Genomic DNA, 57,671 nt, shown 5'->3' with positions numbered 1-57,671 from the left:
CTGCAATGGCTCTCAAGCGCGTCGAATCGATTCCCAAGCTTTCGAAGCGATCCCCGGACGGCCACAAGGGTCGGTACGGGTCGCTCCTGATCATCGCCGGGGGCCGGGGAATGGCCGGCGCGGCGGCGCTCGCAGGCGCGGCCGCCCTCCGTTCCGGGGCGGGGCTCGTGCGGGTCGCCTCGCCGGCCGAGGTCCAGCCGACGGTGGCGTCGTTCGAACCCTCCTACATGACCTACCCCCTGCCCGACGACGATGAGGGCTTCCTCGACTTTCACGCCTCTCGGCCCGCGCTGGAGCGCCTGGCGGACAAGGCCGACGTCCTGGCCATCGGCCCCGGGCTTGGGGACTCGGCCGACATCCTGGAACTGGTCCGCTGGGCCGTCGCTTCGGGCAAGCCGCTGGTCCTGGACGCCGACGCGCTCAACGCCCTGGCGAAGGACCTCTCGCTGATCGAGCGCCTGAGCAGGCCGACGATCCTCACGCCCCATCCCGGCGAGTTCGCGCGCCTGACCGGGCTCACCACGGTCCAGATCCAGGCCGAACGCGAGGCCCGCGGCGCGGCCTTCGCGGCGCGGAACGAGCACCTCGTGGTCGTCCTCAAGGGGCGTGGGACGCTGGTCACCGACGGCGAACGCACCTATGTGAACACGTCCGGCAATCCGGGGATGGCCACCGGCGGCGCCGGCGACGTGCTCACCGGGGTCGTCGCCGCGATGCTGGGGCAGAAGCTCGAGGCCTTCGAGGCGGCCCAGCTCGCGGTCTACTCGCACGGACTCGCCGGCGACATGGCCCGCGACCAGTCCGGCGAGGTGGGGATGATCGCCGGGGACCTCGTCGACGCCCTCCCCGACGCGTTCAACTACGCCGTCCACCACGACGAAGAGGAGGAGGACGAGGACGACGAGGACCTGACGCTCTGAGACGCCCCTGACGTGCGAGGGACGCCGTCGCGCGGGGCTCCGCCCAGAGGTCGCGGCGTACGTCCCCTGTACGCTCACAGGGCCATCGCCTATACTGAGACGTCCCCCCAGCCCGCTTCGATCTCGGTCGGGCCGGTCGGCTGGCGAGCGTCCTTTTCGTCGGTCCCGCCTGTCCCCGCGAAGGAGGTCGGAGTGCCCAATCCCGAGAACCCATCCTCGGCCTCATGGACGTATCGCATGGAAGTCTCGCCGACCGGCCAGGGCTCCTCGAACGCGGTGCAAGGTCCGAACGACCCGGCCGTCCTGCTCCAGCATCTGGTCAATCTCCAGAGTCAGACCCTGGACGTCCTCCGGCAGAACCTGGAGATCGACCGCCTGAACCTGGATCTGAACCGTCAGAATCTGGACCTCACCCGCGAGATCGTCCAGGTCAATCGCGAGCAGCGCGCCCGCCAGATGGCTGAGCTGGAACGCTGGCAGCATGGGCATCAGCGCGTGCTCGACGCCAGCCGGGAGGCGCTCGGTCGATTGGAGCAGGTCCACGCGTCGCTGATCGGCGAGATGGCCGAATACGTCGAGGACAACCACGAAAACCTGATCGACGGCGACTTCGCCCTCAGCGACTTCGTCGATCGCTTCGGCCCCCGCCTGGCCCACCTCAACACGATGCTGGCCGTCCTTCGACCGCTCGCCGTGGTGCGGCCGAAGCCCGAGGACTGACCGATCGGCCGCGATCGAAGCGGGCGGAATCCATCCTTCGGCGATGCTCGACGAGCCGGATGCGCGAATCGAGCGAGAGTCGTCGATCACGGATCGGGATACGTGCTCTCGGTGTACGGATCCCGATGATCTCGGCGTGATTTGCCTGCTCTCAGCCCGTCGACGTGAACATCTTGCTCGTCGATGCGTGCCTCCGCCTCCGCAGACGGTGGTCGACTCCGAAATCTGGCCCAAGGTTCGTGAACTGTGTCGGCAGGCCCCGCAAATTCAAGGGGACCGGCCTCTCCCATGTTCATCCCGTTTCGTGAGTCTGCCCTCTCCGTTATCAACCCGTGAAGCGTGGGGCGGTAACTGCCGCGGTCCTGTCTCGTCGCTGATTCAAACGACGATCGAGCCCTGGGCCAGCGTGTCCACGGAGGTATCCGCATCCGAAAGATCCTCCTCGATTGCTCGGATCGCAGTTCCCTCGCCATCGGGAAGGTTCCGAAGCGAAACGGCCGCTTGGGCTGGGGTTATAGCTTCGAGCGGCCCGAGAGTTCGGTTCAACTGAACAAAAAAACAAGGCCTGAGCTGAAAGGGCCGACACGGCGGAACGTAATTCCAGGCGTACCGCCGGATGGGACGGCCCAGCGGCCGTCCGCCGGCTGCGGTGCGCCTATCCCTTGTGGATTGGCCGTGCTTGTGCACGATTATGATACAGAAAGTTGATTTTCTCGGAGCCATGCGATATTTAGAAGCGGCCAGTCTGCCTCCACGTCTGTGCGGTTTTGGGTTGGAATGACGCTGCGTCGAGGTGCCGCGGCCAGGACGATCCGCCCGCGCAAGCCGTGTTCGACAGAACTGACTGACGAGCCATGGGCGACTCACAACCCCACGAGGCCGATCCCTAAGGTCGAGCGACCTCGGGGCACGGACGGAAAGGTGGTCGATGCAACCCGCTCGTTCGAGCACTCTGATCGCCTGCGCGGCATGTCGCGCTACGACATCCGGTGAGAGCCCATTGTGAAGGCGACCTGCGGGTCCTCGAGGGAGGACGAGTCGCGAAGCTCAGCCCGACCTATGAGGCCGGAGGCCCATCCACGCAGCCTCGGCCAGCGTCATGGCCTTGGGACGCATTATTGGAGGTACGGCCGATTCGAGATTCGTGCGTGGATTGACATGCGGCTCGGTCTGATGGACGCAAAAGATCACAAGAGAACGGCCTGATATCTGCGGGATTGTTCGCGTCGGATCTTACCGTGACGTTTTTCCGGTCGATCTGGCCTGGAGCCCCGACGGGCGGCTCGTCGCTAGGTGGTTCACGGTTATGGTGTCGATGGCCGAGTTCCAAGACTCTGAGTGGTCGAGATCCATTCGTGTCTGGCGGATCGACTGGGATGAAAGGCGATCCGCATCCAGGCCGCCGGCGTCGGAAACATTGAGGTCCCGGATTACGTCGACGGCGTGCGGATCGACCGAAATCGCAACGCCACGCACAAGGTCGAACGGCGGAGAAGGCGAGCGGCCCGAGGAGGCGGCCGACCACCGACATTGTGTATTCCCCAGGGGTTCGGCCCCGGGAGTTCGAACTACCAGGAACAAGGTCCGACGCCGGAGCCCGGTTCATGATCACCAGCGAATCCGATAACGCGACCTCGACGTACCGGGCGGATCTCCTCGTCGCTGGGACCCTTGGCCTGGCGATGTTCCTGATCAATTTGACGCTGCTGAGTCGATTCGATCGGCTCGGCGTCTTCGAAGAGTACGACGTGTTATTCAACACCGATCCAAGCCACCGGCTCGAGCTGTTCAGCAGCGGATGGACGCCGAACTCGAACCCTGTCCATCCGGGCTTGGGCCTGATCGCCAGCCTCCCGATCCGTCTCGTCGCACTCCTCGTCTCCGTGATCACGACGGCCTCCTCCTGGCCGTCGTCCGAACTGGAGATCCGTCGCGAACTCGCGCTCCTGCTCATCCCGGCGCTCTCGGGGGGCACGATCTCGACCGTCTATATGGTGCTCCGGAAGCTCGCCCTCGCGCGCGGCTACGCCGTCCTCATGTGCCTGCTGCAGGCGGCGTCGTTCAGCCAACTGATCTTCGGGTCCATTCCTGACCACTTCGTCATGAGTGGGTTCTTCTTCGCGCTGGCCGCGTGGCTCGCCGCCTCGACGGTCGATCGGGGGTGGATGCCGTATTGGCTCCCTTGGATCGTGGTCGGGACCGGAGCGACCTGTGTCACAGTGACCAACCTCGTCATCATCGAATTCTTCCTGCTTGCGTCGTTGGTCGCTTCCGGCATCCCGTTCCCATCGACGGCCCGCTTGTGTGTGGGACTGGCCGGCATCGTCCTCGGCGTGACGGGGTTGGTGTTCGCGGCCGACAACTTCCTCTACGGGCGCGCGCCGATGCACGCCGCGATCGAGGACAGCCAGGGATTCGTAGAGAAATTCAGGGATGTTCCGTCCGTCAAGGTGCGCGGGGCGCTCCCCGCCCTGCAGGAGTCCCTGGCCCCCCTCGCCGTTGCGACGACGATGAACCCCATGACGAACAGCAAATTCTATACGTATTATGAGGTTATGTTCACGCTCGATCAGCCTCGCCGTCCGTTCGTTTCTACGGCCTTCGCCGCCCTACTCGCCCTGGACGCCTGGTTCTGCCGGGGAGGTACGCGAGCCTGGCGCGCGATGGGGATCGCCAGCCTCCTGATAATCGGCTTCAACCTTACAGCGCACACGTTCTGGGGGGACGAGTTCTTCCTCTATTCCCAGCACTGGCTCGTCGCGATCACCCTCCTCCTGGCCGCGCCCCTGGCGAGGGGCGCGGCGATCACCCGCTGGTCCGCGGGGATCTCCCTCGGCATCCTCGCAAGCGAAATCTATTTGAATTACAAGCATCTCGAGAGGATCCTCGAAATGTTGCGGTTATATTGATGTGGATGGGCCCATCCACGTCATCCTGCCGTCGATTTCAAGGAGTCGACGACTCAACGAAAGGGGGGCGACCCGGGGTCGCAACTCAGACATTCTGACTCACTCGGAATTTGGATCGAGGCGATGCCTGCTGGTGCGTCCTCGGTTCGTCGGCAAGCAGAGCGGCCTCGACGACCGGCGCTGGGATCCGCTGGGCTCTCCTCCCTGCGGGCGATTCCGTCGATGGGCCCCGCCCCAACTCCGGGAAGGCCAAAAAAAACGTCCCCCGGGCCTCACGGAATGAGGAGACCCGGGGGACGTTCGTGGTTTGTCTTTCAGGCTCGGCCTGGATCAATAACGGTCGCGGCCACCGCCACCGCCGCCGTAGCCGCCGCCACCGCCGTAGCCGCCGCCACCGCCGTAGCCGCCACGACCGCCGCCGCCGCCGCCGTAGCCGCCGCCGCCCGAGCGGGGCTCGCGAGGACGAGCCTCGTTGACGGTGAGCCGACGGCCGTCGGACTCATGATCGTGCAGGCCGTCGATGGCGGCCTGGGCCTCGGCGTCCGAGCTCATTTCCACGAAACCGAACCCTTTGCTGCGGCCGGTCTCGCGGTCCGAGATGACCTCGGCGCTCTCGACGGTGCCGTACTGCGAGAACAGCTGCTCGAGATCCGAGCTGTTGACGCGGTACGAAAGATTCCCGACGTACAGTTTCTTGCCCACCTTCAAACTCCTAGCGTGGCGACTCGACTCGACCCATCTACTCTCACTTTCCGGGTCCTGAAAGGGGCCGACTGTGCGGCCCAAGGCGGTGGAAAGGCGGAAGAGGCAGACGAGAAGCTCTGTTGGGATCTTCGGCACGCGCTCGTTCGGTTTCCAGCCAAGCCGGATTATAGAGATACGCCGGCCGTATTGGTAGTTCGAAACCGGCTTTGCGGTCGAATTCTGGAAATTCTCCCATTCTAACGACCGGAGCGAGCGGCGACCAGACCGCCATCTTTCATGCAAGCCGGAGATCCCCCCAAAAATTCGGAGGATTCCGCCCCCTTCGGCGCGGGATTTGGAGCGTGTTCCGGTGCTCGGAGCACGAACACCGAGAATCCCTAACGCGAAGGAGGGCCCGACCATGCCGCAAGGCGACAAATCCAAGTATACCGACAAGCAGAAGCGCAAGGCGGAGCACATCGCCGAGGGATATGAGGCGCGCGGGGTCGATGAAAAGGAAGCGGAGAGCCGCGCCTGGGCGACCGTCAACAAGGAGTCGGGCGGGGGGAACAAGTCCGGGAGCGGGCGCGGCAAGCCCGACACCAAGGTCTCCAGCAAGAAGGGGGGCGAGGCGGGGGGGGCGGCCTCGGCGGCGCGACCGGCTTCGGCCCGCTCGGAGGCGGCCAAGAAGGCCGCGGCCACCCGGAAGCGTAACAAGGAGAAGAGCGCGGGCTGATCGGATCGGTCGCCGCTTCGGGTCACTTCCGGCGCGTGGGCGGGACGACGCCGACGCGCCGGATGCCGTAGACCGCGACGGGGATGTCGAACACCTCGGTCCGACCTTCGAGCCGCATCCCCAGCCGCCGAGCCACGCGGATCGACGGCTGGTTGTCGCCCTGGATCATGCTGATGACGTGATTCTCGCCCAAACGTTCGAAGGCGACGTCCAGCGACGCCCGGGCCGCCTCGGTGGCGAAGCCCTGGCCCCAGGAGGCTCGCCGGAGCATCCAGCCGACCTCCAGGCCCGGCCAGCCCTCGGGACGCCAGCAGCCGACCCGGCCGATCAACGCGCCGCCGGCCCGCTCCTCCACGGCCCAGATCCCGAAGCCCCGGAGGGTCCAGTGGCCGAGGATCGTGGCCATGTTGCGCCACGCCTCGGCGCGGTTCATCGGGCCGGAGCCCAGATACCTCATGACCTCGGGGTCGCTCGTCATCTCGGCGTAGGCGTCGAGGTCGGACTCGCGGAACTGGCGGAGCGTCAGCCGTTCGGTTTCCAGGCTCTCCATGGCATCGTCCAGCCGACCGGCGGTCGTGATTGCGAAATTGGGGGGGCGGGGCCGGGCCTCAGTCTAGCATGCGGCGGCGCGGGCCGAGAAGCCGGCCGGGACTTGAGCTTGAGGCCTCGCCGGGCTTTCGCCGATAGTGGCACGGGGGATTCCGCGCGCCGGGCGCGTCCGAGTCGGCCTCGATGCTGGTCCAGGGAAAGGGTTCAGGGTCATGTACCGGATTCGTCTTCGCCGCCTGCGTCCGCTGCGGCTTTCGCCGATCCTGTTCGCGGTCGCCGCCGCCGTCTTCGCGGGCGCGTCGACCGCGCCCGCCCGCGGGGAGGACGCGTGGGACGCCGTCTTCCTCGCCGGTAACAAGATCGGCTACATCCACACCTTCATCGAGAAGGTGAGCGAGAAGGGCCGGCCGCTCAACCGCGTGCGGGTCGACACCGTCCTGAGCTTCCGCCGGGGCGACGACGTGGTGGTCCAGAAGATGATGTACGGGACGATCGAGACCCCCGAGGGGGAGGTCCTCCGGCTCGACACCCGAACCCTGACCAGCGACAACGAAATCCGGGTCTTCGGCGACGCGGTCAACGGTCAGATGAAGCTGATCCTCGAAGGGACCAAGCAGCGTCAGGAGCAGGTGATCCCCTGGGGTCCCGAGGTCCGAGGCCCCTATGCGGCCGAACAGAGCATGGCGAAGAAGCCGATGACCGAAGGAGAGAGCCGGACCCTCAAGATGTACATCCCCGACCTGAACCGGGTGGTGGACATCGAGATGAAGGCCGGGCCGACGGCCGACGTGGAACTGGGCGACGGCCTGAAGCGACCGCTCCGCAAGATCGAGCAGCTCGCCACGCTCGACGGCAAGCCTCGTCCCGAGCTGAGCGCGGTCCTCTGGGTGGACGCCGGCGGCCAGGTGCTGAAGCAGGACGTCGACCTGCTGGGGGGGATGACGACCTACCGGACCACCGAGCAGGGCGCCAAGGCCCCCGGCGGCCGGATCAAGTACGACCAGATCCGCGGCACCATCGTCAAGTCGGAGCGCGAGATCCCCACCCCGTACCAGACCCAGTACATCAAATACCTGATCACCCACAAGGACGAGGACCCGGCCAAGATCATCCCCGCCGACCGTCGCCAGTCGATCCAGGCCACGGGCGACGGCAAGTCGGCGACGCTCATCATCCAGACGATGGGCCCCAACGACGGCGAGGCCGGGACCGCGGCCGTCGACCCCGAGTTCCTCCGCCCCAACGGGATGATCACCAGCGCCGACGCCCGCGTGAAGCGGCTGGCCGATCGGGCCGTGGCCGAAGCGGTGGCCCCCTGGGACCAGGCCGTCCGCATCAACCACTGGGTCTTCCAGAACATGCGGAGCAACTTCGAAACGACGTTCGCCCCGGCCAGCGAGGCCGCGCAGAACCTGACCGGCGACTGCACCGAGCACTCCGTGCTGGCCGCGGCGATGTCGCGGGCGAAGGGGATCCCGTCGCGGGTCGCCGTGGGCCTGATCTATGTCGACAGCAAGGAGCTGAAGGCGAAGGGGTTCGGCTTCCACATGTGGCACGAGGTCTACGTCAACAACCGCTGGGTCGCGCTCGACTCGTCGTTCGACCAGGCGCAGGTGGACGCCACGCACATCAAGCTCTCGGAGTCGAGCCTGGAAGGCGTTTCGCCGTTCGAGTCGTTCCTGCCCATCCTCCGGGTCCAGGGCAAGGTGACGATCGAGCCGCTGGAACTCCGTTGACGGTGCGTTGACCGCCCCCCGGCCCCGGCGGCACAATGGTCCGACGTGCGAGGCGAACCTTCCCGAACGCGACCCGCCGAGGCCGTCGCGTCGCGCCCCGGAGTCGAAACCATGTTCCCGATGAAGCGGCCGGCCGAGCTGGCCTTCCTGTTGTTCCTGGCCCCCCTGGCCGTCGGTTGCGCCGAGAAGTCGGCCTCGACCGAGGGGGGGGCGTCGCCGGCTTCGGCGTCATCTTCCGGCCGAATCGGCGCGGTCCTGCCGACGTTCAACCACCCGTTCTTCCTCGCCATGAAGGACGGGATGGAGGCGAAGGCCAGGGAGCTGGGGCTGGAGGTCGACGTCCGCGACGGCCAGGACGACGACGCCAAGCAGATCGCGCAGGTGGAGACGCTCCTTAACCTGGGCCTCAAGGCCGTGATCCTCTGCCCTCGCGACGAGGACGCGCTGACGCCGGCCGTCGAGGCGGCGAATCGCGTTTCGGTGCCGATCCTGGCGTTGAACCGCCGCATCAACGGCGGCGAGGTCGTCAGCTACGTCGGGGCCGACGACGCCGAGGGGGGCGTCCTCCAGGGTGAGGAGCTGGTGCGGCTGCTCGGCCCCAAGGGGGGCAAGATCGTCTACCTGGAAGGGACCGAGGGTTCGAGCCCCCAGCGCAAGCGGAACGCGGGCCTGATGGCCGTGCTCCAGAAGCACCCCGAGATCGAGGTCGCCGACAGTCGATTCGCCGGCTTCCAGGAGGACAAGGCCAAGAGCGTCATGACCGACCTGGTCCGTCGCTTCCAGCCGGGCGAGATCCGCGCCGTGGTGGCCCAGTCCGACGAGATGGCCCTGCCCGCCGCCGAGGTTGCCCAGGCCGAAGGCTGGAAAGACGTGATGGTCCTCGGCTTCGACGGCAGCCAGGCCGCGTTCGACGCCGTCCGCGACGGCCGCCTCGCCTGCACCATCCTCCAGGACCCTCGCGAACAAGGGGCGAAGGCCGTGGAGGTCATGGCGGCCAAACTCAAGGGCGAGACCGTCGACCAGGAAGTCGTCACCCCCCTCCGCCTCATCAACAAGGCGAACGTCGACCAGCACAAGCCGGCGTATTGATCGAGGGCGGCGACGTCCTCGGAACCTCGCCCCCCCGGGGGGCGAGGACGAGGATCACGCCTGCGGCCAGGTCCCGGAGAAGACCTCGGTGGCGGGGCCGGTCATGAAGACCGAGGCGTCGCGGTCGGGCCATTCGAGTTCCAGGTCGCCGCCCGGGAGATGGGCGAGGATGCGGCCGCCGGTGCGACCCGTCAGGACGCCGGCGACGCAGACGGCGCAGGCACCGGTGCCGCAGGCCAGGGTCACGCCGGAGCCGCGCTCCCAGGTGCGCATGCGGACCTCGCTCGGGGAGACGACCTCGACGACGTGGACGTTCACGCGCTTCGGGAACGCGGGATGGCGCTCGATCAACGGGCCCAAAGCCTCCAGCGGGAAGGCCGCGACGTCGTCCACGAACAGGACGGCGTGGGGGTTGCCCATCGAGACGGCGGTGAGGAGGAAGTCCTTGCCGCCGATCTCCAACGGCACGTCGATCACGGGATCGCCCGGCAGGTTCGTCGGGATCTCCTCGGCGCGGAGGATCGGGGCTCCCATGTCGACGCGCACGAGCCGGGCCTCGCCGGCCTCGACGGTCAGGTCCAGGGTCAGGACGCCCCGACCGGTCTCCACGGTGACGCGAGGGCGGGCCGCGATGCCGTGGTCGTGGATGAACTTGGCGACGCAACGTACGCCGTTGCCGCACATCTCGCCCTCGGAGCCGTCGCTGTTGAACATCCGCATCCGGGCGTCGGCCCGATCGCTCGGCATGATGAGGATCAGGCCGTCCGAGCCGATGGCGAAATGGCGGTCGCTGACCGCGCGGGCCAGCTCGCCGGGATCGGCCGGGGCGGGCTGAGAGAACGTCTCGACGTAGACGTAGTCGTTGCCCAGGCCGTGCATCTTCGTAAATTTCATGGGTAGGTGGGTGAGATCCGGGAGTGGTCCGCCCGGACCGACTGCGATCCGTTGGCCGACGGGGCGGGCGCGACGGTACTATTGTAGGCTCGACCCCAAGTCCGCTTCCAGGCCCGTCGCCCGGCGACGGGGAACTGCGAGGATCCTGATGAGCAGCGTCGCGCCGAGTACGTCCTACGACCTGAGGTTCCAGCTCCTGAACGTGCCGGTGCGCGTCCACCCGCTGTTCTGGCTGGTCACGGCGGTGCTCGGCTGGAACGACGGCGATCTGGGGAAGGTCGCGCTCTGGATCGGCTGCGTGTTCGTCTCGATCCTGGTCCACGAGTTCGGCCACGCCCTGATGGGCCGACGGTTCGGCGGCTCGCCGTCGATCGTGCTCTACAGCCTGGGGGGGCTCTGCTACTCCGGGTCCGAACGCACCCCGGGGCAGCGGCTGGCGGTGATCCTGGGAGGCCCGGCGGCCGGCCTGCTCCTGTTCCTCCTGACCCTGATCGTCGCGAGCCTGGCCCTGGGGATGACGCCGGGCGAGCACCTGGCCTTCATGAAGATGGTGGTGGGCCTGACTCCCGACCCGGGGAGCGTGATGGGCGGGGTCCAGAAGCTCCAGAACTCGACGAACGCGGAACTCTATTTCAACCTGCTCCAGATCAACTTGTACTGGACGCTCGTGAACCTGCTCCCCATCTGGCCGCTCGACGGCGGCCAGGCCTCGCAGATCGTCATGTCGCAGGTCGACCGACGCCACGGCGTGCGCCGGAGCCACATCCTGTCGCTGCTGACGGCCGGCGTGCTCGCCTTGCTCCTGGGTGTGCGGACCGGGAATTTGTTCCTCGCCGTCTTCATGGGCTATTTCGCGTTCCTGAATTTCCAGGTCCTCCAATCGATGCACGACTCGCAGGCTTTCGGGTCTCGCGACGACGACTGGTGGCGGCAGTGAACGTTTGTCCGAGACGGTGTCTCGGCCCGTACGGGGCTGGTCGTCGTAGGTGACGCCAGGTTGAGAATTTACGTCGGAACCCTGGAGGGCGTCGGGTGCCCTCTTCCCTTTCCGAAGGCGATGGACCACAATTCACGGGTCCGTCCCCGCCGATCGAGCCGAGGGCGAGGCCGCGGTGCATCCTTTGAGAGCGAGAGCAGAACAGGAATCCATGGGCGCACGCACGAAAAAGCCGTCGTCACGGAAGCGTCCGGCGGCCCGGGAAGAGGGGACGGATCGCGAAGGTCCGGACGGGGTGCATGAGGAGTCGGCCGCCGCGGGCGCGGCTCCGGAACGTTCCAATCGATTGCCTCTCTTGCCGTTGCGTTCGGACCTGGTGTTCCCGCAGACGGTGGTGCCCCTGGTGGTGAACCGCCCCAGCGGGATCCGACTGGTCGACGAGGTGATGGTCGGCGAGCGGCTGGTCGGGCTGGCCAGCCAGCTCCATCCCGAGATCGACGATCCCGGGATGAACGACCTTTTCCCGACGATCTGCGTGGGCACCGTCCTGAAGATGCTCAAGTTTCCGGACGGTTCCACCCGGATCGTCTGCCAGGGGCAGACGCGCGCCCGCCTGGTGAACGTCGTGCAGACCGAGCCGTACCTGATCGGCGAGGTCGAGCCGCTGGAGGAGATCGACGAGGGGGGGGTGGAAGTCGACGCCCTGGTCCACCACGTCAACCGCCTGTTCCAGCGGATGGTCGACCAGAGCCAGCAGATCCCCGAGGAGCTCCAGGTCGCGGCGATGAACACGCACGAGCCGGGAAGGCTCGCGGACCTGCTGGCGTCGAGCCTGCCGTTCTCCATCGAGGAGCGGCAGATGATGCTCGGCGAGGTCAACGTCCGGCTCCGCCTGGAGCGGCTCTCCCAGTTCCTCTCCCGCCAACTCGCGGTGCTGGAACTCTCCACCAAGATCCAGGAGCAGGTCGGCTCCGAACTCTCCAAGGCCCAGCGCGACCACTTCCTCCGCCAGCAGCTCAAGGCCATCCAGGACGAGCTGGGCGAGGGCGAGGGGGAGAACCCCGAGGTCGCCGAGCTCTGGGAACGGATCAGGACGGCCAACCCGCCCGAGGAGGTCCAGCGCGAGGCCGAGCGCGAGCTGGAGCGGCTCGTGGGGATGCACCCAAGCTCCGCCGAGTACTCCATCGTCCGGACCTATCTGGACTGGCTGGCCCTGCTTCCCTGGGACAAGTCCAGCAAGGACCGGCTGGACCTTCGCCGCGCGCGGAAGATCCTCGACACGGACCACTACGACCTGGAGAAGATCAAGGAGCGGATCCTCGAATACCTCGCGGTCCGCAAGCTCAAGCAGGACATGAAGGGGCCGATCCTCTGCTTCGCGGGCCCGCCGGGGACCGGCAAGACGTCGCTGGGCAAGAGCATCGCCAAGGCTCTCGGGCGCGAGTTCGTCCGCGTCAGCCTGGGGGGCGTGCACGACGAGGCCGAGATTCGCGGACACCGTCGGACGTACGTCGCCGCCATGCCGGGAAGGGTGATCCAGGGCATCCGCAAGGCCGGTACGAACAACCCCGTCTTCATGCTGGACGAGGTGGACAAGCTGGGCAACGATTTCCGGGGCGATCCCTCCGCCGCGCTGCTGGAAGTCCTCGACCCCGAGCAGAACGGGACGTTCCGCGATCACTACCTCGACGTGGATTTCGACCTCTCGAAGGTCATGTTCATCGCCACCGCGAACGTCCTGGATTCGATCCCCTCCCCCCTGCTCGACCGGATGGAGGTGCTCAACCTCCCCGGCTACAGCGAGGAGGAGAAGACCCTGATCGCCCAGAAATACATCATCCCCAAACAGCTCGACGCCCACGGCCTCGTCGCCGAGGACCTGGAGATCACCGAGCAGGCGATCCGCAAAATCATCTCCGACTACACCCGCGAGGCCGGACTGCGGAACCTTGAGCGCGAGGTCGCGGCCGTCAGCCGGAAGATCGCCCGCAGGCGGGCCGAGGGGAAGAAGAAGGCGGTGACCGTCGGCCCGGTTCAGGTCGCCGAGCTGCTGGGACCCTCGCGCTACTTCCGCGAGCTGGCCGACCGGACGGGCATCCCGGGGGTCGCCACCGGCCTGGCCTGGACCCCCACCGGGGGCGAGATCCTGTTCATCGAGGCCTCGGCCACGCCCGGCAAGGGGGGCCTGATGCTCACCGGCTTGCTCGGCGATTCCATGCGCGAGAGCGCCCAGGCGGCGATGAGCTACCTCCGCAGCCACGCCAAGGCCCTGGGGCTCGACGCCGCGCAGATGGCCAAGACCGACGTCCACATCCACGTCCCCGCCGGGGCGGTGCCGAAGGACGGGCCGTCGGCCGGGGTCGCGATCGCCTCCGCCCTGATCAGCCTCCTTCGCGATCGCCCGATCAAGATGGAGTTGGCGATGACCGGCGAGGTCACGCTGACCGGCCGGGTGCTCCCCGTCGGCGGCGTGCGCGACAAGGTGCTCGCGGCCCGCCGCGCGGGGATTCGCACCATCCTCCTCCCCCGCCACAACGAGAAGGACCTGGTGGAACTGCCCGCCGAGGTGAAGGCCGACCTGACCTTCCGGTTCGTGGATACGCTCGACGACGTCCTCCCCCGGCTGTTCGACGACCTGCCGGCCAAGAAGTCCAAGCCCGCCCCGGTCAAGCCGTCGTCGGGCCGGCTGGGCACGGCGAAGGCCAAGAAGGGGAAGGCCGCCGAGGAACCCGAGGCCGAGTTCCCCGGCCAGACCCCGCGCCGTCGCCCCTGAACCCGAGCCGAACGTCCTCCAGCCTCCGCCTCACGATGCCGCAATCCTCTCCCGAACCTCGTCGCGTGGCCTTGAACGGCCTGACCCGCTCCTTCTCCGGCGTCCGCGCCCTTAAAGGCGTCGACCTGGAGTTGCGGGGCGGGGAGATCCACGCCCTCTGCGGCGAGAACGGCGCGGGGAAGAGCACGCTCATCCAGATCCTCGGCGGGGTCATTCGGCCCGATTCGGGCTCGATCGTCGTCGAGGGCCGCCCCGCTCGGTTCTCGAACCCGGCCGCGGCCATCGCCGAGGGGATCGCGATCATCTACCAGGAACTGAGCCTGGTCGACGAGTTCACCGTGGCCGAGAACTTGGCGCTCGGGGCCGAGCCACGCGTCGGCCCCTGGATCGACCGCCGCGCGATGGTCCGCGAGGCCCGCCGACGCCTGGACGAACTGGGATTCGCGCTCGATCCGAAGGCCCGCGTCGGCTCGCTGACGATCGGCCAACGGCAGCAGGTGGAGATCGCCAAGGCCCTGGGTCGAGACGTCCGCGTCCTGGTGCTCGACGAGCCGACCGCCGCGCTCTCGAGGGCCGAGACCGAGCGGCTGTTCGTCGTCCTCCGCGAGCTTCGCGACCGGGGGATCGCCGTGCTCTACGTCTCGCATCACCTTGAGGAAGTCTTCGCGATCTCCGACCGGATCACCGTCCTTCGCGACGGCTCGCGGGCCGGGACGTGGCGGGCTTCGGAGGTGACGCTCGGGGAGGTCGTCGCGCACATGGTCGGCGAGGCCGTCGACGTGCGCGAGCGATCGCCCCGCAGGCCGGCCGGCGAGCCTCGGCTGCGGGTGACGGGAGCCGTCGGGAAGACGCTCCGGGGCCTGGACGTGACCGTCGCGCCGGGGGAGGTCGTCGGCCTCACCGGGCTCGCCGGCGCGGGGCACGAGGAGCTGGCCTCCATCCTCTTCGGCACGTCGCGGCCGACGGCGGGCGAGGTCGTCTGGCAGGGCCGCCCTTTCCGGCCCCGCCACCCGGTCGAGGCGGCCCGACGGGGGATCGCGATGGTCCCCGCCGACCGCCGGGGTGAGGGGTTGATCTCGACTCAGGGGATCCTGGAGAACCTCACGATCGCCAGCTATCCCGACCTGGCCCGCTGGGGATGGATCAATGGACGTCGCCGTCGCGAGCTGGCGGAGACCTGGCGCCGTAAGTTCGAGGTCGCCGCGTCGAGACTCTCCCAGCCCGTGCTGACCCTCTCGGGCGGCAATCAGCAGAAGGTCTTGCTGGCGCGTTGGGCGGCGAGGAGCCCGGAACTGTTCATCCTCAACGAGCCGACGCGGGGGATCGACGTGAAGACCCGCGAGGCGATCCACCGCTGGATCGACGAGCTGGCCGATTCGGGCCGGAGCGTCCTCCTGATCACGGCCGACACGCAGGAGATGATCCGGCTGGCCGACCGCTGCCTCGTGCTCCGCGCGGGGAAGGTCGCGAAGGTCCTCGGACCACCCGCGCTCACGGAGCACGCCGTCGTCGCCGCCATGGTCGAGGGCTGAACCGGCCCGCTCGAATCGAAGCCCCAGGGAATCCGTCATGCCGCTCCCGCTACGATCCGTCCTCAGCCGCCTCCCCCAGATCCTCCTGATCGGGGGCGCCCTGGTCCTGATGCTGCGGACCGAACGGTTCTTCACGCCCGGCACCCTGACCAGCATCCTGACGCAGGCGAGCATCGTCGGCGTGCTGGCGATCGGCCAGGCGTTCGTGCTGGTCGGCGGCGGGTTCGATCTCTCGCAGGGGGCGATGCTCGCCCTCACCGCGGCGACCGTCGGCCACCTCGCGCAGTGGGGGTGGTCGGGGCCCGCGTGCGTCGCCGGGGCGCTCGCGGTCGGGCTGCTGCTCGGCTCGATCAACGGTTTTTTCGTCTCGGTGGTCCGGACCAACCCGTTCGTGACGACGTTGAGCACGCTGCTGATTTTTCGGGGGGCCGCGTTCATCGCGCTCGGGGGCCGGCCGATCGCGAACATCCGCGTCTTCCAGGCCGTCGACTCGGGCTTCGAGCTGGGATCGACGTACATCCCCTATCGCGGCCTGATCTTCCTGGCGGCCATGCTCGCGGCGTGGATCGTCCTGCGGCGGACGGTCTTCGGCCAGCACGTCTACGCGCTCGGCGGCAACGCGGACGCGGCGCGGCTGGCGGGGGTGCGGACGGTCCGGCTCAAGACCTGGACGTTCGCGCTCAGCGGCCTGGCCACCGGCCTTGCGACGGTCCTCTTCCTGGGCTGGCTGCGGGTCGCGAAGCCCGACACCGCCACCGGCTACGAGTTCGACTCGATCGCCGCGTGCGTCGTCGGCGGCGTCTCCCTCCAGGGGGGTCGGGGGAGCGTGCTGGGGGCGGCGGCGGGCTGCCTGCTGCTCCAGGCGCTGCGCACGCAGATCACGATGAGCGGGTTCCCGGAGGAGTACCGGACGTTCGTCACCGGGCTGGTGATCCTCACCTTCGCCGCCGCCGACGCCCTCGCCCGCCGCAACGAGCGGGGCTGAGCCGGTTCGAGGCGGGATCTCGACTTTCCTGGAAAATACGGGGAAAGAAATCCTGCGAGCCTGCATGGAATGGGTGGCTGATCGCGGTGGTCGGCCGACGCCGCTCGACTTCTCGGGCGACCGCGTCATCTCGCTTCCTTCTCCCGAGCGCGAGAAATGCCCATGAGCGAGAGATATCCGTCAGCGGCGGTCGACGACGCGGGAATGCTGTTCGGCATGGGGGCGGTCGGCGGCTTCTCCGACGATCGACTCCTCGATCTGTTCGTGCATGGTGGGGGTGCGCAGGCTGAAGCGGCGTTCGAGGTTCTTGTCCGACGCCACGGCCCGATGGTCTGGGGGGTCTGTCTCCGGATCCTGGACGACCCCCATCTCGCGGCCGACGCCTTCCAGGCGACATTCCTGATACTCGTTCGGAAGGCCGCCACGATTCGCGTCGAGGCATCTCTGGGCCGTTGGCTCTACGGAGTCAGTCGCAAGGTCGCGTTGAGGGTGAGGAAGTCACTGATCCGTCGTCCAATCCACGGAGACGGTGAATTCGAGAGGGTGGCGGCCCCGGAGGTCGCGTCTGAGCGAAGCGAAATGCTCGCCGCCCTGGATGAAGAGATCGCCAGGCTTCCGGAGCGATATCGCGAGGTGCTGGTGCTCTGCGACCTCGGCGGCGTGGCCCACGCGGAGGCCGCTCGACGTCTCGGGTGCGCGGTGGGGACGGTCGGCAGCCGGCTCTCGCGGGGACGCGATCGGTTGCGGCGGCGGATGCTCCGTCGCGGCCTGGCGCTCTCGACGGGGGTCTCGGCGGCGTGGTCGCCGTCGCAGGCGGCTACCGCGGCGGTCCCCAGCGCTCTGGCGGCCTCCACCGCCCGCGCCGTGATTCGGATGGCGAGTCCCGACGGACCCGCGCTTGTGGGGAACGTTTCCGTGCTGGCGAGAGGAGTCCTGACAGCCATGTTCTGGCACCGACTCCGATTCGTGGCCGCCCTCGCCTCGTTGGCGATCATCGGCGTGGGTGCGACGGCCCTTTCATCCGGCATCGCCCAGGAGCTCGTGGTCGCGGCGGGGAGGGACGAACCCAAGGTCCTGGAGGCCGACACCCCGGGGCGGCTCCTCGCCGAAGTCCAAAAAACATATGCTGGGGCGAAATCGTACGAGGACGAGGGCGAGTCGACGGCCGTGTTCACCTCGCCGTCGGGCAAGCGAACGGTGAAGAAGCCCTTCTCCACCCGCTTCCTACGCCCGAACCTGTTCTACTTCGAGTTCTCTCAACGCACCGGCGACGGCGACGGCGAGATGGACCGCTTCGTCGTCTGGAGCGACGCCGCCCCCGAAAGCTCGAAGCACTGGTGGACCCTCCGGCCCAAGGTCCAGGAAGAGACGTTGCAGATGGCGCTCGGCGGCGCGTCGGGGATATCGGGCGGGACGTCCACGCTTATCCCTTCCCTCTTGATGCCCGAGGCGGTCCCGACGTACCCGCTGAGGGTCCTGAAAGACCCCCGGTTCGCAGGCGAGGAGGTGGTCGACGAGTCCTCCTGCCGGAAGGTCGAGGGCAAGAACCTTTCGGGAGACGTCGAGACGTACTGGATCGACAGGTCGACCTCGCTGGTGAGGAAGCTCGTCACGAAAATGCAGTTCCCGGGTGCCACGGTCGAGACCACGACCACGTTCCGACCCCGACTGGACGTCGAGATCCCGCGCGAGCGGTTCGAGTTCAAGCCGCCGAAATCCTGACCGACGGACGTACCCCCGATCGGTCGGCCCTCGTCCGCTTTGGCGATCCCGACCGATTCGATCGCGACTCGCCGAGGGGGCTCAGGGGCCGCACGAGGGCGGGTCGAGCTGGTCTGGCGTCGTTCGCGGCTTTCGCATAGGCTCCGCTCGCGCCCCCGGTGCGTCGACTTCCGACCGTCGAGGGCGGTTCACTTCCAGGGAAGGAAGGCGAGGCGGGCATGAAGATCCAGCATCCGCTCCTCATCCAGGCCATTGGATGCGTCGGCTCTCGGGTGGTCCGCCGATTGGGCCGGACCTGGGATTTCCACTTCCGTTATGAAGATCCGATGGTCGATCCCGAGGTCGCGCGTCGGACGGGCCGGCGCTACATCTACGCCTTCTTCCACGAGGTGATGCTCTTCCCGGCCTACTACTGGAACTGGCCGACGATGAACATCCTCATCAGCGACCATCGCGACGGCGAGATGATCACTCAGGTCGTCAAGCGGCTGGGCTTCGGCGTGGTCCGGGGCTCGACGACGCGAGGCGGCGCGCGGGCGCTCCGCGAGATGACCGAGCGGATCGACGACGGCAATCTGTGCGTGACGCCCGACGGCCCTCGCGGCCCGAGGCGGCACGTCCATCAGGGGATCGCCTACCTCGCCAGCCGGACGGGGCTGCCGGTCGTGGGGGCGGGGATGGCGTTCAAGGACTCCTGGCGGGCCAGGAGCTGGGATCGCTTCTGCATCCCCAAGCCCGGTTCCCAGGCCGCGGCCGTCGTCCCCGCGCCGGTGTTCATCCCCCCCGACGCCGATCGCGAGGCCCTGGAGGCCGGACGCCTGGAGATCGAGCGTCGGATGCAAGGGGCCATGGTCGAGGCCGAGGCGTGGGTCGAGAAGCTCTGATCCGGGGTTGCCAGGAATCGGCAGGGTCGGTACGTTGCGTCGGCATTTCGGATGATTCGCGTCCCGACGGCCGGCGTCTCGACAGGCTCCCCGGTCTCCCCTGCGATGCACGAACCCCCTCTGAATCGGCCTCCGATCTCGCAGACGGTCCGGTGGCTCCTGGCGGGCCTGGCGGTCGGTCTGGGAATCATGCTGGCGGTCGCCCGTTCGCTGGAGCCGGACCCTCGCGGGTACGGCTCGCACGAGCAACTCGGGCTCGCTCCCTGCTCCTTCCTGATCGCGACGGGCCGTCCCTGCCCCACCTGCGGGGCGACGACGGCCGTGGCGCACGCGGCGAGGGGGCGCCTGGATCGGGCCTGGAGGGCGAACCCGGCGGGCGCGCTCGTGGGCCTGCTCGCGGGGCCGTTGATCGTCTGGCTGCTCCTGGCCGTATGGACGCGGAAGCCGCTGGGCTTCCGATCGCCGGGGGAGCCGCTGGTGGGCCTGCTGTTCGTGATCGTCCTGGTAGGTTCCGCATTCTGGTTGAAGCGATTTCTTGACGGCCCGGCCCACCTGGCCCCCGCCGGCGCGGCGCCGGCCATCGGCCCGGTTCCGCCCACGCCCGAACCAAGGAAGGAGGGGGCGAAGGATGACCCCCCGTACGATGACGAGGATGCGACGTCTCGCCACCACCGCGGTGGCCCTGAGCCTGCTTGTGAGCCTTGCGGGATGCGACCCGCGCACGATCTTCTACTTCCTCCAGCCCTTCGAGCCCACGATTCCGGCCCCGGGACCGTCCCTGAAGGGGAAGAAGGTCGTCGTGCTCACCGCCGCCGACGACGCCACCCTGGGACGCTTCCCCGGGCTTGAGCGCGACCTGGCGCGGCAGTTCATCGGCAACCTCAAGAAGAACAAGAAGATCACGACCGTCGACAACGAGCGCGTGGGAGACTGGATCCAGGGCCATCCCAAGTGGTCCGACCCCTCCGAGGCCGCCCGTGACTTCGAGGCCGACGTGGTCATCGTCCTGGAGATCGAGATGTTCCAGACCCGGCATCCCGGGAGCCTGAACGTCCTCGAAGGCTCGGCGAAGGTCCACATCCAGGCGTTCGAACTGGCCCACCCCAAGAACAGCAAGGGGAAGCCGATCACCGACCAGCCCAAGGAGTCGGAGTCGATCTACGACGACTACCAGGAGACCACCTTCCCGATCCGCGGCCCGATCCCGATGGACTCCGGCGTGGGCGAGTCCACCTTCAAGAACAAGCTGCTCCAGGTCGTCGCCGACGAATGCTCCTGGCACTTCATCGAGCACTCCCAGGGGGACGTCATCCAGGACGTCCGCTTCAACGGCCGCTGACCCCGGCCCGTCGAGCCGACTTGCGGACCATTCCGGGCCGGGCCCCCGCCGATCGCGGCGGGGCGTCCCGGCCCGTTCGCATCGGTTCAATCGGAAAACTCTCGGAACTTCGTCGGGAATGCATTGTGGAGGCCCCCGGCCGTCACGTACGATAGAAACCGTTGGAGAAGGCGATTTTTGGACTTGCCCCGCCGACGACCGCCGAACCGTCCCTGACGTCGTCGGCCCCCTGAACCGGCCCGGTCCCGCCCCGCCACCCACCCACCCGCCCGAGACCTGGAACCCACCCCGATCCAGGAGAACTACCGTGAACTTCGATCGCCGATCGCTCATGCGCACGCTCGTCCCGGCCGCCTTCCTGGCCGTCTCGCTCGGCGACGCTCCGGCGATCGCCCAGACGGTCGCCCCCGTCCGGGTGCGGGTCTGGTGCGAGGGAGAGACGTCGCCGTCGGCGTATCCCGACGGAGTCGACGTCGCCCTGGTCGACTCGCTGTCGCGTCAGCCGGGCCTCCTGGTGTCCCGGGCGCGGCTCGACGAACCCGAGGCGGGGCTCGCCGACGGCGCCCTCGACGCCACCGACGTGCTGGTGTGGTGGGGCCGCACCCGACATGACGAGGTCCCCGACGCTCGGGCCCAGGCCGTCGCCGGCCGCGTCCGCGAGGGGAAACTCGGCCTGGTGGCCCTCTACGCCTCGTGCGGCAGCAAGCCGTTCCGGCTCCTGATGGACAGCATGCCGTGCGAGCCCGGCAGCTGGCGCGAGGACGGCCGGCCCGAATTCGTCGCCGTGAAGGCGCCGGAACACCCCATCGCCGCCGGCGTGGCCCCGTTCACCATCCCCAAGACCGATATGTTCTCCGAACCGTTCGCCGTGCCGCAGCCGGAGACCGTCGTGTTCGTCTCCTCCTGGGAACGCGGCGAGACCATGCGCAGCGGGATGACCTGGACCGTCGGCAAGGGCCGCATCGTCTACCTGCGCACCGGCTCGGAATCCTTCCCCGTGCTGTATCACCCCTCGGTGAAGCTCTCCATCACCAACGCCGTCTTCTGGGGCGCGCGACGGCCCTGACCGGCCCCAGGCGCGACCGAGCATGGGTGAGATCGCCCTGCGCGCGGGATGGTCGACGCCAGGCCTGGGTTGTTGACTGGTCCGAGGCTCCACTTATAATCATGCGATCGTCGCCGTGGAACATGGCGACGGATGCAGACCGCCCGCATGGGTCGAAGCTTTCGAGATCGCGCGGTATGACAGGCCGCGGAGACCAGCTACAACGCTTTCTTCTGAAAGCTGAACGTTCCGGGGGCCCGTCGTTGGACGGCGGGCCTTGCATGGACCGATCGGTGGTTCGTCCTGTGGGCGAGGGAGTCGCTCCTTCGACTACCGGCCCAGACCTCAAACCTCAGACGGAGTCAGCATCGATGCGGAAAGTCCTCCTGAGCCTGGCCGCCCTGGCCATCGCGACCCCGGCCTTCGCGGGCGAGAACTACAACAAGGTCGTGAAGCCGGGCGACAAGGCCCCGGTCTTCTCGGGCATCCCGGCCTACACGCCCGGCGGCGAGCAGACCAGCCTCACCCTGTCCGACGTGAAGGAAGACGTGGTCGTCCTGGTCTTCCTGGCGAACCACTGCCCCGCCGTCGTCGGCTGCGAGGACCGGCTCAACGAGTTCACCAGCGAGTACAAGGACAAGGGCGTCCGCGTCGTCGGCCTCTGCGTCAACGACATCGAGGAAGACAAGCTTCCCGCCATCCTGAAGCGGGTCACCGACAAGAACGACAAGAAGATCAACTACGACTACGGGTACGACGAGAGCCAGGCCGTCGGCCGGGCCTACGGCGCCACGAAGACCCCGTACTTCTTCGTCCTCGACAAGGATCGCACGATCCGCTACCTGGGCGCCTTCGACGACAACGCCGACGAGGCCAAGGTCACCAAGCACTACGTCAAGGACGCCGTCGACGCCCTGCTCGCCGGCAAGGCCCCGGCGGTCGAAGAGACCCGCGCCAAGGGCTGCGGCGTCAAGTACAACAACTGATCGGATCGCCTCGAACGATCGCCTCGGCCGCCGGGCCGAGGCGACTCCGTGAGACCACCTCGGGCCGTCGGACTGATCGTCCGGCGGCTCGATTCGCTTCCCCGGGCCCTGTTTCCGCCGGGCCGACCCAACCCAGGAATCGACGACCATGATCCGCAAGTCCGCCATTGTCGCCGCGGTCGTCCTGGCCGGCCTGATCGCGGCCCCGGGACGCGCCGACGACCCCAAGACCGACCCCGTCTCGCTTCGCCAACTCACCTGGGCCCAATTCCAGGAACACCTGGCCTCCCCCAAGGACGCCCGGTACACCCTGGTCGACGCCTGGGCCACGACCTGCGGCCCCTGCAAGGAGAACTTCCCGCACCTCGTGGAGATGCACCGGAAGTTCGCCCCGCAAGGCCTGGCCGTCGTCTCGCTCTCGCTCGACGACTCCGAGGACGAGAAGGCCGTCGCCGAGGCCGAGAAGTTCCTCCGCGAGAAGCAGGCGACGTTCACGAACGTCCTGCTCAAGGAAAATTTCGGCGACGGCTTCGACAAGCTCGACATTGGCGCCATTCCGGCCGTCTTCCTTTACGGGCCCGACGGCAAGGAGATCAAGCGGTTCACCATGGACGACCCCAACGACCAATTCACCTATGAGCAGGTCGAGAAGGAAGTCGCCGCCCGCCTGGCCGCCCCGAAATGACCTTGGGACCCGCCTCCCTGATGTGATAAGATGACGACTTCGGCCGGGGCCTGCGCGAGATTGGGCTCGGTCGCCACTCTCAACCGAGAAAATAGACGGCGATGAAAGACGGCATCCATCCCAATTACGTCGACTCCACGGTCACGTGCGGCTGCGGCAACTCGTTCCAGACCCGCAGCACCAAGCCGAAGATCGCTGTGGAAGTCTGCTCGAAGTGCCACCCGTTCTTCACCGGGTCGGTGAAGTTCGTCGACGCCGCCGGACGGGTCGACAAGTTCAACAAGAAGTTCCAGGGCACCTACGGCAAGAAGAAGGCGGCCGAGCCCGCCGCCGTCGAGGCCGCCGAGCCCGCCAAGGCCTAGGCCCCGCCCCTGGATCTCGCGAATCACGGCCCGCGGGACGGTTCCACCTCCCCGCCGGGCCGTTTCGCTTGATCTGGAAGACGCACGCGTCGCGACGGCCCCCTAGGTCCCCGGCTCCTGGCAGGTCCCCCCTCCGTGTTCGAGAAGCTGCAGGCGGACTATCGACGCTTCCTTGAGATCGAGCAGGCCCTGCTCGACCCGGCCGTCGCCGCCGACTCCGCGCGCGTCACCGCCCTCTCCCGGGAGCGCGGCAAGATCGCCAAGACGGCGACCCTCTACGGCCGCTACCTCGATCTCGGCAAGCAGATTGCCGAGGCCGAGGTCCTGATCGACGCCGAGGCCGACGCCGCCATGCGCGCGTACGTCGAGGGGGAAGCCGCCGTCCTCCGCGATCGCCGCGAGGCCGACGCCGAACAGCTCCGCGACATCCTCTACGATCGCGAATCCGGGGCTGACCACGCGGCGCTCATCATGGAGATCCGGGCGGGCGCCGGCGGCGACGAGGCGGCCCTCTTCGCCCGCGATCTCTACGAGATGTATCGTCGGTTCTCCGACTCGATGGGCTGGAAATTCGAGCTTCTGGACATGGAAGCGACCGAGCTGGCCGGCTTCCGCGAAGTCTCGTTCAGCGTCACCGGCGAGGGGGCCTTCCGCCTCCTCCAGTTCGAGAGCGGCGGCCATCGCGTCCAGAGGGTGCCGCAGACCGAGACCCAGGGCCGCATCCACACCTCGGCCGCGACCGTCGCCGTGCTCCCCGAGCCCGAGGACGTCGAGATCGACATCCGCAACGAGGACGTCCGCATCGACGTGATGTGCTCCGGCGGGCCGGGCGGCCAGCACCAGAACAAGACCGAGAGCGGCGTCCGGCTCACGCATCTCCCCACCGGGATCGTCGTCAACTGCCGCGACGAGCGGAGCCAGCACAAGAACAAGGCCAAGGCGTTCCGCGTCCTCCGCTCGCGCATCTACGATCTGCTCCAGGAGCGGACGCGGTCGCAGCGCGACCAGGCGCGTCGCTCCCTGATCGGCTCGGGAGATCGCTCCCAGCGGATCCGGACCTACAACTTCCCCCAGAACCGCGTGACCGACCACCGGATCGGGCTGACGCTCTACAATCTTGACCAGGTGATTCAGGGCGACCTGACGGGGCTGCTCAAGGCGCTGGTCGATCACGACCGTCGCGAGCAACTGGGCGACTTCTGAAACGGTCCTCACGCCACGGAAAGAGGGGGGCATGCGGCCCGACACCCAAAACCCCGTACCGGCTGGAGAGGCTCCGCCCGCGACGCCGACCGCCCGGACGGACGCCGACTGGACGATCGGCCGGCTCATCGCCTGGACCGCCGACTATCTCAAGAAGCGAGGTGCCGACAGCCCTCGCCTCGACGCCGAGGTCATGCTCGCCCACGTCCTGGACTATGAACGGGTGCAGCTCTACACGCACTACGACGACCTCGTCGGCGAGGCGGCCCGCGGCCGATATCGCGACCTCGTCAAGCGTCGGTCCGAGGGGGCGCCCGTCGCCTACCTGGTCGGCCGCAAGGAGTTCTACTCGCTCCGCTTCGACGTGACGCCGGCCGTCCTGATCCCCCGCCCCGAGACGGAATACGTCGTCCTCGGATTCCTCGAAGCGGCCAAGGGGCTTGAATCGCCGGTCGCGGCGGACGTCGGGACCGGGTCGGGCTGCCTGGCCGTCTCCTGCGCCCGGCACCACGCCACCGTCCGGTTCACGGCGATCGACGTCTCGGCGGAGGCCCTCGCGGTGGCCCGCAAGAACGCGGAACGACACGGCGTCGGGGATCGGGTCGAGTTCCTCCAGGGCGACCTGCTCGGCCCCGTGACGGATCGGCCGCCGTTCGACGTGATCCTCTCCAATCCCCCGTACATCCCGACCGGCGACCTGGCGGGCCTGGAACCCGGCGTCCGCGACTACGAGCCCCATCTCGCCCTCGACGGCGGCCCCGAGGGCCTGGACCTCTTCGAACGCCTCGCCGCCCAGGCGATCCCGCTGCTCAAGCCGGGAGGGCGGCTGATCCTGGAGATCGGCGCGGGCCAGGAGGAGGACGTCCGGGCCCTCCTCTCGCGCCATCGCGAGTTCCAGATCCTGCCCACGGTTCGCGACCTGCAGGGCCATCCTCGCGTCATCCAGGCCGCACGCGCCGTTTGAGATGCGACGAGCCCGCGCCGCGGCGGCGCATGAGGAAAGAATCATGGAGATATTTTCACCTCGTTTTTCTTGACGCCCGACGGGTTTTCCCCATGAATGGACGTCGGCCTCCGCGCCTTTCGAGGCGTGCGGCCGACGTTTCGAGATCGAAGATCCCAGGGAGAGCCGCATGATCGATTACACGTTCCGCTACGAGAAAGCCGGGAATCAGGACGACCAGCAACCGAGCTCGAGCGAGGAGGCGCGGGAAGCGCTCCAGCGCGGCAACCGCGTCTTTTCGGAATGGATGAGGACGTGCCGGGCCTCGCCCCCGGGCACGCACGAGCAGTTCGTCATCCCCTGCGGCGGGCTGAGCTCGATCTTCTCGCTCGATCCCACGGAATTCCCCACCCAGAAGCCGTTCGCCCTGGTGCTGGGCTGTTCCGACGCGCGGGTGCCGACCGAGATGCTGTTCGGCCAGGGATTCAACGACCTGTTCGTGGTCCGGAACGCGGGCAACGTCCTGAGCGACGTGGTCCTGGGGAGCATCGACTTCACGGTCCGGGCGCTGAGCGACAGCGTCCGCGTGATCGTCGTGCTCGGCCACACGAACTGCGGCGCGGTCAAGGGGGCGGTGAACGCGTACCTGAATCCCGGCGAGTTCTGGTCCGAGTCGTACTCGCCGAACCTTCGGCTGATCTTCCAGCGGATTTTCGTGGCCGTCCGGGAGTCGGACAACATCATCCGCGAGGTCTGGGGGCCGGACGCGGCCTCGCAGCCCGGCTATCGCGACGCCCTGATCGAGGCGGCCGTCTGCATGAACGCCGCCCATTCGGCGTTCGCGATCCGGCAGGAGGTCGAGGCTGACCGGCGTGAGGGGATCGAGGTCCTGTTCGGCGTCTACGACGTGCGGACCTATCAGGTCTGCATGCCGACCTACGCCTACGAGCCGGCCGCCGACCACGTGAATCTCGCGCCAGCCCCGAAGCACCCGCAGGAGATGGCCGCGCTGGCGAGGGAGATCGCGACTTATCTGAAGCCTGGGGCGAAGCCCGCTTCGCCCCCTCGCGAGGGCTGAGTCCGCACGGTCAACGCGTCGTCCGGGCTCCGTCGGGGCCCGGCGACGGCCTCCGGGCCTTGCGACCGCCGCGCGAGCAGTTGGAGCGCCGCGTCGTATCGGCTCTTGACCCCCCACTGGGGGAAGAGGCCGCCCGCGAGGATCAGGAGCGACGTGACCACCACGGCGATCCGCTCCGGCCGCCGGATCCTCAGGTCGATCGACGAGGATTCCGCCTTCCCGGCGAAGATGCGGAAGTACGCCTGGGTGACCGCCAGTCCGTTGAGGGCCGCGACGATCACGATGAGCGGCCCCACCACCGGCATCGTCCGGAAGGCGGCCTCGACGATCATCTCGATGCTGATGAAACCGGCCGTCCCCGGAAACCCGACGCTCGCCAGCCCGGTCAGCAGGAAGAGCCCGGCCATCGTCGGGATTTCATCGTACAGCCCCAGGAACTCCGTCAGCGCGATCCGCCCCACCCGCGCCTCGACGCAGCGGAGGACCAGCCCGAAGCCGGTCAGCGAGATCGAGACCGACAGCCAGAGGCTCAGCGACCCCGTCAGGCCGATCGGCGTGGCAGTCTCGATCCCCACCAGGACGAGCGAGGAGCAACTGAGGAAGACGTAGCAGAAGAACCGCCTCGCGTCGCGCTGGACCAAGGCCATGCCGCCGGCGTAGAGGGCCGTGATCAGCGACATCATCGAGATGATCCACAGGTCCCACGTCGGCGCGATCGGCAACACCAGGCGGGTCACGCCGAACGCCGCCGTCAAAGGCGTCACGAACAGCAGGGCCGTGCCGAACGTCGCGTGCTCGAACAGGTCGGTCATCCAGCAATGGAACGGGACGACGCCGCACCGCACGAGCATCGCCAGGGTAAGCAAGAGTATCGCCCAATGTGGCGGAGTCCCGCCCGCCGCCGCGTTCGACACTCCCCACTGGCCCAAGATCATGAGCGTGATGAACAGGGCCATGTGGATCAGGTAGACGCGGCTCGGCTGCCGGTTCGCGACCAGCTCCATGTAGCGTGGGAGCGTCGAGATAGCCATCAGGACCACCAGTCCCCAGGGGGTCGAGGCGGCGAAGATCGCCATCAGGATCGACTCGGTGATCAGGGTGCGCGGGAGCGAGAATTCCCGGACCTTGGTGCGCAGGGTGGCCAGGATCGTCAGCAGGTGGATCAGCGCGCCGAGGGGCATCAGGGGGGCGTTGAGCGCGTCGATCGCCAGCCATGCCCAGCTCGGCCCGAACCCCGGGAAGGGACGGCAGCCCGGGGCGTCTCGGGGCCCCAGGAGTTCAAAATCGACCCAGGCGGCGATCGTGGCGAGCAGCGTTAAACCGCCGATCGCCAGGGCGTGCTCGCGGGCGACCAGCGGGTCGCGTCGGAACCTCACCCAGATCGAACCGAGCGCGGGGAGGAGGATCGCCAGCTCCAGCCACGGGAGTCGCATCGAGCTCATGAGTGGTCCTCTCCGGCCGGCGGCGTGAGGGCGACGGGGTCGTGTCGGCGGCGGGGGTCGTGGTCGTGCGGGCGGTCGCGTCGCCCGGCGAGGAAGCCCGTCCAGCGGGCCTCCATCCGGTCGCACCAGCGGAAGCTGAGGACGAAGGGACGGACGATGAATCGGTCGAGCGCCGCGTCAAGCCGCCCTCGTTCGAGTCCGACTCGGTAGAGCCGCCTCCGCGCCTCGGACGGCAGTCGCCGCTCGGTGAAGCTCGGCGCGCGAGGGATCGGACCGCCGAGGGCGTTTTCCAGCATGTGATAATCGTGCAGCAGCGAGGGGGAGCGGAGGAACTGGAGGGTCCGCTGGCACGCGTGGCCGATGATGTGCACCAGCGCCAGGTAGCGGAAGCCCAGGCCGATCTCGGCCGTGATGATCCCCACCTGCGTCAGCGACGCATACGCCAGGGCCGTCTTGACGTCGGTCTGCACCCGGCCCGCCACCACGCCGAACACCGCCGAAGCCGCCCCGATCAGGACGACGCATGCGCAGAGCGGCGGCGAAGCCTTCAGGATCGGATCGACCCGGAGCAGCAAGTAGGTCCCGAGGTGGACCGAGAGGGCGCCGTAGAAGACCGCGCTCGACGGCGTCGGCCCCTCCATCGCGCGAGGGAGCCAGCCCGAGAACGGGACCAGGGCCGACTTCCCGGCGGCCGCGATCAACAGCAGCAGGCCCACCCCCAGCGCCGCGGCGGGTGCGATCGCCGCCTCCGATCCCGGCCACGGGCCGGAGCCGGTCAGGGCGGCGAAGTCCCCGCCCCCCGAAAGGCGGTGGAGCGTCAGCGCCGCGATCAGGAACGCTGCGTCCGAGAACCGGTAGACCGTCCAGATCCGCTGGGCGTTGAACACCGGCGCCGCCCGCTCGTGGAAGAACGCCACCAGCAGCGCCGAGGCGAGCCCGACCAGCTCCCAGCCCATGAACAGCGTCTCGATCGTCCCCGCCAGCGAGGCCACCACCATGCCGAGCAGGAAGACCGCGAAGTACAAAAAGAACCGCCGGTAGCCCGGCTCTCGGTGGAGGTAACGGTTGGCGAAGCTCCCGGTCACCCCCACCAGGATGAACGTCAAGGCGGCGAACGGCACGGACAGCCGGTCGAACAGGAATTTCACGCGGAAGTGGAAGTGTTCGGACGGGAGGGCCACCCAGTCGCCGACCTCCACCTGCACCTCGCGGTCGCCGGTCCAGAGCATCGCCAGCAACATGCCGACGACCGAGAAGAGGCCGAAGGAGACGCAGGCGGCCGTCCACCTCGCCATCGTCTTCTCGCCCAACCGCGTCGTGAAGAAGGTCGACAGGCCAAAGACCGCCAGTAACAGCAAGGGGGCGCCGACGGCCCCCAGCCCGAAAAGTCGAGCGACCCATTCGTTCACGATCGGGGCTCCTGCCCCGCGTGGGGGGCCGACGAGGCGGGGGACGGCGAGGTCGGTGCGATCGAGGCGAAACCCAGATGGTCCCGCCAGCCGCGATACCAGTCGAGCGACGATTCGGCTCGGGGGAGATCGTGGGTCGGCCCCTCGTAACGGGAGAATCCGTCGCCGCGGTGGAGGTGGACCACGGCGCGTTCCGGGTCCAGCGTCGCGATGTGGACCCAGCCGTTGCGGACCATTCGGGTCATCATCGCGTCGGCTTCCAGCACGCGGGCCAGCCGCTCGGGCGTCGTCTCCACGACGATCAGGATTCGGATCGGCTCGTGGAGTTCGACCATCTGCCACGGTAGGCCGGGCCGGAGGTCGCTCGCCGGGCCGTCCATGACGCCCAGCAGCGCGGTGATGTTGTGCGGGAGCTTGGTCCCGCAGCCGTAGCCGGCCGGGTCGACCCGGGAGAAGTAGTATTCGAGGTTGATGCCGCCGCAGACCGGGAAGACCGCGCGGAGCAGCCCGGCGAGGATGTTGTCCTCCTCGTCGTCCCTCGCGGCGTCGTACGAGGTCAGGAAGGCGCGGCGGTCGAGGAAGAGGCCCCGGGTGCGTTCGCGCCGGCCGACGATGCACAGGGCGTTGGTCGCGTGGCCTAGCTCGGGGCGGGTCTGCGACAGGTCCCCCGCCCTCCCCTCGACGTGTCGGATCGCCTCCTCGAACGTCTGCGACAGCGGCGCCGACTCGAACCGCCGGCAGCGCTCGTGCGCGTTGCGCTTTCGCGCCACGTCAAGGGCGGCGAACGCCTCGTTGAAAAGGTCTTCATGCGTGACCGGGAGCCGGTCGAGCTCGAACCAGCCGATCGAGTCGTCGCAGGTGTTGTGGAACCCGCCGACGAAATAGGCGTGGTCGGGGATCGTCGTCCCGTCCCTTTCCAGGGCCGCCCGCACTCGCGGGTCGTTGGCCATCTGGGCGAAGGCCCGGGCGTTCGGCCCCCCCGCGATCCGCCGCAGGCGCCGCAGTCGTAGGCCGCCCCCTGGGGGTTGTTCAGGCTCGACGAGCCGTGGCCCAGGATCAGGATCAGGGGGGAGAAGAGGCCGGGGTCGGTCAGGCCGATCGCGCGGAGCCCGCCGCCGACGATGTCGGCCATCTCGGCGACGCTGTAACCGAGATGGCCGTTCTCGGGCCCCGGCTCGGGCGAACCTCGCTCCAGCCGGAGCTGGGTCAACTGCGGCGTCACGATCCGGTTCAAGAGCCGGCGAGCCCGCGCCGTCTCTCGCGGCAGCAGGACCCGCGTCAGCAGCGGCACCGCGGCGAAGGCTCCGAGCAGGCCCGTGACGATGCCGCCGAGGAACGTCCGCGAACCCATGTGGATGCGATACGCCAGGCTCCCCAGGCCGCGACGCAGGGACTGCTGGAAGCGGCTGGCCCCGGTGAGCGAGCGGATCGGCTCCTCGCAGACGAAGATTTTCGGCTTCACGTTGACCGGGCAGAGCGGGCGGAACTGGGCCTCGGCCACGCCTCGATAGTACATCGCCACGCCGAAGAATCCGGCCATCCCGAAGGTCTCGCAGCGCGGCTCGACTTCCTCCAAATGGCGGCGCAGCGACTCCTCGCGCTCGTCGAGGCAGCAGACCACCTGGAATCTCGCCGGGCCGTCGGCGTCGCCTCGCGGCGTCGGATGGTGGGCGAGCAGGGCCCGAAGGGCCTGGACCTGGTACCGTCGTTCGTAAGCGAGTTGATACACCCGCCGTCGTTCGAGGCCGTCGAACGACTCGATTTCGGTCACCAGCCGAGACCACTCGCTCTTGGACAGCCTCGCCAGTTCCATCGGGCCCCAACCGCGCACCTGCGCGAGCTGGAACAGCAGATAGGCGCGACGATCCACGCTCGTCCGCGGGGGTTTGGGATGGCTGGAGGCGAGGACCCGTCGCATCTCGTTCAAGGGGACGCGTCGACCCAGGAAATCTTCCGCGGCCCAGCCGACGGCCAGCCGCTCCAGGATGAGCCGGACGGCGAGATACTCGACCAGCGTCCCCGGAGGTGCGGGACGGGCGGCCCACTCGGCGTTCGTCTCCATCTGCCAGACGACCCCCGCCCATCCCCGGAGCGCGAGCAAGGTGCTCTGGATATACTTCGGGGCCTCGGCGGCCGACACGCCCAGGAGCCTGAGCGACTCGGCGATCGACGCCAGCGGGGAGAGCCCGGCCGCCTCGATCCGTCGCAGCTCGGCGGGGAGCGGGCGCAGCCACTCGGCCATCGGCCGGGCGTCGCGATTGAGGTCGAGGAAAGCCCGGAAGTATCCGGCGTCGCGGCCCGGCAGTTCCCAGGCCGCAAACCCTTGATCCAGGAAGGGCCCGGTGAAGCGGATCAGGACTTCATGGACGCTCAGGTCCGTGTCGTAGCCGGAGGCCGCCAGCACGTGGTCGCGATGGCGGATCGGAGCCGGCGGTACGGCCCCGGACGGTCGGACGCCGTGAGCGCCGAGATGGCAGATCCGCCAGAGCAGCGTGAGCGTGAAGGCCTCCCACGTCGCGGCGGACCATTGCTCGACGCGAGAGCCTCGGTACTCGCGCGATGCGAGGAGCGCGTCGACGACGTCGCGCCCCGATCGGCCCGGCGCCTCGCGCCCGCCGGCGTACTCGCGCATGATCCATCGGCGGTTCTGGTCGACGAGTCGCTGGCGGACCTCGGGGGGGGTCTCCGAGCGGAAACGGTGCAGCGCGTCGGTCTCGGCGATCACCCAGCGGAGTTCGGCGTCGGTCCCCAGGCGGAGCGGGTGTTCGAGCATCGCCAGTCGCAGATGGTAGCGGGTCCCCATGAACCCGATCAGCCGGTCGGCCTCGTCACCGAGTTCTTCCATCAGCGCCCAGGCGAGATCTTCCTGGAGGATACGGCCTCGCGCCAGCTCGCGGCGGAAATGCTCCTCGCTCAGATAAGGCTCGCTGCCGAACATCGCCTTCGCCTGGATGACCGCGCGGCCGAACGGCTCGTCCTCGAAGGCGTGCAGCGTGTTGTGATGGACGAAGACCGAGATCGGCCCTTGGGACGGCAGGTAGTGGGCCGCATGTTCGATCCAGCCGTTGATCGCTTCGAGCGGGGGCTCGCCCTCGGACCGGGTGGTGACGTCAGGGGCCTCGACGTGGGAGTGGCTCAAGGGAGGTCGACTCCGGATGCGCGAGGTGGTCGCCCGACCGGAGACGCGGGGCGTCCGCGGAGGACTTTCGGGGATCTCTCCCCGAACGACCGCTTCGAGCCGTTCGCGTGCGGACGTCTCGACGACATGGCGTGTGACGACTCCCGGCACGAAGACGAGGATGCCGGACACCGCCCAACGTCGGACAGGTGCGGACGTCGCGACCGGGGCGAATGGTAGCCCTTCCGGACGTCGGGCGGCGACGGAGACATCCTGGAAGAGGAGTGAGGACGTGTCACGTCGACGCGGGTCGATGAAGAGATTTTAGTGCAAGCGGCCTCGGTGTCAATCCAGTAAGGAACGACGCCGCGCGCGGCGGACGTTTTCCAACGACGGCCGCGCCCGGGTGTTCGGCTCGGGGGCGAGGTCGGATCAGCGGCTCGCGGAGACGGCCGCGGCGGGGTGCGGGGCCTCGATGTGGACGGCTTCGATGACCGGCGTCTGGGCGGCCCCCCGGGCGTTGCCGCCGACGGCCAGGATCGTGTCGTTGAGGCCCGGCAGCAGGCGATGCGTCAGGCGCGGGAGCGCCCACGAGCCGACGGCTTCCCAGGCGTCACCGGCCTCGTTGAGGCGGAAGATTCGCCCCGAGGCGCCGCTGTAGACGACCCGACCCGCGACCTCGAACGCCGACGTCCCGAAACCTTCTGTGCGGCCGCCGCCCGGCAGATCAGGACCCTGCGACCACGTGCCGGTGGCGGGATCGTAGACGTCGACCCGGCGGTCGACCGTCATGCCGCCGCCGACCAGCCCGCCGAGGACGTAGAGCTTTCCGTCATGACCGGCCACGGAGAGGGCCCGACGCTGGAACGGCTGGGGGATCGTCTTCCAGCCCGCGTCCGGCGCGTCCAGGTCGAACGCGGCGGCGTCGTTCAGGAACTCAGACTCCTCGTCGGCGCCCTTCATGTGCCAGCCGCCCACGGCGTAGATCGTCCGGCCGATCACCACGGCGTCGTGCGTCGAACGCGGGGTGGGGAGCGGCGCAAGGGCCGTCCAGGTCTTCGTCTCGGGATCGAATTTCCCGAAGTCGGCGACCGAGTGGAGGTCGTGCTCCTCGCCGGCCTGGTTCTTCGCGACCATGCCGCCGATCCGGTAGAGGGACAGACCGTCGGTGACCAGGGCCAGGCCTTGCAGGTCCTGCTCCATCGGCAGTTCTTCCCAGGTCTTGCCGTCCTCGAGGTCGAGTCGCCGGAAGTGGCGGGCGGTCGTGCCGACGTCGTAGCTGTGGGTCTTGCCGACGTGGCCGCCGTAGATGTAGAGCCACTTGCCGAGCACCGCGCCGCCGAAGCTGTTCACGGCCGGGTCGGGGATGTTGGCGATCGTGGTCGTTTCGAGCGGGGTCTTGCCGCCCAGGAGCGTCGCGGCCGCCGTGAAGGTGAGCGTGGCGTAATAGCGGGTCTCGGTGTACGCCTTGCCGTCCACCTCGCCGCCGGCGGGATCGACGTGGTTCGCCCAGATCGCGGTTCGGCCTTCGGCCAGTCCTTCGACGGAGGCCCTCCCCTGCTCGTCCGTCGTGACCTCGGTCGACTCACCTTCGGTCGGATAGAGCTTGACCCGGGCGTTGGCGGCCGGCTCGCCGTTGTAGAGGACCTCGAGGACGGGCGCGGGGTCGGTCGCGACCAGTCGTACGCGAAGCTTGTCGCCGGCTTCCTTGACCTTCTCGCCCACGGCTTCGGTCTGCGCCCTCGCGGTGTAGTAGAGGCGGTACGAAGCGCCCCCCTTGGCCATGACGCCCAGGTCGCGCTCGGCGTCGACCAGGACGGGAGGCTTGCCCTCCCAGGTCGCCTCGCGAGCGGCCTCGGTCGCCTTGGACGGGACGACCTGGCCGTCGACGGTCAGGCGAAGCTCGCGGACGTACTTGACGAACCTGGCGTCGGGCTCGGGATCTTCGTTGAAGAACCCCTGGATCGTGGTTTCGCCGCGCTTCGCGCCCGGCTCGGCCCTGAGCCAGATGAAGTGGGCCTGAGCGGCCTGGGGGACGACGGTCGCGAAAGCGACGGCCAGGAGGAACGTGCGGGAGCGGACGAATGTCATCAGGAGGAACTCTCTAAGGCTGAAAGGCGGGTGGTTTGGGAACATGGGGACGGCGGATCGTGCGTCGGGGCGGGCTGCGGCGTTCGGCCGATTCAGCCCTCCTCGGGGATTTTGAGGTTCTTCTTGCGGGAGGCCGCCCTGGCCTCCATCTTCTTGCGAAGCAGACGATCGGCGTCGTCCTCGGCTCGGGCCTTGCGGCCCGCTTCCGAGTCGGCCGCGACGACGGGGCTGGTCGGCGAGGGAGCGGCGCCGCCGCATCCCGTCGCCGCGCCCGCCGCCCAGCCGAGGACGATCGAGCTCACGGTCGGCATCAAACGCGTGGAGAACTTCAACGTCCCTCTCTCCTGGGGGCTGGGTGGACGAGCCTCGCGGATCGTCGCGGGAGTCGGGCCGAGGTCAAAGCGCGTCGGACGAGACGACCTCGCCGCCGCCCATCGTGGAAAGGGCCTGGTAGACGGTCGGGGCGATCGAATCCTTCACGTTCCGGACGGTCCCGTCGCCGAACAGGAAGTTCGTGGTCCCGGGGTGGGCCGATCGGAAGTTGGGGAGCTTCTGGGCGGAGGTCGGGAAAGGAAGGCCGGGGGCGGGCTCGAAGACGTCGGTGTAGGACTCCGAGGCGCAGTCGTTCACCGCGTAGGCGTTACCCACGGAGTCGACGGTCCGGGCCACGAGACCGCCGATGATCCGCGCGGTCGCCGTGCCGTCGTTCCAGGTTCGGGACCGGCCGTAGGCCATGAACATCAGGTTGTCGTAGTAGACCGGCCCCGCCGTGTTGTACGTCGCCAGCGGCATGCAGACGCGGTTCGTCGTCCCGGAGGCGTAGAACTTGTTCCGCTGGCTGCCGCCGGCGGCCTCGCCCATCAGGAACGTGTTGCTCGTACCGTCCTGGATCTCGGCGAGCCTCGTGGCGGTGTCGATGCCGAACGGGCCCATCCGGTTCGTCTCGCCGAAACCCTTGGCGACGTACCGACCGGCCCCGCCGTTGAACAGGTAGTCCGTCACCGCCGCCCTGGGGACCGTCCATCCGACGCTCGCCGTGGCGCCGACCTCGCCCGTCGCCCGGTTCGACGGGCAGAGGAACATCCCGAGCTGCAGGCCGAACGCGGTGCTGTTTCCCCACTCCGACCAGCCCTGATAGCTCAGCCCGCCGGAGTACTGGCCCAGGCTGAAGTTGAACAGGTTGTAACCGTTGGTTTGCTCGATGTACGGCAGCAGGAAGCTATAGCCCGTGTAATTCATGTAGGCCTGGAACATCCCCCCCTGGGCGGCCGGCGGGAGCGCGTTGTGCGAGTCCACATAGTTGTGCAACGCCAGGCCGAGCTGCTTCAGGTTGTTCGTGCACTGGATCCGTCGCGCGGCCTCGCGCGCCGATTGGACGGCGGGCAAGAGCAGGGCGATCAGCACCGCGATGATCGCGATGACGACCAGCAGCTCGATCAACGTGAAACCGCGTTCGCGACGGGAACTCTTCATCTTGGAGCAAACTCCAGCGCCTGGATTCGTGTTGGGACGCCACTTCATGCGACGGCGTCCGCCGGCAGGCGGGTCGCCGAAAACTCAGCCGAAACGCTCGGCTCTCCTTGAGCGGGTCCTCCCCGCCGAAGGCCCACCTTCAGTCGATGGGATGAGGTATCAGGAGCTCGCCATAAAGTCGGTGCGATTGAGATTCAGTCTCAGTGCCGAAATGTAGCCGTGCGGAAATGGCTTGTCAAGAAGTGCGTTTTAGAAATTTGCAGACTGAATCGGGTGGGTGATCGGCCTCCCGTCAGCGTGAGCGGGAAGGATGGGCCGAGGACGCGCACACCGCGAGATGCGGGAGATGGTGGGAGAGGCGGATGGGGAAGGGGCGACGCCGGGCCGCTCTTCGTCAGCTAGCGTCGCGCTTGGGGGGGATGGCGCGGAGATGATCGGCGAGGGTTTCCAGCGAGGGCCAGCGATCGCGCTTGTTGACGGCGACCAGCTTCAGGAGGACGTCCCGGACCTCGTCGGAGAGTTTCGGCTTGGACTCCTGGGGGTCGTTCGGCGGCAAGCTGAAGCGCTGCAGGAGGGTGTGCGGCGATGCGGGGGAGTCGTAGGGGAGCTTGCCCGAGAGCAAGGAGAAGGCCACGACGCCGAAGCTGAAGATGTCGATATGTTCGTCGATCGGCTCGCGCCGGAGCAGTTCCGGGGCCATATAAAGCAGGCATCCCGTGCGGTTGCCCGGCCTGCGGAAGGCGGGGGTGTTCGGGACGGCGAGCCCGAAGTCGATGACCTTGGCCTGGCGTTCACGGTTGCGGGCGACCAGGAAGTTCCGCGGGTTGACGTCATGATGGATGAAGCCCGCCCGGTGGACCGCGTTCAGGCCCTCGGCCGTCTGGGCGAGCCATTCCAGCTTCTCCGCGGTGCGCGCGAGGCCCCCTTCGCGGATCTGCTCGAAGCTGATCCCGTTGAGGTATTCCATCACGAGGTACTGCTCGCCCCGCGAGGTCGTCCCATGCTCGTAAGTCCGGACGACGTGGGGGTGGCGGATCTGGAACGCGATCTCGCCCTCGGGGGGACGTTCCTCGTGACGAGACGCCCGAGCCTGGGCGGCGTCGTTCTTGTCGCGATCCAAAACCTTCAGGCAAATGGATTTACCCGATTCCGTGTCGAGCGCCTTGTAGACTCGCGACATGCTCCCTTGCGAGGAGACTTCCGACTGGATCAGGAAGCGCTTCTGGATGTCGACCCCGGTGCGGTGGCTTCCCGTCTGCGGGGGTGCCGCCAGGAACATGCCTTTGAGTCTGCCGATCATGGCGCCACGCCTCCTGTTCGATGCTTGAGAGTCCGGAAGGTCCGGATCCGCCGCGGGGATGCTCGCGATCCGAAACACCCCAGAACCCCTACGAGCGATACGATCGTTTGTGACGTGGTCGACCGACAACTCAAATGCCGGCTCGTAACGAAGCCCATCCTACCCTCGGGCGTGACCCTTAAAGTACTCGTGGAATGGAAACATGAATAAAAATTCATTTGCTGCGCGCGAAAAAGGAGGAGGGACCGGCACCCCCCCCTCCTTTTGCGTCGACGTCGTGATTCGGAGCGTTATTCCGGCGCGGGGACGCGGGATACCAGGCGTCCCGAGGGGGTGAGCAGCTCGCCTTCGGTCCTCGCCAGGATGCGACGGCTCCCGGCCGGATGGGGCGGTTCGAAGCTCGCCACCTTCACAAGCTTGGGGGCGCTCGGCGGCCAGTTCACGAACTCGGATTCCAGCAGCAGGACGTGCCGGCTCTCCGAGGTCTCCGGGAATGCCAGGTGCTGGGGGGTATGGATCAGGCGGATCGGCCTCCCCACGGCCCAGGCCAGGTCTTCAGGCCATTCATGCAGCGTGTGGATCGTCCAGTGCGGCAGGAGCCACTGGCCGATGGCCCTTCCCCACGGGCCCTGGCCATATCGGTAGTTCCACTCGGGCGTGTAATATCCCCAGTTTAGCCATTTCAGGCAGGCGGTCAGGACGAGCATCCCGATGACGGCCCGCCGGGCGCTTCGGGTTTCGACCGAGCGCCACGCAAGCACCGCCACGATCAGGCTGCCGAACGCCAGCACGACGCCGATGGGCCGATAGTAGGTGAAGACGATCGCCATCACGAACGTCGCGTAGGCCGCGACGAAGACCCAGCCGACGGTCAAGGCGAGCGCGATCCCGAAGAAAGCCCGACGCGCCCGGGGCGAGAGCCCGCCCGACCAGGCGGCCTCCAGGACGGCGGCGGCGGCGACCAGCAGGCCCGCGAGCGCCGGCAGGGCCGAGGCCGAGGCCAGACCCGGGACGATCGTCCCGCCGATCAGGGATGCGATCCCGATTCGCAGCCAGTCCAGCTCGATTCCCGAGCCATCCTGTTTGAGACTCCGTTGCAACGGCCCGCTCGCCAGCAGCAAGGCGAACGGCGAGAGGGGCATCCCCAGGACGAAGAGGCCGAGCGGGACCGCCCAGACAGGTTTCTGGGTCAAGGGGCTGGCCATCGCGGCGGCGATTGAGCCGAGCGAGGTCGGCAGGGTCCACGCCAGCTTCTGGGTCAGGGGCCAGACCAGGGCCGCCGCGGCGGCTTCCGCGGAGGCCGTCTGGACCGTCCAGGCCAGCCAGACGACGGCCGTCAGCACCGGAGGCGCGATCAACTTCAGCGAGAAGTCGGAGTCGCGGCGCCCCAGGACGATCACCGCCAGGGCCAGGACCACGAGCGGCGGCCAGCCTCCGGCCAGAAAGGCGAACGACGCCCAGGTTCCCGCGATCCAGTCGGAACGGCGGTTGACGAGCCGGTCGAGCGCGGCGATCGTCGCCATCCCGGAGAGGAAGTCGATCCCCGAACTCCCCGAGTGGCCCAGTAGCGCCCCGGAGCCGAACCAGGCGAAGCCGAACAGAAGCGCCGCGGTCGTCTTCCCGGCCGCGATCAGCCGATGCGCGATCAGCCAGCCGGCGATAAGCCCGGCGACGGCCGAGGGCCAGAGCACCGCGCCGTTCTCGGGGCGTCCCGGCTCGCCGAGCAGGTAGACCAGGCGGGAGACGGCGGCGCGGAGCGGCCAGACGTCGGGCCGCCACTGGCCGTAAATCTGTCCCAGCGGGCCGAATCCCGAGCTCGCCGCCAACCCGGTGCGGGCGTCGGCTCCAGTCAGTTCGGAATCGGCGCCCCCGAGGACGACGTAGGCCAGCCCGAGCAGCACCAGCGCCGGGCCGCACCAGGCGCGGGCGGGGGGGAGCTTCACGACCAGCTTGCCTTCATCGGGGCGGAACCTTCGGACGGCTTCAGCCCGCGACGTCCGCGTCGGAATCTCGTCAACGCTCATCGGGAGCCTCCTCGGCGATCGGTTCGTCACCCGGCAGGTTCCGCTCGTCGATCGTGATGGGGTGGTGGAGGTCGGAATCCGGCTTGTTCCGGGCCATCGAGTAGATGTACCCCGGAATCCAGCCGTCGCGGTAGGTCTGGCGGCGGGCTTCGGCGGAGACGTCGTCGATGGTCCAGCCGTCGCGCTCGAAGCGGTAGAGAGCGACGGCCGAGCCGGTGCGACAGGTCCCCCGGGCGCAGTGGACCAGGGCCGGCCGGCGATCGGGATCGTCGACGACTTCCAGGACCTTGCGGAACTGCTCCTCGCGTCCGAATCCGTCGCCGGGCATCGGCAGGTTGACGTAGCCGATGTTGAGCCGCTTCGCCACGTCTCGCTCCACGGCCGCCTCGCCGCCGGGGAGCTGGAGGTTGATGACCGTCTTGATCCCGTAGCGGCTCACCGCCTCCGCGAGCTGGTCGCTCGTGAGCTGGCCGCTGCGGTAGAGGACGCCCGGCTTGACGACGTCCCAGTGGTCCCATCGCAGACGATTCTGCCGGTCGAGCACGGCCATCCACACGGCGGCGACGGCGCTCGCCGCGAGGATCGCGCCGAGGAGGATTCTGCGCATTCGGCCCCATCCTATTTGAAGAGACGAACCGTTCGAGGTCGTGATCGCTCGGACGCCGGTGGGCGGGATGGGACGCAGAGGAGCAAGCCGTTCCGAAGCGGTCGGGCATGGTAGGCGAGGACCGCCCAACGGTCAATGCGAACCGGGGGGCACCGCCGGCGCGACCGCTCCCGGCTTCGGCCCGACTTGCTCGACGGGAGTCTCGCACATACGATAAGGCTGACTAAGGAGTTCAGAGGCGCGGCCAGCTGCCGCGACCGAATCCTCAACAGGGGAACCCGATGCCGCTTCTCTCACCCACCGGGTCGCCCGACGGCCGCCGCGCCGCAGGCCTGGCCCGATTTCTGGCCGTCGGCCTGCTGCTGACGTCGTTCGCGACCGCGCACGCGACCGCCGACGGCCTCCAGCCGGCCCAGAAAGACAGCAGCGCCCGGGCGAAGCCCAAGGACGTCGAGGTGACCGCCTCGATCGAGCCGGCCGAGGCCGCCCCGGGCGACGTGGTCCAGCTCAAGGTCCGCGCCAAGCTGAAGTCGGGCTGGCACATCTACACCTACTCCGATCACCAGCGCGACGAGGGTCCGCGGCACACGCTGTTCGACGCGTTCGACCTCGGCGGGCTGGAGAAGGCCGGTGAATGGACCGCCTCTAAGGAGCCGGAGGCCAAGGCGGAGCCCGCGTTCGACAACAAGACGTTCGAGTTCTTCGAGGACGAGGTCGTCTGGAGCCTCCCGCTCAAGGTCCCCGTCGACGCCGAGGCCGGCAAGAAGGCCGTGAAGGTTCAGGCGAGCTACCAGATCTGCAACGCCCAGAGTTGCAGCTTCCCCGGTCGCTGGACGCTCCCCGAGGCGACCGTGACAGTCTCCGGAGGCCAGGCCGCCGCGACGCCCCCCCCGGCCGCCGTCGAGGCGGCCCTCAAGGTGCCTTCGGCACCGAAAAAGAAGGACACGCCCGAGCGTCTGCGCCCGAAGGGGATCGTCGTCACCCCTTCCGTCGATCCGGCGGGTGTCCGCCCCGGCGGCGCAGTGACCTACAAGGTGACCGTCAAGCTGGACCCGGGCCTGCACATCTACGACGTCGCCCGGCCGGGCGCGGGCGATAACGGGCCGATCCCGACGTCGTTCGACCTGTTCGAAGTGGGGCCGTTCCACCCAGAGGCCACCTGGAAGCCCTCGCGCGAGCCGATCGCCAAGCCCGAGCCGGCGTTCGGCCCCGACGTGATCGTGGAATCCTTCGAGGACGAGGTGACGTGGTCGGTTGAGCTGAAGGTCCCCGCCGACGCCAAACCCGGCGAGCAGCCCGTCCGTTCCCAGATCCATTTCCAGATCTGCAACGAGAACTCGTGCTTCCCGCCGACCTATCTGACGCTGGACGAGGTCGTCGTCAAGGTGGCCGACGGTCCGGCCGTGGCGTCGGCCCCGGCTCCGGCTCCCACGCCAACGCCAACGCCAACGCCAACGCCAACACTAACGCCCACCGTCACGGGCGAGCTTCCGGCCGACTCGTCGACGGCGGTATCTCCCGCCCCGGTCGCCTCGACGCCCACGGTCGAGCCGTCGCCAGAAACGATCGAAGCCGCGGCCCCGATCAGCGAGATCGCCCGAACGGCGCAGCAGGGCTTGATCCCGTTCCTGATCGCCTCGGCTCTCGGCGGCCTGTTCGCGCTGGTGATGCCCTGCGTCTGGCCGATGATCCCGATCACCGTGAATTTCTTCATCAAGCAAGGGAAGGACGGCAAGGCCAAGACCACGGGCCTGGCCTTCGCGTACAGCGCGGCGATCATCGGCATCTTCACGCTGGTCGGCGTGTTCTTCTCGTTCTTCTTCTCGGCCGCGTTCCTCCAGAACCTGGCGAACAACCCCTGGCTGAACCTGCTGGTCGCCGGGCTCTTCCTGGCGTTCGGCCTGAGCTTGCTCGGCCTGTTCGAGCTCAGACTGCCGAGCTTCCTGCTGGACGTCTCATCCAAGGGGGAGGGTCGCGGCGGGCTGCTGGGCGTCATCTTCATGGCCCTGACGCTGACGATCACGTCGTTCACCTGCACGTTCCCGGTCGTCGGCGGGCTCCTCGTCATGGCGGCCGGCGGCAATTTCTTCTATCCGATCATCGGCCTGGCGACGTTCGCCGCGGTGATCGCGTTCCCCTTCCTGCTGCTGGCCCTCGCACCCGGGCTGCTGTCCAAGATGCCCCGCAGCGGCGACTGGATGAACTCGGTCAAGGTCGTCGGCGGGCTCGTGGAGATCGGCGCGGCGCTGAAGTTCCTGAACACGGCGGAACTCGGCTACGTCACCCCTGAGAACGCCTGGTTCGACGCCCAGGTCGTGCTGACCGCCTGGATCATCCTGTCGGCGGTCTGCGGGATCTATCTCCTGGGCCTCTTCCGCACGGACCACGACTACGCCGAGGTCAAGGTGGGCCCCGGGCGGATCGTGTTCGGCTGCCTCTTCCTGGGCCTGGCGCTTTACATGGCCCCTGCCCTGTTCGGCCGCCCGCCCCAGGGCCAGATCTGGGACCGCCTGATCGTGGGCATCCTACCGCCCGACTCGAACGAGCTGACGGCCGAGACGCGCATGGCCTCCGGCCCGTCGGGCGGCGCCGCCTTCGAGGAGGTCAGGGCGACCTCGTCCGACCCGGAGCAGGCCCTGCGCGAACAGAAGAACTTCCACGGCGTCCTCTGGGGCATGAGCCTCGATCAGGCCAAGGAGGAGGCCGTCGCGAAGAACCTGCCGGTTCTGATCGACTTCACCGGCGTCAACTGCGCCAATTGCCGGTTGATGGAGCGCAACGTCCTGCCCCGGGCCGACGTCTCCAAACTCCTCAAGGAATTCGTCACGGTCCAGCTCTACACCGACCGCGTGCCGATCGCCTCGCTCACGGCGGCGCAGCGCGAGGAGCTGGCGCAGCAGAACCAGGAGCGTCAGCTCGACATCGCGGCCGAGCAGACGAACCCGTTTTACGTGATCCTTTCGCCCGACGGGAAAGTCGTCGCGTCGATCGGCGGCTACAACGAGCCGGCGGTCTTCCAGGACTTCCTGGCCAAGGCCCTGGAGAAGGCGAGGGCCGCGACCTCCCAGGTCGCTCAGGCCGGCGGGGGTCAGCCCACCGGGCGGTAAAGCCGTTCGAGCCCGAGGCCGAGCCGGATGCGCTCGACCTCGGTCGGGTCGTTGACGGCGTTCTCGGGCGTGCGGCCGGCGAGCACGTTGAGGACGTCTCGCGCGACCATCGTCGCCATGTTCCGCAGCCCTTCCTCGGTCTGCGCCGCGCTGTGGGGGGTGAGCATCACGTCGCGGCGGCCGATGAGGGGGTGGTCGGCCGGCGGCGGCTCGACGTCGAAGACGTCGGCCCCGTAGCCCCAGAGCAGCCGGGCGTCGAGGGCGTCGGCCACGGCTTCCTCGTCGACCACCGGCCCCCGGCAGGTGTTGATGAGGATGCACCCTTCCCGGATGTTCGCCAGCGCCGCACGATTCATCATCTTTCGCGTGCTGGCGTCGAGCGGCAGGTGAAGGGTGACGTAATCGGACGCGCGGAGCAGCTCCTCATAGCCCACGCGCACGGCCCCGGCTCGCAGCTCAACCTCCTCGGGCGCCTGGACGATGTCGTGATAGACCACGCGCATCCCGAATCCCAGGTGGGCGATCTCGCCGAGACGACGGCCGATTCGACCGAAGCCGACGATGCCCAGCGTCCGCCCCAGGATCTCGCGACCGCGCATCGTCGTGCGGACCGCGTAGTTCCCCGCCTCCAGCTCGCGCATCATCGTCGGGAAGTGCTTGGAGAGGCCGATCATCATCGCGATGACGTGCTCGCACACGTCCTGCGTGTTGGCGCCCGGCGTATAGACGACCTGGACGCCGCGTGCGGTGGCCCCCGGGACGTCGATATGGTCGAAGCCGACGCCGTGCCGGCCGACGACCCGGAGCTTCGTGGCCCAGCCGAGCACCTCGGCGTCGATCTTGCCGGCCGTCCGGGTGATGATTCCATCGGCGTCGCGGACTCCCGACTTGACGGCCGAGCGATCCCTCGGGTCGACCAGACGGACCTCGGCGACCTCCTTGAGGAGGCGCATCCCGGATTCATCCATATCCGTCAACATGAGAACGATCGGCCGGTCCGACATGAGCAATCACCAGGGGCCAGGAGGCGAGGGAGCCGAGGATGCGTCGCTGACGTCCGGAAAGCGAGCGGCTATCATGGGATCGATCCCGGACGTCTTTCCCGGGTTCGGGACACCGTCTTAGCTTAAGATCCAACATGATCCGTGACAATCCAAGGGCACCCTCCGCGGCCGCTTCGCTGGTGATCCTCGCGGCGGTCGCCGCCCGCCTGGCGGTGATCCTCGCCGACGGCGCGCGGTTCGAGGATCCGGACAATTACCTCCCGCTGGCCCGATCGGTGGCCTTGGGGGAAGGGCTGACGCTGAACGGACGGGCGACGGCCTATCGGCCGCCGCTCTATCCCTTGATCCTCGCGCCGCTGTCGACGGCCTCGGGCGATCGCCCGACGGTGGGGCTCACGATCCTCCACCTGGCGCTCGGCGCGGGGACAGCTGGCTGTACGATGCTCGCGGCGCGTCGGCTGGGCGTCGGGCCTCGCCGGGCGCTCGTCGCGGGTTTGATCGTGGCCCTGGATCCGGTCCTGGTCTGGCAGGCTCGGGCCGTGATGACTGAAACGCTGACGGCGTTCCTGATCGCCGCGGCGCTGGCGAGGGCCTCGGCCGACGATCGTCGCGCGGCCCCCGGCTGCGGCGTCCTGCTGGGCCTCGCGACGCTCTGTCGGCCGAGCGTCCTTCCGGGGGCGGGGCTGGCCGTGCTCGCTGCGGCGTTTGCCGCCCCGGGGAGCCGAACCGAGCGACTCAAGCGCGCGGCCTGGCTCGGGCTGTCGGCGGCGGTCGTGCTGGCGCCCTGGGCCGTGCGCAACCGAATCGTCCTCGGCGAGTTCGTCTGGACGACCACGCACGGCGGCTACACGCTAGCGCTGGCGAATAACGAGGTCTACTATCGCGAGGTCCTCGACGCCCCCTGGGGGACCGTTTGGACGGGCCGTGAGCAGTCTCTCTGGTGGGACGAGGTCAATCGCCGGACGGCCGGCCTGGCCGAGCCCGCCGCCGATCGTCTCCTGCGCGACGAGGTCGTCGCCCTGGCTCGTCGCGAGCCCCGGACCTTCGCGCGGGCCTGCGCCGCGAGACTCGCGACCTTCTGGAGCCCGACGCCGGCCTCGGGGGCTTACGGCTTCCGCACGCGGGCGCTGACGGGGCTCTGGACCATACCTCTATGGATCGCGTTCGCTTTCGGGCTGGCGTCGCGAACGATTCGATGCTGGCCGGGAGTCGTCGCTCCCTGCTTGATCGTCGGCCTGACGGCGGTACACGCGCTTTACTGGACCGACTTGCGCATGCGGGCGCCGATCGTCCCGGCGATCGCTTTGGTCGCCGCGTTCGCCTGGTCGCGACGGCCGACGGGCTGATTCCGTCCCGTTCGATCGGATCAGGCCAGCGCACTCTCCTGATCGGAAGCGTCCGAAGTCTCCGACACGGTCCTGTGCTCGACGTCCGAGTTCGGAGCGCGTCGGAAAACCACCCAGCGCGACATCGAGAAGCTGATGGCGGTCGCCACGACGATGCCGACCACGGCCGCCGCGAGCCGGTGGCTCGCGAAGAACGGGTAGCGGCTCGGCAGGAACAGCCGGAGCGTCAGGCTCACCGCGATCCCCAGCGCGTTGCCGATCGCGTAGGTGAGATACTGGCGAGGGATCGAGCCCGACCGCGAGTCGTTGAACGTCAGGCGTCGGTTCAGCAGGAAGTTCCAGGTCATCGCCGCCCAGATGGCCAGCGAGCCGGCGACGAACAGGGGCCAGGTGAAGCCCTCCGCCGGGTCGTGCGGGCCGGCGAAGCCGAGCATTGCGAACAGCCACTGGAAGATGGCGTAGAGCGAGAGGTCGACGAACATCCCCGAGGCGCCCACCACGCAGAACTGGACGAGCCGTGAGAGCGTGCCGAAGCGATGGTCGAGGACCCGCTTGAGCTGCCTCAGGTCGTCCAGGCCGATGGCGTCGAGCCGCCGCTGGTCGTTCCGACCCGTATTGACGGGGACGTCCAGCAGACTCCCCGAGCACCAGGTCAGCACGTCCAGGAGGATGCGCGAGCCCGAGATCTCCTGGTTCTCCATCACCAGCGATCGGACGGCGGAACGCCGGAGCGCGGCCAGGCCCGAGAGCCCGTCCGAGGTCCCGAGCGCCAGCCTCCCCAGGATCTTCAGGGTCCGGCCCCTCACGCCCCCCGGGCTGAACAGGCCTCGGCTTGTGCGCGGGACGCCGACCACCACGTCGGCCGCGCCGGACTGGATCGGCTCCAGGACCTGCAGCAGCGCGTCGGGCCCGTACTCGCGGGAAGGGTCGAGGATCACGACGAGATCGCCGGTCGCGGCGAGGAGCCCGCGACGGAGCAGGCTGACCCGATTCGCCGCCTCATCGACGAGCTGCACGATGGGGTGGAGGCCCGGGACCGCCTGGACGTCTGGCGCGGAGCCCGCCCAGATCACCTCGACCCCGTCGATCCCCGGCTGCTCCAGCAGCAAACGCTGATAGATGGCCAGTTCGCCATCGCGTAACGGCTCGTCGCGATTCCCCGGAACGATCAGGCTGATTCGAGTCATGTGGCGCGAGCACCCTTCGACGCGAGGCGCGGTCAGTCGACGACGGCGCGATCGATCCAGCCCCCGCCCAGCACCAGGTCGTCCTGATACAGCGTGACGACCTGTCCCGGGGCGACGGCGGGCTGGGGAACCTCGAATCGGACCCGGACCCGGCCCTCGCCCAGCGGTTCGACCACGGCGGGGACCGCCTGATGCCGCGCCCGGATCTGGGCCAGGCAGGGCGCGGGGCCTTGCGGAGCGAGGCCTTGCCAGTTGAAGCGGGAGGCTTCGAGGCCAGGCCGCACGAGCGACTCGCGACGGCCCACGGTCACGGTCTTCGACGCCGGCTCGATCTGGACGACGTAGCGAGGCTCGCCGAACGCGATCCCGAGGCCGCGACGCTGGCCGATCGTGAACTTCTCGAATCCCGGATGCTCGCCGAGCACTGCGCCGTCTTCGTCGACGAGCGTCCCGGCGGTCTCCTGGTCGGGCCGGCGGTTGCGAACGAATCCCAGGTAGTCGTCATCGGGGATGAAGCAGATTTCCTGGCTCTCGGGCTTGTCATGGACGGGAAGCCCATGCTCCAGCGCCAGAGCCCGGACTTCGGCCTTCGCCAGGGCACCGATCGGAAAAAGGATGCGGTCGAGCAGCTCGGGGGCGAGGCCGGAGAGGACGTACGACTGGTCCTTGTCGCGGTCGCGGCCCCGGCCGACGCGGGTCGTCCCGTCGGCGGCCCGGGCGATCCGGGCGTAATGGCCGGTGGCGACGAAATCGGCGCCGACCTGCTTGCCATACTCCCAGAGGCGGCCGAACTTGAGCCAGATGTTGCACATCACGCAGGGATTTGGAGTCCTCCCCGCGAAGTATTCGTCGGCGAAGTAGTCCTGGATCCGGCCGAACTCGCGTTCGAAGTCCAGGACGAAGAAGGGGATCTCCAGCCGGTCCGCCACGCGCTGGGCGTCGAGCGCGTCGGCCACGCTGCAGCAGGTCTTGGCCCGCCGCTCCGCCGACTCGCCGTGGGAGCCGGTGCGCATGAAGAGGCCGACGACGTCGTACCCGTCGGCCTTCAGCATCTGCGCGGCGACGGAGCTGTCGACTCCGCCGCTCATGGCCAGGACTACGCGCTTGGGCATCTTGGCGGGGGGGCTCCAGGTGAAGGGAGGCGCCGCCGACGTCCGGAGGGACGCCGCGGCGTCGAAATCACTTGGCCGCTTTGGCGGCGGCGGCGGCTTCGGCCTTGGCCTTCTTGGTGGCGACCTTGGCGGCCTTGCGCTCGGCCTTGGCGGCCTTCGCGTCGGCCAGGGCGGCGCCGGTGTTGAAGCGCTCCTTGAGGCGGACGGCCTTGCCGGTGCGCTCGCGGAGGAAGTAGAGCTTGGCCCGACGGACCTTGCCCGAACGCTTGACGACGATGTCGGCGATGCGGGGCGAATGGACCGGGAACTTCCGCTCCACGCCCTCGCCCTGGACGATCCGGCGGACGACGAACATCTCGCGCGTGCCGCCGCCCGAGCGGGCGATCACCACGCCGTTGAAGATCTGGATGCGCTCCTTGTCGCCTTCCAGAATCCGGACGTGGACGTCGACCGTGTCGCCGATCTCGAACTTGGGCGGCTTCTCTTTCATGCTGCCCTGTTCGACCGCGGTGAGGAATCGATTCTGCATGACTGTGACCTTTCGAGCGGCCCATCCGGCGGGCCGGCGTGCGACGTGCTTTCTTGTAGGTGTTTCGCGAATGTCTTGGGGCGTCGGTCAGCGGCGGTGCTCGCGACGCCAGCGGGCGATGGCCGAGTGGTCTCCGCTCAGCAGGACTTCCGGGACGGCCAGCCCGCGATAGTCGCGGGGGCGGGTGTAGTGGGGGTACTCCAGGCCGCCGTCGGGTCCGAACGACTCGTCGACGGCGCTCTCGGCGTCGCCGAGGACTCCGGGGACCAGGCGGACGATCGCGTCGATCACGACCATCGCGGCCGGCTCGCCGCCCGAGAGGACGTAGTCCCCGACGGACAGCAGTTCGGGCTTGAGGATCTCGATGATCCGCTCGTCGAAGCCTTCGTACCTCCCGCACACCAGCGTCAGGCGTCCCGAGACGGCCAGCTCCGCGGCCCGGGCCTGGTCGAACCGCTTCCCCTGGGGGGAGAGGACGATCAGCCCGCCGGGGGGCTCCGCGGCGGCCCGCACGGCCTCGATCGCGGCGACCACGGGGGGCGCCATCAGGACCATCCCGGGGCCACCCCCGAACGGCCGGTCGTCCACCTGCTTGTGCCGCCCCTCGGCCCAGTCGCGGATGTCCCACAACCGGATTTCGACGAGCTCCTTGGCGAGCGCCCGGCCGACGATGCTCTCGCGCAGAAATCCCTCGAACAGGCCGGGGAAGAGCGTGAGGACGTCGATCCGGAGCGGCGGCGAGGCGGGTGGCATGATCCGGCCCGTTTCGGGGTCAGGAGGCGTTCGGGGCGGCGTCTGCGACGGGGGCGGAGGCGGCCGGCTCGGGCGCCGCGACCGGCTTCGGGAGTTCCCAGGGCTCGCCCGGGCCGGGCTTGACGACCTTGTGCCGGCGGAGGATCGCCGCGACCTTGTCCGAGGGCTGCGCGCCGACGCTCAGCCAGTAGCGGATGCGGTCGGCGTTGAGGACCGTCTGGGTCTCGGGGTTCCGCGACATGGGATCGTAGTGGCCCAGCTCCTCGATCGAGCGGCCGTCGCGCGGGCTGCGGGCGTCCATGGCGCAGATTCTGAAGAAAGGCCTGTGCCTGCGTCCCATCGACTTCATCCGGATACGAACCACTCGCGGTCTCCTCTCGAAATTTCCAGGTCGCCCGATCGGGCCCCGCCGGAACGACCGGCGACGGACGATGTCGGGTGATGCAGGGTCCTGCGGGACGGGCCCCGGGGCCGATCGCCGTGCTCGAAGTCGGCAGAGGCGGGCTGGGGCGGAATGCTTGCTCGTGTGCGGGGGAGGCGGGCCCGGATTCAGGCCCCGGGCTGGTCGCGCTGATCGCGACGCTTCTTGCGTTCTTCCTTCTCGCGCTGCTTGCGGAGTTTCTCTTTTTCCTTGGGGGTGAGTCGCTTTCCGGTGCCGACCTTGGGGGCGAACAGCTTGGCGGTGGGGTTGCTGGCCGCCGCGCGTCCCAGGCCGGTCATGGCCTTGATCTTGTCAAGCATGCTCATCTGGGACATCTGCTTGACGAAGGCCGCCATGGCGTCGAACTGCTTGACCAGGCCGGAGACGTCCGAGGGCTCGACCCCGGCCCCGGCGGCGATCCGGCGGCGGCGGCCGATGTCGATGAGGTCGGGACGACTCCGTTCGCGGGGCGTCATGCTGTCGATGATGCCCTGGATGCGTCGGATCTCGGCGTCGGCGTCGATGGCTCCGAGGTTCTCGGTCATCTGACCCATGCCGGGGAACATCCCCATCACGTCCTGGACCGAGCCCATTTTCTTGATCTGGATGATCTGCTTGCGGAAGTCCTCGAGGTCGAACTTCCCCTTCGCCATCTTCTCTTGCTGGAGGCGGGCTTCCTCGGCGTCCACGGAGGCCTGCGCGGCCTCGACGAGGCCGACGATGTCCCCCATGCCCAGCATCTGGCCGACCAGCCGCTCGGGGTCGAACGGCTCGAGCTTGTCGAGCTTCTCCCCCTTGCCGACGAACTTGACGGGGACGCCGGTCACCTTCCGGACCGACAGCGCGGCGCCGCCGCGGGCGTCGCCGTCGAGCTTGGTGAGGATGACGCCGTCCAGCTCGAGCGCCTTGTTGAACGCGGCGGCCGAGGCCACGGCGTCCTGGCCGGTCATCGCGTCGCAGACGAAATAGACCTGGTGGGGCCGGACCTTCTTCTCGATCTGCACGAGCTCGGCCATCAACTCGTCGTCGACGTGGAGTCGGCCGGCGGTGTCCAGGATCAGGGTGTCGCACCCCTTGCGGTTGGCCTCGATGACCGCGTCCTGGCAGAGCTTGACCGGGTCGGCCCCGGCCTGCGAGAAGACGGGGACGCCGACCTGTTCGCCCACGACCTTGAGCTGCTCGACGGCCGCCGGCCTTTGGAGGTCGGCCGCGACGAGCATCGGCCGCCGTTCCTGGGAGACCAGGAGCTTCGCCAGCTTGCCCGAGGTGGTCGTCTTGCCCGAGCCCTGGAGGCCGCAGAGCATGATGACGGTGGGGCCGGTCTTCTCGAACCGGATCGTCGGGTCGGACGGGCCCATCGTCGCGATCATCTCGTCGTGGACGATCTTGACGAGCTGCTGCTCGGGCCGGACGCTCTTCACGACCTGCGCGCCGACGGCCTGCTCCTGGATGCGGGCCATGAAGTCCTGGACGACGTTGAAGTTGACGTCGGCTTCCAGCAAGGCCGTGCGCACTTCGCGCAGGCCTTCCTTCATGTTGGCCTCGGTCAAGACGCCGCTGACGCGGAACCGCTTGAAGGCGGAGGACAGGCGCTTTTGCAGATCGTCGAACATGACTCGTCGGGTCCACGGGCGGAGGAGGTCGCGAATCGACCACTATAACGGCGGCCTTCGTTCCTCGCAACGCGATTTCACGTCAGGAGGTCGTCGCGGAGGGTGCGGAGGCGGTCGGCCGCCGGCTTGGCCGAGCCGTCGGGGCGGTGGAGGCCGCCGTGGGGGTATAGGTGGGGGGAGCCATCCGTGGGCTGGAGCCAGTTCACGGACCGGACGAACGGCTTGGCGAGGGCCAGGGAGGCCCAGCGGGCGGCCCAATCGGCCTGCATGGCCTCGGTGGGCGACGAGGGCCATTGCCACGCCTCGACCTTGACGTTCGGGTCGGCGTTCGGGTCCGGGGCCGCCGACGAGGGGGCGACCAGCGTGAGGTTCAGGGGGACGTTGAGCAGCGAGTAAAGGTCGAGGAGCCGGGAGAAGTCGAAGAGGTCTCGGTTGTCGCCGCCCGGGTTCGAGTAGCCCGGGGCGACCTCCAGGGTGATGCTGGAGATCCCGACGTCCGACCGGATCAGGTAGTCGCACAGGTGGAGGGGGCCGAGCTGGAACCGGCTCCCGCTCATCCATTCCATCCAGGGCCGGTCGACTCCCAGGCTGAGCTGGGCCGCCGGATCGGCCTGGCGGGCGACCTGGAGCGCCCTGGCGGTGATTCGGATCTGGTCTTCCTCGCCGAGACCGAGGACCTCGTGACCGGCCGGGCGGTGGGCGATCTGCCAGACCGGGATCTTGCCCCGGAAGCGGGTCACGGCCTGTCGCACGTAGTCGGCGACGAAGCTGCTGATGGTGTCGACGTCCCCTTCCCAGAGCCAGATCCAGTCCGGGAAGCACGCCGCGCGAAACTCGATGAGCGGGCCGGCCTCGACGTTCAGGCGATGCTTCCGGCACCACGCGACCTGGGCGTCGAGCAGATCCCAGCGGTATTTCCCCTCCGAGGGGGCGGTCTCGCGCCAGGAGGCGGCGGCCTGGGCCGAGTTCAGGCCCGAGACCCATCGAGCCGAACCGGCCGCCTTGGCGGGATCGCCGGCCAGCACGCAGCCCAGGCCGGTCCCGAGCCGGCCGGAGACCGCCAGGCGGTTTTGCAGCACCTGCGCCGTGTAGGTCTCGGTCAGGATCTCGCCGGCCCGGCTCGACGCCTCCAGGCTCTCCTGGGCCGCCGTGAAGCAGTCGTCGGACTCGCCGGTGGTCAGGGCCGCGCGGACGAAGGCGCGGCGCGAGGTGCGCATCAGCTCTTCGAACGTGGAATTGGTTCGGAGCCCGAGCTGGGTCCAGTCGGCCGCCTGATTACGGACGTCGTTGAGCCGTCCCCGCGCCAGCTCGAGCGCCAGCACGTAGGGCGTGGGGCGTTCGCCAAGCGTCGCGGTCCCCACGACGGGCGAGCCGAAGCCGGCGATCGGCCAAGGCGTGAAGAGTCGCCCGCTCTCGCTGGAGTCGCTCGTGCAGGTCATCAGGCCGTTGCGAAAGTCCAGGTTCAAGCGTCCCGGAGTTCGGTCGAGGCCGGTCGTGTAGACGCGACGATGGCTCGCCAGCCGGCCGGCGATCTCGTTCGACGGCAGCTTGAACTTGAGAACCCCCATACCTTGCGTCCACCCGAGACCAGAGGTCAGCATTCCTGGGGCTAAGCGGCGGGAAAAATTGATAACGATCGTGGGCTCGCACCATCACGGGCGTCCCGCCTGATTATATCGAAGATATCCGCGCGTCCAGACCTTGAACAGACGGCGACGGTCTTCCCGCTCTCGCGAACGCCGTTCCGACGGCACCGCTTTCCCCCGGTACGAAAATCGTTAGTCTTGTCCTATAGGCGTCGACGATTCGAGGCCGACGACTTGAGCCCGGTCCTGCGCCACGCCCGGCGGGACGAGCTGGAAGGGATGGTCGAGACGGCCGCTCGCTGCATTGTGGATCTCTCTCAGGGCCGCCGCCCCCCCCTCGATGTCTGGTCGACGGATCGCTGAGAGACGGCTGGATCTGGTGAAGGAGGTCGGGCGATGACGAGCGATGATCCCGAGGCGGAGGCGCTCCTGGCGAAGCGGCGCGGCCTCTCCCACCGAGGTTGCAACGTGCACTTCCTGGACGGCGGCGTGGTCGTGGTGCCGCAAGGCCCGTCGAAGGTCGCCGATCCCGACTGGAACTGGAGGACGACCTACGACCGGATCGCCAGGCTCGGGCCGGAGCCGCCGGCCTGGGAGTTGGGCCGTGCCGTTCAACGGGCCCTGACCTGCGATGCCGCCGCGTTCGACCGGGAGAACGGCCTAGGGACGTATGTTCAGGCCTTGCGGAAGCTCGGGATCAAGGCACCGACCATCCTGGAGCGGTCGTCTCGATCCTGCGCCGTCAAGGACCTGGGGGAGCGGATCGACATTCACGGATACTCGGCCGAGCCTTACGAGGCGACCGAGACCGAAAGCTGTGATTTCGACGCCCAGGCGATCGGCGGACTCCTGCTGTCGCTTCGATCGCGTTGCCCACTCCCCGCGCCGCTGGTCACGCCCCGGCCCGGCCGGTCCTTCGCCTCTCGAAAGCCAGGTCAGTCGACCGTCGACGGCGGGACGCCGGCCACGTTCGGGTACAAGACGTGGTGGCTGGTCGTCGATTCGCTGGATGCGTCGGCCGTCGCCGAGACGCTGGGGCTCCGCGAGACCCGGCCGGCGGAGTGGGACGTGGACCCGTACAGCCCGGGAGGCGTGTTCGTCTCCCCCTCCGGGCTGGGCTGGACGTTCATCCTGGGACATCCCATTCATGAACCGGGCGATCCTCGGCTGGCCGATCTCCTGCGCGATCTGAGCCGGAGGTTCGGCGAGGCCCAGTTCTACGTCTCGCATCGCGTCGTCGAATTGCAGGGGTGGGCCCGGGCGGTCGACGGTGAGATCATCAGGGCCTACGGCTGGCACGGCGAACACGGCGAGGTTTTCTGGGATGAGGGGCCGCTCACCCAGGAGGAGCAGGTCCTCGGTTTCGGCCGGTTCGTCGATCAGTCGACGGTGGACGGCGATTGGGGAGATCGGACGACTCCCGACGAGCAGGACGTCATGGACCTCGCCGGCCGCTGGAGCGTCACGCCGCAGGAACTGGCCGCCTACGACTCCGAAGGCCCTGGGGTTCTCGGGAAGTTGGTTTGATTCTTCACATCTCGGCCGTCGCGGCAAGGGCGCGGCCGGGCGTCGCCGCGACCATCCCTTTTCGAAAGCGACGAGGGCCAGGGGCGGCTTGCGGCCGCCCCCGGCCCTCGGTTGCTGGTCGTCGCGAGGGGCGCTCAGCTCAGACCTGGAACGAGGAGCCGCAGCCGCAGCTCTTGACGACGTTGGGGTTGTTGAAGACGAACCCGCGCTTCTCCAGCCCGTCGTAGAAGTCGAGGACGGTGCCGTCGAGGTAGGGGTCGAACTTCTTGTCGATGGCGAGCTTGACGCCGAAGTAATCGGCGATGCGGTCGCGATCGCTGGTGTCGGTGTCGAAATTCAGGCTGTAGGAGAACCCGCTGCAGCCGCCGCCCTGGACGCCGATGCGGAGAACGGTATCCTCGGGAAGGCTTTGGTCGGTGATGATCTTCTTGACTTCGTCGGCCGCCTTCTCGGTCAGCGTCACGCCCATCGCACGATCTCCTTTTCTTGCATCTCGCTCGGAACGACTCGGAAACCACCTGAAGCGGCATGGCTCCGCACGGGGAATCATACCACGACGTCAACCTGAAACGTGTTCGCTCGAATTCCGCCCCGCCCCGGCCGTCCAGGCAGCGCTGTGCAGCCGGAGGGTCGAGACGGCGTTCGCCACGAGCTCGATTGCGAAATCGATCTCGTCCGCGGTGTTGAAACGGCCGACGCCGAACCGGAGGCTCGCCCGCGCCGAGTCCTCGTCGCGACCCATCGCGCGGAGGACGTGGCTGGACTCCGGCTCGGCCGAAGTGCAGGCGGCGCCGGAACTCACGGCGATGTCGCGCATCGCCATCATGAGCGCCTCGCCGTCGACGTAGGCGAAGCTGAGATTGAGATTGCCGTCCAGCCTGGCGACCGGATGGCCGTTGAGCGTCACGTCCGACACGCGGTCCCGGATTCCCGCTTCGAGCCGGTCGCGCAGGCCTCGAATTCGGGGAAGGTCCACGCTCCGCTCGCGGATCGCCAGCTCGACGGCCGCGCCGAGGCCGACGATCAGAGGGACGGCCAGCGTCCCGCTTCGCATTCCGCGCTCATGGCCGCCGCCGTCGAACAGCGGCCGGAGCCGGACCTGGGGATCGCGGCGACGGACGTACAAAGCGCCGATGCCCTTCGGACCGTAGAGTTTATGCGCCGAGAGGCTGAGAAGGTCGATTTGGTCGGCTTCGACGTTCAGGTCGAGCTTGCCGACGGCCTGGGTGGCGTCGGTGTGGAAGACGACCCCGCGCTCGTGGCAGATCGCGCCGATCTCCCGGATCGGGTTGATGGTGCCGACCTCGTTGTTGGCCGTCATGACCGAGACGAGGACGGTCTCGGGCCGGAGGGCCTGGCGCACAGCCTCGGCGTCCACCCGACCGGACTCGTCGCAGGGGACCAGGGTCAGCTTCCAATCGTCCTCGCGGGCCAGACGTTCCACCACGTCCAGGACCGACTTGTGCTCCACGGTCGTTGCGACCAGATGATCGCCGCGACGCCGAAGCCCCGGCAACACGCCCTTGATCGCCAGGTTGTTGGCCTCGGTGGCCCCGGAAGTGAAAACGATCTCCCGAGGGGCCGCCCCGAGGGCCCCGGCGACCTGCACGCGGGCCCGTTCCACGGCCTCGGCCGCGTCCCGGCCGAAACGGTGGGAGACGCTCGCCGCATTGCCGTAAACCTCGGTCAGATAAGGCAGCATCGCCTCGACCACCCGAGGATCGGGTTTCGTGGTGGAATGATTGTCGAGATAGACGGCCGACCTGGACACAGAGTGGGACCTCGCCCGGGGCGGATTTTTCGCACCATATTCTGCACTTTTTATCTTACTGGCCGAAGCGCCGAGGATCAAGACGCCGGAAGCGACGGGCCTTCGGATCGTGGCCGAACCTCCTTGAAGAATTCCGGGTTGTGCCGGTTTCCGGGGCCGGGTAGAAAGCCGGTTGCCACGATGCGCGAGGGGGCCGACGGCGGACCAGCCGCCCGGCGCGCCCATCAGGGATGACCAACCACTGGCAATGAGCCGGGCACGGCGGGAGGCCGAAGTGGCGTACGACAAGAAGCAGGCGACGGAGGAGTTCGGTCGCTGGAGCGAGAGCTACGATCGCTGCGTGCTCCAGTGGCTTTTGTTCGGCCCCTCGCATCGTGCCCTGATCCGCCGGATCGGGGCGGTCGCCGAGGGCCGGCCGGCCTCGATCCTCGATGTGGGCTGCGGGACCGGCGTTTTCGCGTCGAGGGTCCGCGAGGCGATTCCCGACGCGAGAGTGGTCGGGGTCGACCTCGTTTCCGACATGCTGACGCAGGGCGCCCACCGTTGGCGGGCCCTCGCCGACGCCGTCCATCCCGTCCAGGGGGACAGCGAGCGACTGCCGTTCGCATCGGGGTCGTTCGACTTCGTCACCTGCGCGAACAGCTTCCACCACTACCCGAACCAGGAGCGGGCCGTGGCGGAGATGCACCGCGTCCTGAAGCCCGGCGGGCGACTGCTGCTGATCGACGGCTACCGCGACGCCCCCTGGGGCTGGTTCATCTACGACGTCTGCGTGACCTACCGCGAGGGCAACGTCCACCACGCCTCCGCCCAGCGGTTCCGCGAGATCCTCGACCGCGCCGGCTTCCAGGCCGTCGCCCAGAAGGTCCACCGCGGCCCCGCCCCGTTCCTCCTCAACGAGGCGATCGCCGCCGAGCCCGCCCCGCTCTACCCCGCGCCCCACTTCCACCTGCGAACCCCGGCGACGGCCCCTCGCGAAGCTGAGGTCTGACCCGCCGCCAGTCTCTCGCTTTGCAAGCCAGATCGATTTAGGACGCCATGTGGGCCCGCCGAGGCGAGATTCGGCGGGCTCGCGGTCGTGTTGAGGAAACACCCGACCTCGATAGAGGCGGCGGATGTCCCCTGTCGGCGAGAGCCGCGCGCTGGTATATCTGCTCGTTCCCTCTGAGGATTAGGACGTTCTCCATCGACGGCCCATGCGGGGGTCTGCGCGCCGGATGCGCGGCCCCTCGGCCGAAATGTGGGCCGAACCGGCGTCGGATTGGATCGCATCGCATTGCGAAAGGCGGAGCAGGATCGTGCAGCGCGTCGAGACAGTTCGTGAGGCCTGGGAGGAAGCGCTCGGGCGGGTCGGCCGAGGCGTCCACGTCGCGATCGAGCATGATGGCCCGCCCCGGGTCGTCGAGTCCCCTGGGGGCGAGACCCCCGATCGCGTCGCCTTCATCCCCCCCTGCCCGATCGACCGCCTCGGCGACGCCTCGTTTCGCCAGGCCCACGGCGTTCGCTACGCCTGCCTGGCCGGCGCGATGGCCAACGGGAT

The 57,671-nt window shown here is 68.4% G+C and carries 46 protein-coding genes and 3 pseudogenes (1 of these 49 cut by a window edge); 26 read left to right on the top strand and 23 right to left on the bottom strand.

Annotated elements, in window-relative coordinates:
- Positions 1 to 5: 5 nt before the first annotated feature.
- The 3 genes from VT85_RS06475 to VT85_RS06465 all read left to right on the top strand — a co-directional run bounded on the left by VT85_RS06475 (position 6) and on the right by VT85_RS06465 (position 4,549).
- A complete protein-coding gene (locus tag VT85_RS06475) occupies positions 6 to 920 on the top strand; it encodes an NAD(P)H-hydrate dehydratase (RefSeq protein ID WP_068412223.1) in 915 nt (304 codons plus the stop codon).
- A gap of 192 nt (positions 921 to 1,112) precedes the next feature.
- Positions 1,113 to 1,640: a hypothetical protein gene (locus VT85_RS06470; protein ID WP_197491135.1), complete on the top strand. Its 528-nt coding sequence runs from the start codon at positions 1,113 to 1,115 to the stop codon at positions 1,638 to 1,640.
- Between the two features lie 1,604 nt (positions 1,641 to 3,244).
- A complete protein-coding gene (locus VT85_RS06465; RefSeq protein WP_068412210.1) occupies positions 3,245 to 4,549 on the top strand; it encodes a hypothetical protein in 1,305 nt (434 codons plus the stop codon).
- A gap of 330 nt (positions 4,550 to 4,879) precedes the next feature.
- Here the strand turns inward: VT85_RS06465 and VT85_RS28980 are convergent, their stop codons facing one another.
- Positions 4,880 to 5,251, bottom strand: a complete 372-nt coding sequence (locus tag VT85_RS28980; protein WP_068421514.1) for an RNA recognition motif domain-containing protein — start codon at positions 5,249 to 5,251, stop codon at positions 4,880 to 4,882.
- Between the two features lie 403 nt (positions 5,252 to 5,654).
- Between VT85_RS28980 and VT85_RS06455 the strand changes: the two genes are divergently transcribed.
- Positions 5,655 to 5,969: a plasmid stabilization protein gene (locus tag VT85_RS06455; protein WP_068412201.1), complete on the top strand. Its 315-nt coding sequence runs from the start codon at positions 5,655 to 5,657 to the stop codon at positions 5,967 to 5,969.
- Positions 5,970 to 5,991: 22 nt separating this feature from the next.
- On the opposite strand, the gene VT85_RS06450 is transcribed toward VT85_RS06455, so the two are convergent.
- Positions 5,992 to 6,519, bottom strand: a complete 528-nt coding sequence (locus VT85_RS06450) for a GNAT family N-acetyltransferase (protein ID WP_068412200.1) — start codon at positions 6,517 to 6,519, stop codon at positions 5,992 to 5,994.
- Between the two features lie 211 nt (positions 6,520 to 6,730).
- Here VT85_RS06450 and VT85_RS06445 point away from each other — a divergent pair, with 211 nt between their 5' ends.
- Together VT85_RS06445 and VT85_RS06440 are read left to right on the top strand one after the other, a co-directional pair.
- On the top strand, positions 6,731 to 8,254 hold the full coding sequence (locus VT85_RS06445; RefSeq protein ID WP_082858403.1) for a transglutaminase-like domain-containing protein: 1,524 nt from the start codon (positions 6,731 to 6,733) through the stop codon (positions 8,252 to 8,254).
- A 111-nt stretch (positions 8,255 to 8,365) separates the two neighbouring features.
- Positions 8,366 to 9,343, top strand: coding sequence for a sugar ABC transporter substrate-binding protein (locus tag VT85_RS06440; protein ID WP_068412199.1), 978 nt, complete (start codon positions 8,366 to 8,368; stop codon positions 9,341 to 9,343).
- 54 nt (positions 9,344 to 9,397) lie between these two features.
- On the opposite strand, the gene dapF is transcribed toward VT85_RS06440, so the two are convergent.
- Positions 9,398 to 10,237 carry a diaminopimelate epimerase gene (dapF, locus tag VT85_RS06435; protein WP_068412197.1) on the bottom strand — a complete coding sequence of 280 codons (840 nt, stop codon included), beginning with the start codon at positions 10,235 to 10,237 and terminating at the stop codon, positions 9,398 to 9,400.
- Between the two features lie 148 nt (positions 10,238 to 10,385).
- Between dapF and VT85_RS06430 the strand changes: the two genes are divergently transcribed.
- From VT85_RS06430 to VT85_RS06415, 4 genes are all read left to right on the top strand, one after another.
- Positions 10,386 to 11,174: a site-2 protease family protein gene (locus tag VT85_RS06430; RefSeq protein ID WP_068412191.1), complete on the top strand. Its 789-nt coding sequence runs from the start codon at positions 10,386 to 10,388 to the stop codon at positions 11,172 to 11,174.
- 211 nt (positions 11,175 to 11,385) lie between these two features.
- Complete coding sequence (lon, locus tag VT85_RS06425; protein ID WP_082858402.1) at positions 11,386 to 13,947, top strand: endopeptidase La; 2,562 nt, start codon at positions 11,386 to 11,388, stop codon at positions 13,945 to 13,947.
- Positions 13,948 to 14,012: 65 nt separating this feature from the next.
- Positions 14,013 to 15,479: a sugar ABC transporter ATP-binding protein gene (locus VT85_RS06420; RefSeq protein WP_068412188.1), complete on the top strand. Its 1,467-nt coding sequence runs from the start codon at positions 14,013 to 14,015 to the stop codon at positions 15,477 to 15,479.
- 37 nt (positions 15,480 to 15,516) lie between these two features.
- Complete coding sequence (locus tag VT85_RS06415) at positions 15,517 to 16,464, top strand: ABC transporter permease (RefSeq protein ID WP_068412186.1); 948 nt, start codon at positions 15,517 to 15,519, stop codon at positions 16,462 to 16,464.
- A 180-nt stretch (positions 16,465 to 16,644) separates the two neighbouring features.
- On the opposite strand, the gene VT85_RS28975 is transcribed toward VT85_RS06415, so the two are convergent.
- A complete protein-coding gene (locus tag VT85_RS28975; protein ID WP_231871551.1) occupies positions 16,645 to 16,785 on the bottom strand; it encodes a hypothetical protein in 141 nt (46 codons plus the stop codon).
- A gap of 6 nt (positions 16,786 to 16,791) precedes the next feature.
- Between VT85_RS28975 and VT85_RS06410 the strand changes: the two genes are divergently transcribed.
- From VT85_RS06410 to VT85_RS06365, 11 genes and pseudogenes are all read left to right on the top strand, one after another.
- Complete coding sequence (locus VT85_RS06410) at positions 16,792 to 18,186, top strand: RNA polymerase sigma factor (protein ID WP_068412183.1); 1,395 nt, start codon at positions 16,792 to 16,794, stop codon at positions 18,184 to 18,186.
- Positions 18,187 to 18,404: 218 nt separating this feature from the next.
- On the top strand, positions 18,405 to 19,070 hold the full coding sequence (locus VT85_RS06405) for a lysophospholipid acyltransferase family protein (protein WP_068412180.1): 666 nt from the start codon (positions 18,405 to 18,407) through the stop codon (positions 19,068 to 19,070).
- Positions 19,071 to 19,121: 51 nt separating this feature from the next.
- Positions 19,122 to 19,454: pseudogene (locus VT85_RS29950) on the top strand (DUF2752 domain-containing protein); the annotation flags it as partial.
- Between the two features lie 244 nt (positions 19,455 to 19,698).
- Positions 19,699 to 20,409 (top strand): hypothetical protein, encoded by a 711-nt coding sequence (locus VT85_RS06400; RefSeq protein WP_068412173.1) that lies wholly within the window; start codon positions 19,699 to 19,701, stop codon positions 20,407 to 20,409.
- 307 nt (positions 20,410 to 20,716) lie between these two features.
- Positions 20,717 to 21,475 carry a ThuA domain-containing protein gene (locus tag VT85_RS06395; protein ID WP_068412171.1) on the top strand — a complete coding sequence of 253 codons (759 nt, stop codon included), beginning with the start codon at positions 20,717 to 20,719 and terminating at the stop codon, positions 21,473 to 21,475.
- 350 nt (positions 21,476 to 21,825) lie between these two features.
- Complete coding sequence (locus tag VT85_RS06390) at positions 21,826 to 22,440, top strand: thioredoxin family protein (RefSeq protein ID WP_068412169.1); 615 nt, start codon at positions 21,826 to 21,828, stop codon at positions 22,438 to 22,440.
- Positions 22,441 to 22,588: 148 nt separating this feature from the next.
- Positions 22,589 to 23,125, top strand: a complete 537-nt coding sequence (locus VT85_RS06385) for a TlpA family protein disulfide reductase (protein ID WP_068412166.1) — start codon at positions 22,589 to 22,591, stop codon at positions 23,123 to 23,125.
- Between the two features lie 101 nt (positions 23,126 to 23,226).
- Positions 23,227 to 23,487, top strand: coding sequence for a 50S ribosomal protein L31 (gene rpmE / locus VT85_RS06380; protein WP_068412163.1), 261 nt, complete (start codon positions 23,227 to 23,229; stop codon positions 23,485 to 23,487).
- 135 nt (positions 23,488 to 23,622) lie between these two features.
- The gene (gene prfA, locus VT85_RS06375) at positions 23,623 to 24,690 is read left to right on the top strand and encodes a peptide chain release factor 1 (RefSeq protein ID WP_082858398.1); all 1,068 of its coding nucleotides are present in this window, start codon (positions 23,623 to 23,625) and stop codon (positions 24,688 to 24,690) included.
- A gap of 31 nt (positions 24,691 to 24,721) precedes the next feature.
- Complete coding sequence (prmC, locus tag VT85_RS06370; protein ID WP_197491129.1) at positions 24,722 to 25,654, top strand: peptide chain release factor N(5)-glutamine methyltransferase; 933 nt, start codon at positions 24,722 to 24,724, stop codon at positions 25,652 to 25,654.
- Between the two features lie 169 nt (positions 25,655 to 25,823).
- Positions 25,824 to 26,711, top strand: coding sequence for a carbonic anhydrase (locus tag VT85_RS06365; protein WP_068412148.1), 888 nt, complete (start codon positions 25,824 to 25,826; stop codon positions 26,709 to 26,711).
- Here the strand turns inward: VT85_RS06365 and VT85_RS06360 are convergent.
- The 9 genes and pseudogenes from VT85_RS06360 to VT85_RS06320 all read right to left on the bottom strand — a co-directional run bounded on the left by VT85_RS06360 (position 26,663) and on the right by VT85_RS06320 (position 40,175).
- Entirely contained in the window at positions 26,663 to 28,153 is a 1,491-nt protein-coding gene (locus VT85_RS06360; RefSeq protein WP_068412145.1) for a proton-conducting transporter membrane subunit, read from the bottom strand. The genes VT85_RS06365 and VT85_RS06360 overlap by 49 nt on opposite strands.
- Entirely contained in the window at positions 28,150 to 29,562 is a 1,413-nt protein-coding gene (locus tag VT85_RS06355; protein ID WP_231871465.1) for a proton-conducting transporter membrane subunit, read from the bottom strand. The genes VT85_RS06360 and VT85_RS06355 overlap by 4 nt, the downstream gene beginning before the upstream one ends.
- Positions 29,559 to 32,851 (bottom strand): annotated as a pseudogene (locus VT85_RS06350) (DUF2309 domain-containing protein). The gene VT85_RS06355 and the pseudogene VT85_RS06350 overlap by 4 nt, the downstream one beginning before the upstream one ends.
- 261 nt (positions 32,852 to 33,112) lie before the next feature.
- Positions 33,113 to 34,771: a kelch repeat-containing protein gene (locus VT85_RS06345; protein WP_068421505.1), complete on the bottom strand. Its 1,659-nt coding sequence runs from the start codon at positions 34,769 to 34,771 to the stop codon at positions 33,113 to 33,115.
- 92 nt (positions 34,772 to 34,863) lie between these two features.
- A complete protein-coding gene (locus VT85_RS06340) occupies positions 34,864 to 35,103 on the bottom strand; it encodes a hypothetical protein (protein ID WP_068412142.1) in 240 nt (79 codons plus the stop codon).
- Between the two features lie 64 nt (positions 35,104 to 35,167).
- Positions 35,168 to 36,244 carry a DUF1559 domain-containing protein gene (locus VT85_RS06335; protein WP_068412140.1) on the bottom strand — a complete coding sequence of 359 codons (1,077 nt, stop codon included), beginning with the start codon at positions 36,242 to 36,244 and terminating at the stop codon, positions 35,168 to 35,170.
- A 394-nt stretch (positions 36,245 to 36,638) separates the two neighbouring features.
- Positions 36,639 to 37,544 carry a serine/threonine-protein kinase gene (locus tag VT85_RS06330; RefSeq protein ID WP_068412138.1) on the bottom strand — a complete coding sequence of 302 codons (906 nt, stop codon included), beginning with the start codon at positions 37,542 to 37,544 and terminating at the stop codon, positions 36,639 to 36,641.
- 290 nt (positions 37,545 to 37,834) lie between these two features.
- Complete coding sequence (locus tag VT85_RS06325; RefSeq protein WP_068412136.1) at positions 37,835 to 39,568, bottom strand: hypothetical protein; 1,734 nt, start codon at positions 39,566 to 39,568, stop codon at positions 37,835 to 37,837.
- Positions 39,558 to 40,175, bottom strand: a complete 618-nt coding sequence (locus tag VT85_RS06320) for a fused DSP-PTPase phosphatase/NAD kinase-like protein (protein WP_068412133.1) — start codon at positions 40,173 to 40,175, stop codon at positions 39,558 to 39,560. Before VT85_RS06320 ends, VT85_RS06325 begins: the two co-directional genes overlap by 11 nt.
- A gap of 281 nt (positions 40,176 to 40,456) precedes the next feature.
- On the opposite strand from VT85_RS06320, the gene VT85_RS06315 reads away from it, so the two are divergent.
- Positions 40,457 to 43,282: a protein-disulfide reductase DsbD family protein gene (locus VT85_RS06315; RefSeq protein WP_068412127.1), complete on the top strand. Its 2,826-nt coding sequence runs from the start codon at positions 40,457 to 40,459 to the stop codon at positions 43,280 to 43,282.
- On the opposite strand, the gene VT85_RS06310 is transcribed toward VT85_RS06315, so the two are convergent.
- Entirely contained in the window at positions 43,264 to 44,262 is a 999-nt protein-coding gene (locus VT85_RS06310) for a hydroxyacid dehydrogenase (protein WP_255376988.1), read from the bottom strand. The two genes, VT85_RS06315 and VT85_RS06310, sit on opposite strands and share 19 nt — an antisense overlap.
- A gap of 158 nt (positions 44,263 to 44,420) precedes the next feature.
- Here VT85_RS06310 and VT85_RS06305 point away from each other — a divergent pair, with 158 nt between their 5' ends.
- Positions 44,421 to 45,632 carry a phospholipid carrier-dependent glycosyltransferase gene (locus VT85_RS06305; RefSeq protein ID WP_082858396.1) on the top strand — a complete coding sequence of 404 codons (1,212 nt, stop codon included), beginning with the start codon at positions 44,421 to 44,423 and terminating at the stop codon, positions 45,630 to 45,632.
- Between the two features lie 20 nt (positions 45,633 to 45,652).
- Here the strand turns inward: VT85_RS06305 and VT85_RS06300 are convergent, their stop codons facing one another.
- The 7 genes and pseudogenes from VT85_RS06300 to VT85_RS06270 form a co-directional block, all read right to left on the bottom strand.
- Positions 45,653 to 46,819, bottom strand: a complete 1,167-nt coding sequence (locus VT85_RS06300) for a GtrA family protein (protein ID WP_068412122.1) — start codon at positions 46,817 to 46,819, stop codon at positions 45,653 to 45,655.
- A gap of 32 nt (positions 46,820 to 46,851) precedes the next feature.
- Entirely contained in the window at positions 46,852 to 47,931 is a 1,080-nt protein-coding gene (gene mnmA, locus VT85_RS06295) for a tRNA 2-thiouridine(34) synthase MnmA (RefSeq protein WP_068412116.1), read from the bottom strand.
- 187 nt (positions 47,932 to 48,118) lie between these two features.
- Positions 48,119 to 48,460 (bottom strand): annotated as a pseudogene (gene rplS / locus VT85_RS28970) (50S ribosomal protein L19); the annotation flags it as partial.
- Between the two features lie 87 nt (positions 48,461 to 48,547).
- The gene (gene trmD, locus VT85_RS06285; protein ID WP_068412108.1) at positions 48,548 to 49,213 is read right to left on the bottom strand and encodes a tRNA (guanosine(37)-N1)-methyltransferase TrmD; all 666 of its coding nucleotides are present in this window, start codon (positions 49,211 to 49,213) and stop codon (positions 48,548 to 48,550) included.
- Between the two features lie 19 nt (positions 49,214 to 49,232).
- On the bottom strand, positions 49,233 to 49,514 hold the full coding sequence (gene rpsP / locus VT85_RS06280; RefSeq protein WP_231871464.1) for a 30S ribosomal protein S16: 282 nt from the start codon (positions 49,512 to 49,514) through the stop codon (positions 49,233 to 49,235).
- A gap of 248 nt (positions 49,515 to 49,762) precedes the next feature.
- Positions 49,763 to 51,247 carry a signal recognition particle protein gene (gene ffh / locus VT85_RS06275; RefSeq protein ID WP_068412103.1) on the bottom strand — a complete coding sequence of 495 codons (1,485 nt, stop codon included), beginning with the start codon at positions 51,245 to 51,247 and terminating at the stop codon, positions 49,763 to 49,765.
- Between the two features lie 77 nt (positions 51,248 to 51,324).
- The gene (locus tag VT85_RS06270) at positions 51,325 to 52,815 is read right to left on the bottom strand and encodes an endo-1,4-beta-xylanase (protein ID WP_068412101.1); all 1,491 of its coding nucleotides are present in this window, start codon (positions 52,813 to 52,815) and stop codon (positions 51,325 to 51,327) included.
- Between the two features lie 414 nt (positions 52,816 to 53,229).
- On the opposite strand from VT85_RS06270, the gene VT85_RS06265 reads away from it, so the two are divergent.
- Positions 53,230 to 54,360, top strand: a complete 1,131-nt coding sequence (locus VT85_RS06265; RefSeq protein ID WP_068412094.1) for a hypothetical protein — start codon at positions 53,230 to 53,232, stop codon at positions 54,358 to 54,360.
- 139 nt (positions 54,361 to 54,499) lie between these two features.
- Here the strand turns inward: VT85_RS06265 and VT85_RS06260 are convergent, their stop codons facing one another.
- On the bottom strand, positions 54,500 to 54,829 hold the full coding sequence (locus VT85_RS06260; RefSeq protein ID WP_068412092.1) for a HesB/IscA family protein: 330 nt from the start codon (positions 54,827 to 54,829) through the stop codon (positions 54,500 to 54,502).
- 90 nt (positions 54,830 to 54,919) lie between these two features.
- Entirely contained in the window at positions 54,920 to 56,131 is a 1,212-nt protein-coding gene (locus tag VT85_RS06255; protein WP_197491126.1) for a cysteine desulfurase family protein, read from the bottom strand.
- A 274-nt stretch (positions 56,132 to 56,405) separates the two neighbouring features.
- Between VT85_RS06255 and VT85_RS06250 the strand changes: the two genes are divergently transcribed.
- Complete coding sequence (locus VT85_RS06250) at positions 56,406 to 57,122, top strand: class I SAM-dependent methyltransferase (protein ID WP_068421502.1); 717 nt, start codon at positions 56,406 to 56,408, stop codon at positions 57,120 to 57,122.
- Between the two features lie 307 nt (positions 57,123 to 57,429).
- Positions 57,430 to 57,671 carry the 5' portion of a PfaD family polyunsaturated fatty acid/polyketide biosynthesis protein gene (locus VT85_RS06245; protein ID WP_231871463.1) on the top strand. Its footprint extends 1,336 nt past the window's final position, so 242 of the gene's 1,578 nt are visible here — the first part of the coding sequence; it begins with the start codon at positions 57,430 to 57,432; its stop codon lies off the right edge, out of view.

This window comes from Planctomyces sp. SH-PL62, from assembly GCF_001610895.1.
Lineage (GTDB): Bacteria > Planctomycetota > Planctomycetia > Isosphaerales > Isosphaeraceae > Paludisphaera.
Note: the sequence above shows the minus strand (reverse complement) of the source record. Positions and strands in the feature narration are given on the sequence as shown.

Coding starts and splice junctions, on each gene's coding strand:
- VT85_RS06265 (WP_068412094.1), top strand. CDS start 53,230: ATGACGAGCGATGATCCCGAGGCGGAGGCGCTCCTGGCGAAGCGGCGC.
- dapF (WP_068412197.1), bottom strand. CDS start 10,237: ATGAAATTTACGAAGATGCACGGCCTGGGCAACGACTACGTCTACGTC.
- VT85_RS06440 (WP_068412199.1), top strand. CDS start 8,366: ATGTTCCCGATGAAGCGGCCGGCCGAGCTGGCCTTCCTGTTGTTCCTG.
- VT85_RS06260 (WP_068412092.1), bottom strand. CDS start 54,829: ATGGGCGTGACGCTGACCGAGAAGGCGGCCGACGAAGTCAAGAAGATC.
- VT85_RS06405 (WP_068412180.1), top strand. CDS start 18,405: ATGAAGATCCAGCATCCGCTCCTCATCCAGGCCATTGGATGCGTCGGC.
- ffh (WP_068412103.1), bottom strand. CDS start 51,247: ATGTTCGACGATCTGCAAAAGCGCCTGTCCTCCGCCTTCAAGCGGTTC.
- VT85_RS06390 (WP_068412169.1), top strand. CDS start 21,826: ATGCGGAAAGTCCTCCTGAGCCTGGCCGCCCTGGCCATCGCGACCCCG.
- trmD (WP_068412108.1), bottom strand. CDS start 49,213: ATGCCACCCGCCTCGCCGCCGCTCCGGATCGACGTCCTCACGCTCTTC.
- VT85_RS06270 (WP_068412101.1), bottom strand. CDS start 52,815: ATGGGGGTTCTCAAGTTCAAGCTGCCGTCGAACGAGATCGCCGGCCGG.
- mnmA (WP_068412116.1), bottom strand. CDS start 47,931: ATGCCCAAGCGCGTAGTCCTGGCCATGAGCGGCGGAGTCGACAGCTCC.
- VT85_RS06315 (WP_068412127.1), top strand. CDS start 40,457: ATGCCGCTTCTCTCACCCACCGGGTCGCCCGACGGCCGCCGCGCCGCA.
- VT85_RS06305 (WP_082858396.1), top strand. CDS start 44,421: ATGATCCGTGACAATCCAAGGGCACCCTCCGCGGCCGCTTCGCTGGTG.
- rpmE (WP_068412163.1), top strand. CDS start 23,227: ATGAAAGACGGCATCCATCCCAATTACGTCGACTCCACGGTCACGTGC.
- VT85_RS06475 (WP_068412223.1), top strand. CDS start 6: ATGGCTCTCAAGCGCGTCGAATCGATTCCCAAGCTTTCGAAGCGATCC.
- VT85_RS06330 (WP_068412138.1), bottom strand. CDS start 37,544: ATGATCGGCAGACTCAAAGGCATGTTCCTGGCGGCACCCCCGCAGACG.
- VT85_RS06365 (WP_068412148.1), top strand. CDS start 25,824: ATGATCGATTACACGTTCCGCTACGAGAAAGCCGGGAATCAGGACGAC.
- rpsP (WP_231871464.1), bottom strand. CDS start 49,514: ATGGACGCCCGCAGCCCGCGCGACGGCCGCTCGATCGAGGAGCTGGGC.
- VT85_RS06360 (WP_068412145.1), bottom strand. CDS start 28,153: ATGAGCTCGATGCGACTCCCGTGGCTGGAGCTGGCGATCCTCCTCCCC.
- VT85_RS06410 (WP_068412183.1), top strand. CDS start 16,792: ATGGTCTGGGGGGTCTGTCTCCGGATCCTGGACGACCCCCATCTCGCG.
- VT85_RS06320 (WP_068412133.1), bottom strand. CDS start 40,175: ATGCGCAGAATCCTCCTCGGCGCGATCCTCGCGGCGAGCGCCGTCGCC.
- lon (WP_082858402.1), top strand. CDS start 11,386: ATGGGCGCACGCACGAAAAAGCCGTCGTCACGGAAGCGTCCGGCGGCC.
- VT85_RS06465 (WP_068412210.1), top strand. CDS start 3,245: ATGATCACCAGCGAATCCGATAACGCGACCTCGACGTACCGGGCGGAT.
- VT85_RS06335 (WP_068412140.1), bottom strand. CDS start 36,244: ATGAAGAGTTCCCGTCGCGAACGCGGTTTCACGTTGATCGAGCTGCTG.
- VT85_RS06415 (WP_068412186.1), top strand. CDS start 15,517: ATGCCGCTCCCGCTACGATCCGTCCTCAGCCGCCTCCCCCAGATCCTC.
- prmC (WP_197491129.1), top strand. CDS start 24,722: ATGCGGCCCGACACCCAAAACCCCGTACCGGCTGGAGAGGCTCCGCCC.
- VT85_RS06345 (WP_068421505.1), bottom strand. CDS start 34,771: ATGACATTCGTCCGCTCCCGCACGTTCCTCCTGGCCGTCGCTTTCGCG.
- VT85_RS06445 (WP_082858403.1), top strand. CDS start 6,731: ATGTACCGGATTCGTCTTCGCCGCCTGCGTCCGCTGCGGCTTTCGCCG.
- VT85_RS06450 (WP_068412200.1), bottom strand. CDS start 6,519: ATGGAGAGCCTGGAAACCGAACGGCTGACGCTCCGCCAGTTCCGCGAG.
- VT85_RS06455 (WP_068412201.1), top strand. CDS start 5,655: ATGCCGCAAGGCGACAAATCCAAGTATACCGACAAGCAGAAGCGCAAG.
- VT85_RS06400 (WP_068412173.1), top strand. CDS start 19,699: ATGACCCCCCGTACGATGACGAGGATGCGACGTCTCGCCACCACCGCG.
- VT85_RS06385 (WP_068412166.1), top strand. CDS start 22,589: ATGATCCGCAAGTCCGCCATTGTCGCCGCGGTCGTCCTGGCCGGCCTG.
- VT85_RS06430 (WP_068412191.1), top strand. CDS start 10,386: ATGAGCAGCGTCGCGCCGAGTACGTCCTACGACCTGAGGTTCCAGCTC.
- VT85_RS06310 (WP_255376988.1), bottom strand. CDS start 44,262: ATGTTGACGGATATGGATGAATCCGGGATGCGCCTCCTCAAGGAGGTC.
- VT85_RS06325 (WP_068412136.1), bottom strand. CDS start 39,568: ATGAGCGTTGACGAGATTCCGACGCGGACGTCGCGGGCTGAAGCCGTC.
- VT85_RS06300 (WP_068412122.1), bottom strand. CDS start 46,819: ATGACTCGAATCAGCCTGATCGTTCCGGGGAATCGCGACGAGCCGTTA.